This is a genomic window from Deinococcus depolymerans (assembly GCF_039522025.1).
Taxonomy (GTDB): domain Bacteria; phylum Deinococcota; class Deinococci; order Deinococcales; family Deinococcaceae; genus Deinococcus; species Deinococcus depolymerans.
In genome coordinates, this window is the sequence record NZ_BAAADB010000006.1 from 1 (window position 1) to 54272 (window position 54272).

56 protein-coding genes and 1 tRNA gene (1 of these 57 running past the window's edge) are annotated in these 54272 nt (G+C 71.1%); 27 read left to right on the plus strand and 30 right to left on the minus strand.

From position 1 onward, the window contains the following. The first annotated feature begins 473 nt into the window (after positions 1-473). Positions 474-1157 carry a molybdopterin converting factor subunit 1 gene (gene moaD / locus ABDZ66_RS03965; RefSeq protein ID WP_343756315.1) on the plus strand — a complete coding sequence of 228 codons (684 nt, stop codon included), beginning with the start codon at positions 474-476 and terminating at the stop codon, positions 1155-1157. 120 nt (positions 1158-1277) lie between these two features. Here moaD and ABDZ66_RS03970 read toward each other — a convergent pair whose 3' ends face one another. The 4 genes from ABDZ66_RS03970 to minD all read right to left on the minus strand — a co-directional run bounded on the left by ABDZ66_RS03970 (position 1278) and on the right by minD (position 3876). Beyond that, positions 1278-1976: a PrsW family intramembrane metalloprotease gene (locus tag ABDZ66_RS03970; protein WP_343756317.1), complete on the minus strand. Its 699-nt coding sequence runs from the start codon at positions 1974-1976 to the stop codon at positions 1278-1280. A 23-nt stretch (positions 1977-1999) separates the two neighbouring features. After that, on the minus strand, positions 2000-2500 hold the full coding sequence (gene ruvC, locus ABDZ66_RS03975; protein WP_343756319.1) for a crossover junction endodeoxyribonuclease RuvC: 501 nt from the start codon (positions 2498-2500) through the stop codon (positions 2000-2002). Between the two features lie 313 nt (positions 2501-2813). Next, complete coding sequence (gene minE / locus ABDZ66_RS03980; RefSeq protein WP_343756321.1) at positions 2814-3074, minus strand: cell division topological specificity factor MinE; 261 nt, start codon at positions 3072-3074, stop codon at positions 2814-2816. A gap of 1 nt (position 3075) precedes the next feature. After that, complete coding sequence (minD, locus tag ABDZ66_RS03985) at positions 3076-3876, minus strand: septum site-determining protein MinD (RefSeq protein WP_343756323.1); 801 nt, start codon at positions 3874-3876, stop codon at positions 3076-3078. 149 nt (positions 3877-4025) lie between these two features. Here minD and ABDZ66_RS03990 point away from each other — a divergent pair, with 149 nt between their 5' ends. From ABDZ66_RS03990 to ABDZ66_RS04005, 4 genes are all read left to right on the plus strand, one after another. Continuing rightward, positions 4026-5888, plus strand: coding sequence for an alpha/beta fold hydrolase (locus ABDZ66_RS03990; protein ID WP_343756325.1), 1863 nt, complete (start codon positions 4026-4028; stop codon positions 5886-5888). A gap of 132 nt (positions 5889-6020) precedes the next feature. Then, positions 6021-7514 (plus strand): 30S ribosomal protein S12 methylthiotransferase RimO, encoded by a 1494-nt coding sequence (rimO, locus tag ABDZ66_RS03995; RefSeq protein ID WP_425544398.1) that lies wholly within the window; start codon positions 6021-6023, stop codon positions 7512-7514. Between the two features lie 229 nt (positions 7515-7743). Then, on the plus strand, positions 7744-8253 hold the full coding sequence (locus ABDZ66_RS04000; protein WP_343756327.1) for a hypothetical protein: 510 nt from the start codon (positions 7744-7746) through the stop codon (positions 8251-8253). 55 nt (positions 8254-8308) lie between these two features. Continuing rightward, positions 8309-9454: a prepilin peptidase gene (locus ABDZ66_RS04005; protein ID WP_343756329.1), complete on the plus strand. Its 1146-nt coding sequence runs from the start codon at positions 8309-8311 to the stop codon at positions 9452-9454. An 84-nt stretch (positions 9455-9538) separates the two neighbouring features. Here the strand turns inward: ABDZ66_RS04005 and ABDZ66_RS04010 are convergent, their stop codons facing one another. Further along, positions 9539-9982, minus strand: a complete 444-nt coding sequence (locus ABDZ66_RS04010) for a superoxide dismutase (RefSeq protein WP_343756331.1) — start codon at positions 9980-9982, stop codon at positions 9539-9541. Positions 9983-10195: 213 nt separating this feature from the next. Between ABDZ66_RS04010 and ABDZ66_RS04015 the strand changes: the two genes are divergently transcribed. Both ABDZ66_RS04015 and mobA read left to right on the plus strand, forming a co-directional pair. After that, entirely contained in the window at positions 10196-11641 is a 1446-nt protein-coding gene (locus tag ABDZ66_RS04015; RefSeq protein WP_343756333.1) for an aldehyde dehydrogenase family protein, read from the plus strand. Continuing rightward, positions 11638-12213 (plus strand): molybdenum cofactor guanylyltransferase, encoded by a 576-nt coding sequence (gene mobA / locus ABDZ66_RS04020; RefSeq protein WP_343756335.1) that lies wholly within the window; start codon positions 11638-11640, stop codon positions 12211-12213. The genes ABDZ66_RS04015 and mobA overlap by 4 nt, the downstream gene beginning before the upstream one ends. A 71-nt stretch (positions 12214-12284) precedes the next feature. On the opposite strand, the gene ABDZ66_RS04025 is transcribed toward mobA, so the two are convergent. From ABDZ66_RS04025 to ABDZ66_RS04035, 3 genes are read right to left on the minus strand one after another with little or no spacing between them, the layout of a single operon-like run. After that, complete coding sequence (locus ABDZ66_RS04025) at positions 12285-12776, minus strand: DUF4385 domain-containing protein (RefSeq protein WP_343756337.1); 492 nt, start codon at positions 12774-12776, stop codon at positions 12285-12287. Positions 12777-12835: 59 nt separating this feature from the next. Beyond that, positions 12836-13453 carry a Dps family protein gene (locus ABDZ66_RS04030; protein ID WP_343756339.1) on the minus strand — a complete coding sequence of 206 codons (618 nt, stop codon included), beginning with the start codon at positions 13451-13453 and terminating at the stop codon, positions 12836-12838. Between the two features lie 48 nt (positions 13454-13501). Then, positions 13502-14404, minus strand: a complete 903-nt coding sequence (locus ABDZ66_RS04035; protein ID WP_343756341.1) for an MBL fold metallo-hydrolase — start codon at positions 14402-14404, stop codon at positions 13502-13504. A gap of 482 nt (positions 14405-14886) precedes the next feature. Between ABDZ66_RS04035 and ABDZ66_RS04040 the strand changes: the two genes are divergently transcribed. Then, positions 14887-16149, plus strand: coding sequence for an MFS transporter (locus ABDZ66_RS04040; protein ID WP_486187832.1), 1263 nt, complete (start codon positions 14887-14889; stop codon positions 16147-16149). A 10-nt stretch (positions 16150-16159) separates the two neighbouring features. On the opposite strand, the gene ABDZ66_RS04045 is transcribed toward ABDZ66_RS04040, so the two are convergent. The 7 genes from ABDZ66_RS04045 to ABDZ66_RS04075 all read right to left on the minus strand — a co-directional run bounded on the left by ABDZ66_RS04045 (position 16160) and on the right by ABDZ66_RS04075 (position 22726). Further along, positions 16160-17524, minus strand: a complete 1365-nt coding sequence (locus ABDZ66_RS04045) for a S41 family peptidase (protein ID WP_343756344.1) — start codon at positions 17522-17524, stop codon at positions 16160-16162. A 156-nt stretch (positions 17525-17680) separates the two neighbouring features. Beyond that, positions 17681-18766, minus strand: a complete 1086-nt coding sequence (locus tag ABDZ66_RS04050) for a M20/M25/M40 family metallo-hydrolase (RefSeq protein WP_343756346.1) — start codon at positions 18764-18766, stop codon at positions 17681-17683. A 107-nt stretch (positions 18767-18873) separates the two neighbouring features. Beyond that, complete coding sequence (locus ABDZ66_RS04055) at positions 18874-19299, minus strand: EF-hand domain-containing protein (protein ID WP_343756349.1); 426 nt, start codon at positions 19297-19299, stop codon at positions 18874-18876. A 134-nt stretch (positions 19300-19433) separates the two neighbouring features. Next, complete coding sequence (locus tag ABDZ66_RS04060; protein ID WP_343756351.1) at positions 19434-20168, minus strand: metallophosphoesterase family protein; 735 nt, start codon at positions 20166-20168, stop codon at positions 19434-19436. A 75-nt stretch (positions 20169-20243) separates the two neighbouring features. After that, positions 20244-20540 (minus strand): hypothetical protein, encoded by a 297-nt coding sequence (locus tag ABDZ66_RS04065; protein WP_343756353.1) that lies wholly within the window; start codon positions 20538-20540, stop codon positions 20244-20246. A 37-nt stretch (positions 20541-20577) separates the two neighbouring features. Then, the gene (locus tag ABDZ66_RS04070; protein ID WP_343756355.1) at positions 20578-21096 is read right to left on the minus strand and encodes a flavin reductase family protein; all 519 of its coding nucleotides are present in this window, start codon (positions 21094-21096) and stop codon (positions 20578-20580) included. A 31-nt stretch (positions 21097-21127) separates the two neighbouring features. Further along, positions 21128-22726 carry a glycoside hydrolase family 10-like protein gene (locus ABDZ66_RS04075; protein ID WP_343756357.1) on the minus strand — a complete coding sequence of 533 codons (1599 nt, stop codon included), beginning with the start codon at positions 22724-22726 and terminating at the stop codon, positions 21128-21130. Positions 22727-22882: 156 nt separating this feature from the next. On the opposite strand from ABDZ66_RS04075, the gene ABDZ66_RS04080 reads away from it, so the two are divergent. After that, the gene (locus tag ABDZ66_RS04080; protein ID WP_343756359.1) at positions 22883-23323 is read left to right on the plus strand and encodes a hypothetical protein; all 441 of its coding nucleotides are present in this window, start codon (positions 22883-22885) and stop codon (positions 23321-23323) included. Between the two features lie 60 nt (positions 23324-23383). Here ABDZ66_RS04080 and dnaX read toward each other — a convergent pair whose 3' ends face one another. The 3 genes from dnaX to ABDZ66_RS04095 all read right to left on the minus strand — a co-directional run bounded on the left by dnaX (position 23384) and on the right by ABDZ66_RS04095 (position 28267). Then, the gene (dnaX, locus tag ABDZ66_RS04085) at positions 23384-25729 is read right to left on the minus strand and encodes a DNA polymerase III subunit gamma/tau (protein WP_343756361.1); all 2346 of its coding nucleotides are present in this window, start codon (positions 25727-25729) and stop codon (positions 23384-23386) included. A 243-nt stretch (positions 25730-25972) separates the two neighbouring features. Continuing rightward, positions 25973-27706, minus strand: a complete 1734-nt coding sequence (locus ABDZ66_RS04090) for an NAD-dependent malic enzyme (protein ID WP_343756461.1) — start codon at positions 27704-27706, stop codon at positions 25973-25975. Between the two features lie 114 nt (positions 27707-27820). Continuing rightward, a complete protein-coding gene (locus tag ABDZ66_RS04095) occupies positions 27821-28267 on the minus strand; it encodes a thioesterase family protein (protein WP_343756363.1) in 447 nt (148 codons plus the stop codon). A 53-nt stretch (positions 28268-28320) separates the two neighbouring features. Between ABDZ66_RS04095 and ABDZ66_RS04100 the strand changes: the two genes are divergently transcribed. Beyond that, a complete protein-coding gene (locus ABDZ66_RS04100) occupies positions 28321-29538 on the plus strand; it encodes a YihY/virulence factor BrkB family protein (protein WP_343756365.1) in 1218 nt (405 codons plus the stop codon). A 171-nt stretch (positions 29539-29709) separates the two neighbouring features. Here ABDZ66_RS04100 and hisA read toward each other — a convergent pair whose 3' ends face one another. Then, entirely contained in the window at positions 29710-30423 is a 714-nt protein-coding gene (gene hisA, locus ABDZ66_RS04105) for a 1-(5-phosphoribosyl)-5-[(5-phosphoribosylamino)methylideneamino]imidazole-4-carboxamide isomerase (RefSeq protein ID WP_343756367.1), read from the minus strand. Positions 30424-30493: 70 nt separating this feature from the next. Here hisA and ABDZ66_RS04110 point away from each other — a divergent pair, with 70 nt between their 5' ends. Further along, positions 30494-31651: a glycosyltransferase family 4 protein gene (locus tag ABDZ66_RS04110; RefSeq protein WP_343756369.1), complete on the plus strand. Its 1158-nt coding sequence runs from the start codon at positions 30494-30496 to the stop codon at positions 31649-31651. Positions 31652-31916: 265 nt separating this feature from the next. On the opposite strand, the gene ABDZ66_RS04115 is transcribed toward ABDZ66_RS04110, so the two are convergent. Further along, a tRNA-Leu gene (locus ABDZ66_RS04115) sits at positions 31917-32001 on the minus strand. Positions 32002-32167: 166 nt separating this feature from the next. After that, on the minus strand, positions 32168-32983 hold the full coding sequence (locus ABDZ66_RS04120) for a VC0807 family protein (RefSeq protein WP_343756371.1): 816 nt from the start codon (positions 32981-32983) through the stop codon (positions 32168-32170). 90 nt (positions 32984-33073) lie between these two features. On the opposite strand from ABDZ66_RS04120, the gene chrA reads away from it, so the two are divergent. Next, positions 33074-34219, plus strand: coding sequence for a chromate efflux transporter (gene chrA, locus ABDZ66_RS04125; RefSeq protein ID WP_343756373.1), 1146 nt, complete (start codon positions 33074-33076; stop codon positions 34217-34219). 395 nt (positions 34220-34614) lie between these two features. On the opposite strand, the gene ABDZ66_RS04130 is transcribed toward chrA, so the two are convergent. After that, positions 34615-34899 carry a YkgJ family cysteine cluster protein gene (locus ABDZ66_RS04130; RefSeq protein ID WP_343756463.1) on the minus strand — a complete coding sequence of 95 codons (285 nt, stop codon included), beginning with the start codon at positions 34897-34899 and terminating at the stop codon, positions 34615-34617. A gap of 65 nt (positions 34900-34964) precedes the next feature. Next, entirely contained in the window at positions 34965-36050 is a 1086-nt protein-coding gene (gene hisC, locus ABDZ66_RS04135) for a histidinol-phosphate transaminase (protein ID WP_343756375.1), read from the minus strand. 180 nt (positions 36051-36230) lie between these two features. Here hisC and ABDZ66_RS04140 point away from each other — a divergent pair, with 180 nt between their 5' ends. Together ABDZ66_RS04140 and ABDZ66_RS04145 are read left to right on the plus strand one after the other, a co-directional pair. Continuing rightward, complete coding sequence (locus ABDZ66_RS04140; RefSeq protein ID WP_343756377.1) at positions 36231-36830, plus strand: TetR/AcrR family transcriptional regulator; 600 nt, start codon at positions 36231-36233, stop codon at positions 36828-36830. Next, positions 36827-37156, plus strand: a complete 330-nt coding sequence (locus tag ABDZ66_RS04145) for a hypothetical protein (protein WP_343756379.1) — start codon at positions 36827-36829, stop codon at positions 37154-37156. The genes ABDZ66_RS04140 and ABDZ66_RS04145 overlap by 4 nt, the downstream gene beginning before the upstream one ends. 54 nt (positions 37157-37210) lie before the next feature. Here the strand turns inward: ABDZ66_RS04145 and ABDZ66_RS04150 are convergent, their stop codons facing one another. The 3 genes from ABDZ66_RS04150 to ABDZ66_RS04160 all read right to left on the minus strand — a co-directional run bounded on the left by ABDZ66_RS04150 (position 37211) and on the right by ABDZ66_RS04160 (position 38520). After that, positions 37211-37378: a hypothetical protein gene (locus tag ABDZ66_RS04150; RefSeq protein ID WP_343756381.1), complete on the minus strand. Its 168-nt coding sequence runs from the start codon at positions 37376-37378 to the stop codon at positions 37211-37213. Positions 37379-37574: 196 nt separating this feature from the next. After that, entirely contained in the window at positions 37575-38222 is a 648-nt protein-coding gene (locus tag ABDZ66_RS04155; RefSeq protein WP_343756383.1) for an SRPBCC family protein, read from the minus strand. A 70-nt stretch (positions 38223-38292) separates the two neighbouring features. Next, entirely contained in the window at positions 38293-38520 is a 228-nt protein-coding gene (locus ABDZ66_RS04160; RefSeq protein ID WP_343756385.1) for a hypothetical protein, read from the minus strand. Between the two features lie 166 nt (positions 38521-38686). Here ABDZ66_RS04160 and ABDZ66_RS04165 point away from each other — a divergent pair, with 166 nt between their 5' ends. The 7 genes from ABDZ66_RS04165 to ABDZ66_RS04195 all read left to right on the plus strand — a co-directional run bounded on the left by ABDZ66_RS04165 (position 38687) and on the right by ABDZ66_RS04195 (position 45931). Then, entirely contained in the window at positions 38687-39586 is a 900-nt protein-coding gene (locus ABDZ66_RS04165; RefSeq protein ID WP_343756387.1) for a DMT family transporter, read from the plus strand. Beyond that, on the plus strand, positions 39583-41058 hold the full coding sequence (locus ABDZ66_RS04170; RefSeq protein ID WP_343756389.1) for an ABC transporter permease subunit: 1476 nt from the start codon (positions 39583-39585) through the stop codon (positions 41056-41058). The genes ABDZ66_RS04165 and ABDZ66_RS04170 overlap by 4 nt, the downstream gene beginning before the upstream one ends. Before the next feature lie 46 nt (positions 41059-41104). Next, positions 41105-41515, plus strand: a complete 411-nt coding sequence (locus ABDZ66_RS04175; protein ID WP_343756391.1) for an NUDIX domain-containing protein — start codon at positions 41105-41107, stop codon at positions 41513-41515. Positions 41516-41544: 29 nt separating this feature from the next. Beyond that, complete coding sequence (gene tmpR / locus ABDZ66_RS04180) at positions 41545-42264, plus strand: bifunctional dihydropteridine reductase/dihydrofolate reductase TmpR (RefSeq protein WP_343756393.1); 720 nt, start codon at positions 41545-41547, stop codon at positions 42262-42264. 493 nt (positions 42265-42757) lie between these two features. Beyond that, positions 42758-44296 carry a S8 family peptidase gene (locus ABDZ66_RS04185; protein WP_343756395.1) on the plus strand — a complete coding sequence of 513 codons (1539 nt, stop codon included), beginning with the start codon at positions 42758-42760 and terminating at the stop codon, positions 44294-44296. Positions 44297-44373: 77 nt separating this feature from the next. Further along, positions 44374-45225 carry a serine protease gene (locus ABDZ66_RS04190; RefSeq protein ID WP_343756398.1) on the plus strand — a complete coding sequence of 284 codons (852 nt, stop codon included), beginning with the start codon at positions 44374-44376 and terminating at the stop codon, positions 45223-45225. 76 nt (positions 45226-45301) lie between these two features. Next, positions 45302-45931 (plus strand): DNA-3-methyladenine glycosylase family protein, encoded by a 630-nt coding sequence (locus ABDZ66_RS04195; protein WP_425544399.1) that lies wholly within the window; start codon positions 45302-45304, stop codon positions 45929-45931. Between the two features lie 53 nt (positions 45932-45984). On the opposite strand, the gene ABDZ66_RS04200 is transcribed toward ABDZ66_RS04195, so the two are convergent. Beyond that, positions 45985-46638 (minus strand): flavin reductase family protein, encoded by a 654-nt coding sequence (locus tag ABDZ66_RS04200; RefSeq protein WP_343756403.1) that lies wholly within the window; start codon positions 46636-46638, stop codon positions 45985-45987. 29 nt (positions 46639-46667) lie between these two features. Here ABDZ66_RS04200 and xseB point away from each other — a divergent pair, with 29 nt between their 5' ends. Then, entirely contained in the window at positions 46668-46925 is a 258-nt protein-coding gene (gene xseB, locus ABDZ66_RS04205) for an exodeoxyribonuclease VII small subunit (protein WP_343756405.1), read from the plus strand. A 71-nt stretch (positions 46926-46996) separates the two neighbouring features. Here the strand turns inward: xseB and ABDZ66_RS04210 are convergent, their stop codons facing one another. Next, on the minus strand, positions 46997-47650 hold the full coding sequence (locus ABDZ66_RS04210) for an SDR family oxidoreductase (protein ID WP_343756408.1): 654 nt from the start codon (positions 47648-47650) through the stop codon (positions 46997-46999). 239 nt (positions 47651-47889) lie between these two features. On the opposite strand from ABDZ66_RS04210, the gene ABDZ66_RS04215 reads away from it, so the two are divergent. Next, positions 47890-48552, plus strand: coding sequence for a lysophospholipid acyltransferase family protein (locus tag ABDZ66_RS04215; RefSeq protein ID WP_343756410.1), 663 nt, complete (start codon positions 47890-47892; stop codon positions 48550-48552). A gap of 22 nt (positions 48553-48574) precedes the next feature. Here ABDZ66_RS04215 and ABDZ66_RS04220 read toward each other — a convergent pair whose 3' ends face one another. Then, positions 48575-49702, minus strand: a complete 1128-nt coding sequence (locus ABDZ66_RS04220) for a sterol desaturase family protein (RefSeq protein ID WP_343756412.1) — start codon at positions 49700-49702, stop codon at positions 48575-48577. A 409-nt stretch (positions 49703-50111) separates the two neighbouring features. On the opposite strand from ABDZ66_RS04220, the gene ABDZ66_RS04225 reads away from it, so the two are divergent. From ABDZ66_RS04225 to ABDZ66_RS04240, 4 genes are read left to right on the plus strand one after another with little or no spacing between them, the layout of a single operon-like run. Continuing rightward, positions 50112-50987, plus strand: a complete 876-nt coding sequence (locus tag ABDZ66_RS04225; protein WP_343756414.1) for an ABC transporter substrate-binding protein — start codon at positions 50112-50114, stop codon at positions 50985-50987. Positions 50988-50990: 3 nt separating this feature from the next. After that, on the plus strand, positions 50991-52010 hold the full coding sequence (locus ABDZ66_RS04230) for a FecCD family ABC transporter permease (RefSeq protein WP_425544400.1): 1020 nt from the start codon (positions 50991-50993) through the stop codon (positions 52008-52010). Beyond that, the gene (locus ABDZ66_RS04235; RefSeq protein WP_343756416.1) at positions 52003-52803 is read left to right on the plus strand and encodes an ABC transporter ATP-binding protein; all 801 of its coding nucleotides are present in this window, start codon (positions 52003-52005) and stop codon (positions 52801-52803) included. Before ABDZ66_RS04230 ends, ABDZ66_RS04235 begins: the two co-directional genes overlap by 8 nt. Positions 52804-52807: 4 nt before the next feature. Further along, complete coding sequence (locus ABDZ66_RS04240; protein ID WP_343756418.1) at positions 52808-53158, plus strand: (2Fe-2S) ferredoxin domain-containing protein; 351 nt, start codon at positions 52808-52810, stop codon at positions 53156-53158. Positions 53159-53181: 23 nt separating this feature from the next. Here ABDZ66_RS04240 and ABDZ66_RS04245 read toward each other — a convergent pair whose 3' ends face one another. Then, positions 53182-54272 carry the 3' portion of an HRDC domain-containing protein gene (locus ABDZ66_RS04245; RefSeq protein ID WP_343756420.1) on the minus strand. 622 nt of this gene lie beyond the right edge of the window, so only the last 1091 of its 1713 coding nucleotides appear in the window; its start codon lies off the right edge, out of view; the stop codon is at positions 53182-53184.

Consider the following 54272-nt stretch of genomic DNA (forward strand, 5'->3'; position numbering starts at 1 on the left):
TAATCGCGTCCTTCATCGGCTCCAGTGCCAGGGCATCCACCGTGGACCCTTAGTATCTTGACCCATCTTTCCTATGCGTCTCCTGTCCGCTCACCCGGCCCGCACCCGGAGGTGTGAGGGGCTTGCTTGAGGAGCGCGGTTATTTCGCGTTTCTCTCGCTCTTTCACGCTCGCTTGTCATGCATCCCGCCTCGCTTGAGGCTCAGAAAAGATACAGGCCACACGTGAATCTGTCAACACCCCACCGGCAGCCGCGCGCCCCGCCACCCACCCACCCCCGGACCACATCAGGAGAATTCACGTCCAGCACGGCAGCTCACCCGCACGGTCCCTGACAGGGCCAGGCGACTGGCAGCGGTGACCGGCACGCCCCGCTGCGCCCTGATACGGACTCCGACAGACGGCCGTCCGTATCAGGGCGCAGCGATCACCGCTCCAGAACCGGCCGTGGGGGCGTGCTAGCCTTCTGGGCATATGCAGCTGAATGTGGTGTTTTTCGCCCGCCTGAAGCGGGAAACCGGCGTCGATCACCTGACCCTGGATGTCCCGGACGGCAGTGACGTGCGCGCGGTGGCCGCCGTGATAGAGGCCCGCTACCAGCTCAGCCTGAAAGGCTGCATGGTCGCCGTGAACGAGGCCTACGCCACGCCGGACACCGTGCTGACCTCCGGCGCGGAGGTCGCGTTCCTGCCGCCCGTGGCCGGCGGGTCAGGCGATCCCGACGCGCAGACCCACTGCGAGATCACGCCCGAGCCGCTGCGCCTCAACACCGCCGACGCCTTCCTGGTCCGTCCGCAGTACGGCGCGCAGGCGTACTTCGTGGGTACCGTCCGCAGTCCCAACCAGGGCCGCACCGTGGAATACATAGAGTACGAGGGCTACGCCCCCATGGCCCGCAAGGTCATGCAGGAAGCCGCCGACGCCGCCCGCGCACAACACGGCGAGCTGCGCGTCTACCTGCAGCACCGCGTGGGCCGCCTGCTGCCCGGTGAGGCCAGCATCCTGATCGGCGTGGCCAGTCCACACCGCCGCGCCGCCCTGGAAGCCTGCGACTTCATCATCGAACACCTGAAAGTCCACGTTCCCGTCTGGAAGCACGAGGCGGACGAGAACGGCCAGCACTGGGTCGACGGACAGACCGCGCACGACACCCTGTAGGCCACCCTGCCGAGGTGTCCTGCCCCGCCTGAACGAGCGGAGCGGGCACCTGCAGGGAACAGCCGATGGAAGCAGGGCCCCGGGGTGTGCGGCGCCCCGGCGTGCAGCCGAAAACCGCGCTCAGGACCGACCGGGGCGCCGCTCCAGGAACACCGGGGACGGCCCGTGCTCCCGCGCGTGCGCCTCGAAGGTCAGGTAGTAACGGCGGGCGAGCAGCACCATCAGCAGCACCACGGCGCCCAGCGCCGCCAGCTGCCACCACCCGCCGGGCCCCAGCAGGCTGTTGAACACGGCGTGCAGCGCCACGCTCAGCAGCAGGCCCCGCGCCACCCAGCCGCGCCCACGCCGCCAGTGCAGGCCGCCCAGCGCGTACCCCTGCGGCGCACTGAACAGCGCGTGCGCCAGGGTGGCCAGCAGCGCGTGCCACGCGCCCGCCCCGCTCCCGAACCCCAGGGTGTAGGTCAGGTTCTCCATCAGTGCGAAACCCAGCGCGGCCGTCACGGCGTAGACCAGACCGTCCATCGGCTCGTCGAAATCCAGCTCCGTGACCGCGGTCGTCGCCGCCACGAACTTGAACCCCTCCTCGATCAGGGCCGTCATGAGGACCATCAGCAGGGAGGCCAGCGGCAACGGCGTGGGCAGCCGCCCCAGACTCGCCTCCAGCGCCGCCGCGATCACCCAGGCCAGCATCCCCCACCCGAACGTGCGGGCCAGCAGCCACAGCGGCTCCGGATGACGGTCGCGGCGCACGAAGAACCACAACCACGCGAACGTCACCACGACCGATGAGAGCAGCGACAGCGGCAGCGCCCAGGTCACGTCTCCCCTCCCCCGCCCCGGTCCTAGCGGACCGCGAGGCCCGCAGTCCGCGCCTGCATCGGGGCGCTCGCCAGGTGCGTCAGGGCCAGGGCCAGGGCGTCGGCCGCGTGATTGTTGAACAGTTCCCGGATGCCCAGGCTGGCCTTGACCATGTAGATCACCTGTTCCTTCTCCGCGCGGCCCGTGCCCACCAGGGAACGCTTGACCTGCATCGGCCCGTAGGTGTGGACCGGCACGCCCGCCTGCGCGCAGGCCAGCTGCACCACCCCGAACGCCTGCCCCACCTTGAATGCCACGTCCGCCTGCTTGCGCAGGATCTGGTCCTCGATCGCCACGGCGTCCGGCCGGTACTCCGCGATCAGGCGGCTGACCTCCCCGTGCAGGTACTGCAGGCGGCGCGGCATGATCCAGGCACTCTCGGTCGTCAGGCACACGTGGTACAGGTGACGGGCCTTGCGGACGTCACCCTCCACTAGCCCGAGGCCTAGGTTCGCGAGTCCGGGGTCGATGCCAAGTACGATCACCTCCCCAGGATACGCGATCGCGCCGCACCGCACAGGAAAAATCCCCGCCAGCGCGGGGACCCGGATTCATACTCCGGTTGAATGGGTTGCAATCTCCTTCAATCCGGGCGGACGCGCAGAGCGGCGGCGCAGAGCGAGCAGCAGAGAAACGCCCCTCCGGGCGTGGCGTTATACGGACTCCGATTGAATGGCCTGTCAAGCCATTCAATCCGGGCTGATACGAGTGGGAGAGAAACGGGTTCCGGACGTGGAGTTGACAGATCGGTGGTGTTCCGATCTGTCAACGAAACAAACGGCAGTCCGTATCAGAGGTTCAGCGGTTCCGTTCGGCCGCGCGGCCCGGCGAGTCCTCGTCCAGCGGGATGTTCGCCATCAGGACCACCATGTCGCCCCGCTGCTCGATCTCCACGGAACTGTTCCCGGTCGGGAAGTACCGCTTGACGACCTCCAGCAGGTCGTTGCGCAGCGCGTCCACCTTGCCGGGCGGAATCTGCGCGCGGTCGTACGCCAGCACCAGTTCCAGACGGTCTTTCAGCGTCTCCTTGCTGCGGCCGCGTTTCATCCAGGAGAACATCTCAGGCCCCCCCGAACAGTCGGCGCAGCGCCGCCAGGAACCCCTTGTCCTCCTCGAACTTCGGGTACGGCACGTCCTCGCCCTTCAGGCGGCGTGCGGTCGCCATGAACGCCTCGCCCGCCTTCGTCTTGCCCAGCACCGCCGGCTCACCGACGTTCGTGGACACGATGATGCCCTCGTCCTCCGGCACGATCCCGATCGGCTTGACCCCCAGGATGTCCAGGATGTCCGCCTCCGAGAGCATGTTCCCGCTCGCCACCATCTTGGGCCGCAGGCGGTTGATGACCAGCCGGATCTCACTGACCTGCTGCGCCTCCAGCAGCCCGATGATGCGGTCCGCGTCACGCACGCTGGACACCTCCGGGTTCACGACCACCAGCGCCCCCTCCGCCGGGGCGGCCGCCGTGCGGAACCCCGACTCGATGCCCGCCGGGGAATCGATCAGGATCCGGTCGAACCCCTCGGTCTCGATCAGGTCCCGCACCACGCCCTTGAACACCTCCGGATCCAGCGCGTCCTTGTCGCGCGTCTGACTGGCCGGCAGCAGGAACAGGTTCTCCACCCGCTTGTCCCGGATCAGCGCCTGAGACATGCGGCACTTGCCTTCCAGCACGTCCACCAGATCGAACACCACCCGCGACTCCAGCCCCATCACCACATCCAGGTTCCGCAGGCCCACATCCACGTCGATGACCGCGACCTTCTCGCCCAGTTTCGCGAGTGCCGCTCCTATGTTCGCGGTGGTCGTGGTTTTACCCACGCCCCCCTTGCCGGACGTGACCACAATAACCTTGGCATTCATGTGCAGGCAGTGTACAGCCCAACCCTGAGAGACGCGCCCGCGAGTGACAGACTGACCGCAGAACAGGTACCTGCTACCGGGCCGGGCGTGTCAAGCGAATCCGAGCCGCATTCCCTTGCAACGCTTGGTAGTTTCCGTGCGGAGGAATCATGAAACTCAACCGCTCTGCCCTGGCCCTGCTCCCACTGACCGCCGCTCTGGCCGCCTGCAACCCCACTCCGACACCTGCCGCGCCGGACCCCATGGCTCCCTTCACCGGTCAGACCCTGGGCTGGGCCGCGTGCGACGCCACCATCCTGGGCAGCGACAACGCCGACCTGTTCAGCGAACTGGGCAGCCGCCTGCAGTGCGCCGACATGACCGTTCCGCAGAACTGGGCCAAACCCGACGCCGGCACGCTGAGCGTCTCGCTGATCCGCGTGGCTGCCAGCGACAGCAAGCAGCGGCAGGGCGCGATCTTCTTCAACCCGGGCGGCCCCGGCGGCGACGGGCTGGCGTTCGCGCCGTTCAACGCCTACTTCTGGGCCAACGGCGACACCAGCACCACGGGCGGCACCAACCTGAAGAAAATGACCGAGCAGTACGACCTGATCGGCTTCTCGCCCCGTGGCGTGGGAGCCAGCAGCCGCCTGTACTGCGGCACCAACGAACTGATCGACCCGATCAACCCGCCCGCCGCCGACCGCAGCGACGCCAACGTGAACCGCATGATCCGCGCCGGGAAACTGGTCGCGCAGGCCTGCCAGAAAAACCCGCTGACGCCCTTTATCAACACTGACGCCACCGCCCGCGACCTGAACCTGGCGCGGCAACTGCTGGGCGACCAGAAACTGAACTACATCGGGTACTCGTACGGCACGTGGCTGGGCTCCTGGTACGCCAAGACCTTCCCCGAACACACCGGGCGGATGCTGCTGGACGGCAACATGTCCTGGAACGAGACCATGCAGGACGCGTTCGGCCTGCAACCCGCCGCCTTCGAACGGGACTTCCGGGACTCTGCCGCGCCGTACCTGGCCCGCCAGAACGCCCTGCTCGGCCTGGGCGATACCGGCGAGAAGGTGTACGCCGCGCAGAACGCCCTGAGCGAACCGCTGCGCAGCATCACCGCCAACAGCACCGCGGGGCTGATGTACAGCCGCGATCAACTGCCGTTCATCGGCCTGGTCCTGAAACCGGCCGTGGTGGTCGACGGCCTGATCCGCACGCACCCGGACGCCGACCTGTTCGACCTGCTGAACCTCAGCACCCAGCAGACGTACTTCCCGGACCCCCAGCTGAACGAGACGGGCGTGCAGCTTGCGCAGACCCTGCTGTTCATGCGGGACGACCTCCTGAACGCGCAGCCCGGCCCTGCCGAACTGGGCAGCTTCGAATCGACCTTCACGGCCATCACCTGCAACGACACCGCCTGGAAGTCCGACCTGAGCGCCGCCCGCACCCTGGACGACCGCGAAGCGCGCGGCTACCCCCTGATCGGGGGCGCGTCGGTCAGCAACCCCTGCCTGCAGTGGAAGGGCGGCCCCAGCGTCCAGCAGCCCAAACTGCCTGCGAACATGCCGCCCGTCCTGATGCTCCAGAACGAACTGGACCCGGCCACGCCGCAGGAAGGCGCGCTGCGCGCCCTGAACAGCACGCCCAGCGCCCGCATGATCTTCATTGACGACGAACCCCAGCACGCCGCGTTCCCGTACGGCACCGCCTGCGTGGACACGCCCATCACCGAGTACTTCCTGACCGGCAAGATGCCCGGCGACAAGCTGACCAACTGCAGCGCCCTGCCGCTGCCCGGCGAGAACGCCGTTGTGCCCGTCAAGACACTCAACGTGCAGAACGGCGCGCTGTGCGTGGCCACGCCCACCCTGAGCGTCCAGTCCCTGCGGGAGCAGCGTGTCTCGTACGCCCGCGACGAGGCCCGCCGCATCATCGAACGGGACGCGCAGCGCATCTTCACCGCGCAGGGTGCCTACGGCCTGCAGGTCAAGCCGCTGACCGTGACCACCTGCCGCTGAGCCCCTCCTGGGTCCCTCTTCCGGGGTGATCCTGTAATCCAGTGCGTCGCCCCGCGCAGCCCGTCCCTGTAGAGTGGCGGGCTGAACCTCTGTGCCCCCGGGGTGCTGGGTGCGGCGCAAGGGAAGGAGTAGATGATGACGGAAGGCAACAGTCCCGCTGTGGCGGGCGCGAAACGGGTGGGGTTCATCAGTCTGGGGTGCCCGAAGGCGCTGGTGGACAGCGAGCGGATTCTGACGCAGCTGCGGTTCGAGGGCTACGAGGTGGCGGCCAGTTACGAGAACGCGGACGCGGTGATCGTGAACACGTGCGGGTTCATCACGCCGGCCGTCGAGGAGTCCCTGAGCGCAATCGGTGAGGCGCTGGAGGCGACGGGGAAGGTCATCGTGACCGGGTGCCTGGGCGAGCGGCCGGAGAAGATCATGGAGCGGCACCCGAAGGTCGCGGCGATCACGGGCAGCGAGGCGGTGGATGACGTGATGGGTCACGTGCGCACGCTGCTGCCCATCGAGACGGACGCCTTCACGGGGCTGCTGCCGGTGGCGGCGCCGGGCACGCGGGCGGACGCGGCGCAGCCGCAGCGGGAGGACACCCGGCACGGGGACGTGTTCGCGCCGAGCGTGAAGCTGACGCCGAAGCACTACGCGTACGTGAAGATCGCGGAGGGCTGCAACCACACGTGTTCGTTCTGCATCATTCCGAAGTTGCGCGGCTTGCAGGTGTCCCGTGACGCCGGGTCGGTGCTGTACGAGGCGTACCGCCTGATCGCGGGCGGCACGAAGGAACTGATGATCATCTCGCAGGACACGAGTGCGTACGGGGTGGACGTCCGCTACCGCGAGAGCGAATTCCAGGGTGAGCAGGTCCGCGCGCACCTGACGGACCTGGCCGTGAAACTGGGCGAGATGGGCGCGTGGGTGCGGATGCATTACGTGTACCCGTACCCGCACGTGGAGAAGATCGTGGAACTGATGGCCCAGGGCAAGATCCTGCCGTACCTGGACGTGCCGCTGCAGCACGCCAGTCCGAAGATCCTGCGGTCCATGCGCCGCCCCGGTGCGGGCAAGCAGCTGGACACCATCCGCCGCTGGCGGGAGATCTGCCCGGAACTCGTGATCCGCTCCACGTTCATCGTGGGCTTCCCCGGTGAGACGGAGGCGGACTTCCAGGAGTTGCTGCAGTTCCTGGAGGACGCCCGCCTGGACCGCGTGGGCGCGTTCACGTACAGCGACGTGGACGAGGCCGACGCGAACAAGCTGGAGGGCGCCGTGCCGCAGGACGTGAAGGAGGAGCGCCTGAGCCGCTTCATGGAGGTCGCGCAGCGCATCAGCGCCGAGCGGCTGGCCGAGAAGGTCGGCACGGTCATGGACGTGATCGTGGACGAGTTCAACGACGACGAGGACGACGCGCCGGGCACGAAACTGATCGGCCGGACGAAGGGGGACGCGCCGGGCATCGACGGGCAGGTGTACCTGTTCGCCGGTGACTTCGCCGGAACCGTGAAGATCGGGGACATCGTGCGCGTACGGATCGAGGACAGCGACGAGTACGACCTGTACGGCGAGGTCGTGGAGACGCCCGCCTGGAAGCCCAACGTGCCGCAGCTGGGGCATTTCGGGAAGCACTGATCAGACTCCGATGGAATGGTTTGCGAACCATTCCATCCGAGCGAAGCGAGTGGGAGCAACGCGGGTTCCGGACGTGGAGTTGGCAGATCGGTGCCCTTCCGATCTGTCAACGCAACAGACGGAATCCGTAGGGCGCAGCGGTCACTGATGGGTGGCGGGTGTCCTGGGAACGGGGCGCCCGCCATTCCCCTGCCTGAAAGCTCACGTGCGTGCGTGCCAGACTGGGTGCATGGTTCGCCTGTACTTCAACCGCTCGGGGCGGCAGCCTTCGACGTGGCTGCTGGACGTGCCGATCTTCACGGTCTGCCCGGCGTGCGGGTTCGTGCCGCACGAGGCGCGGCGGTACGTGGGGAGCCGGTACGGGCACGTGGGCGGCTTCACCTGCGGGGGGTGCGGGGCGCGCGTGACGATCCTGGACGGTGACTGCCGCCCCCCGGTGCGGTTCGTGGCGGACGTGCCGGGGAAACCCACGCGGTCGTTCGTGTTCGAGGACGTGTACCGCCTGAACTGGGTGGACCTGACGCGCGCCGGGACGCTGACCCGCACACTGCTGATCCCGCCGGGCGGGAAGGGGGACGTGGAGTTCGAGGCGGCGCTGGCCGCCGTGCAGGGCGAGGTGGCCCGCCTGGACCTTCCGCTCGTCCCGGCCCCGCTGCCTGAGGGGGTGTCCTGGGTGCCGGAGCCGTTGCGGGCGTGGCTGGACGCGCTGTTCACGCTGGACGGCCCCCCGGCCGGGTAGGGGCCGGGCAGGTGAAGGCAAGACGTCTGTGAGAGTTGTTGCCTACACTGCCGGGGTGACCCCTGACGTCCTCCTGGTGATCTTCGCTGCCCTGCTCGGCCTGCTGGTCGGGTCGTTCTCGAACGTGCTGATCTGGCGCCTGCCGCGCGGCGAGAGTATCGCCTTCCCGCCCAGTCACTGCCCCAACTGCGACCACCGCCTGGGCGTCATCGATCTGGTGCCCGTGCTGTCGTGGTTGAGTCTGGGCGGGAAGTGCCGGTACTGCCGGGCCCCCATCAAGGCGCGTTACCCGGTCGTGGAACTGCTGACCGGGCTGGGGTACGGCGTGATCGCCGCATTGTTCCCGCCGCTGGTGGTCGGGTGGGGCGCGCTGGGGCTGATGGTGCTGTTCACGATCCTGCTGGTCGGAAGTGCCATCGACCTGGACACGTACACCATCCCGGACGAGCTGACCCTGCCGGGCACGGCGCTGGGCATCCTGTTCGGCTTCCTGAACGGGCGTGCGGGCGCCGAGGGCCTGCCGGACCTGGCGGGCGCGGTGCAGGGCGCGCTGCTGGGTGCGGGTCTGGTCGTGGCGATCAACCAGTTCGGGTCGTGGGTGCTGCGCCGCTTCCGGGAGCGCTCCTTCCCGGAAGCGCCCATCGGGTACCAGCAGATCAGTCTGGCGTTGCTGGCCGGGGCGTGGCTGGGGCCGTGGTGGGGCCTGGGCGCGGCGCTGCTGTCGGCGGGCGTGAACGTGGCGGCCCGGCGCGTGGTGCGCGTGCCGGAACTGCTGACGCTGGGCGGCCTGCTGGTCAGCGTGGTGCTGGGCAGCGCCGGGTACGGCCCGGGCATGATCCTGATGGTGCAGGGCGCGCTGGCCGCGGCGGGCGCCACGTCACTGGTGGCGGGCGTCTACTGGTGGCTGAAGTACCGTGGGCAGAGCGCAGACGACGGCGCCGACGAACCGGCAGACGCGAGCGCCATGGGCTTCGGGGACGTGAAGCTGGCCGCCGTGATCGGCGCGTTCCTGGGCTGGGAGCGGCTGCTGCTGACGCTGGTCGTCGCGGTGTTCGCCGGGGCGCTGTACGGCGTGGCGCAGCTCGCCATGAAACGCGAGAACCGCGTGAAGTTCGGGCCGTTCCTGGCGGTCGGTGCGCTGGTCGCCCTGATCTGGGGCGCGCAGATCATCGAGGGGTACCGGGGCAGCCTGGGGCTGTAAGAAGGGTCAAGGGCCGACAGCAAATGGCAGATGGCAGGGGTTCCGTGACCGGACCTCTGCCATCTGCCTTCTGCCTCACGCTGTCTACATCCGGACGGCCGTGCAGGTCACGCCAGCGTCGGCGGGGGCGCCCGTGGCGTCCTTGGCGGTGTGGATGTTGAAGTACGTGGCGTTCATGACGTCGGCCGCGGCGACGCCGCCCATCAGGGTGAGCATGCCCATGGCGTCGCTCCGGCCGACCAGGGCGCTGCTCATGATGGGTGCGCCGCCGCTGCTGCACGGATCGGCGCTGGCCGCGCCCTGCAGGTGGTAGTGGGCGACGTAGTAGGTGTTCGGGGCGAGGCCCATGACCCGCGCGGTCGTCATGACCATCATGCCGTCTTTCTTCACGTCGACCATGCCGCTGGAATTCAGGGCGCCGCCGGCGGGCTGCCTGGCGAGGCTGTAGGTCATGGCGGGGGCCATCATGGCGCAGGAGCCGAGGGTCAGGGCCAGGGCAGAGCCGAGCAGCAGTCTGGTGACGTTCATGGGGGAACCTCCGGGGATGAGGGAGAATGGATTGGCGTACGGTTCGCAGTGTGCGCGTGCCGGGCGTGCCCAGAGTGTCGGCCGGGACTCTTTGTGACGGTCCGCTCAACACCACCCCAAGAGGTGATGACCGTCTATACTCGGTTCAATTCCGTTCTGTTCCGTCCTGCCAGTCGGGCACGTCCGGCCCGTCACCCACTTCCCGAGGTGCTCATGTCCGATCCCAGCCTGCCGGCCCCTGACCTTCACGCCCTGTTCGCCGCGCAGCAGGCCTGGCGTTGGCAGGCGGCGCAGACCACTGCCCCTCAACGGCAGGCAATCCTGCGCCGCCTGCACGACGCCGTCCGCGCGCACCGGGTTCCCCTGGCCGACGCCCTGAAGGCCGACCTGGGCAAGAGCCGCGCCGAGTCCGAGATCGCCGAACTGCACCCGGTCCTGGAGGAAATCCAGCATGCCATCCGCCGCCTGCCGCGCTGGATGGCCCCCCGGCGCGTGGACACGCCCGCCGTGCTGTTCGGGGCGCGCAGCGAGGTGCAGATGCAGGCGCGCGGCGTGACGCTGATCCTGAGCCCCTGGAATTACCCCGTGAACCTCGCGCTGGTGCCGCTGGTCGCCAGTCTGGCCGCCGGGAACACCGTGATCCTCAAACCCAGCGAGAAGGCCCCGAACGTCGCCCGCGCGCTGCGCGACCTGCTGCACAGCGTGTTCGAACCGCGGCTGGTGGCGGTCGTGGAGGGGGACGGCGAGGTGGCCCGCGCCCTGACGGAACTGCCGTTCGGGCACATCTTCTTCACCGGGAGCGGCGCGGTCGGGCGTCACGTCATGCGGGCCGCCGCGAACAACCTGACGGGCGTGACCCTGGAACTGGGCGGCAAGAGCCCCGCCCTGATCGACACCAGCGCCGACCTGGACGTGACCGCCGAGCGGCTGGCGTGGGGGAAACTGCTGAACGCCGGGCAGACCTGCGTCGCGCCGGATTACGTGCTGGTGCCCACCCACCTGGAGGGACCGCTGCTGCGCCGCATGGAGGCCGTCATTGCGCGGCGCTTCGGGACCGGCGCGTGGCTGCGGGCCGGGCCGGATTACGGCCGTCTGGTGGACAGCGCCGGCGTGGATCGACTGGAACGCCTGACGCGCGCCAGCGTCGCGCAGGGCGCGCGGGTGGTCCTGGGCGGCGAGTTCGACGCGCCGGGTCGCTTCGTCTCCCCCACCCTGGTGAGCGGCGTGACGCCCGACATGCCGCTGATGCAGGAGGAACTGTTCGGGCCGGTCCTGCCCATCCTGACGTACGACGCGCCCGAGGAGGCCCTGAACCTGATCCGCCGCCTGGACCCGCCGCTGGCCCTGTACCTGTTCGCCACCGACGAGGACATGGTCCGGCGCGTACAGCGCGAGACGACCAGCGGCGGCATGGTCGTGAACGGCGCGGTCGTGCACCTGATCAACCCCAACCTGCCGTTCGGCGGCGTGGGCCCCAGCGGGATGGGGAACTACCACGGCGAGCATGGGTTCCGGACCTTCAGTCATGAGCGGGCCGTGCTGCGTGAACCCACGCCCAGCCCTGTGCGGTTCCTGTACCCCCCGTACGGCCGCCCGGTGCCGCGGCTGGTCGCGTGGACACTGCGGCAACTGGAACGGCAGACCGGCCCGCGCGAGTGACCGGCCCGCGCACGCTCCCGCTGACCGGGGCGGTCACGGCGGGTGGCCGTTCCAGCCGTTTCGGCAGCGACAAGGCCCTGGCGGTCCTGGACGGGCAGACCCTGCTGGAGCGTGCCTGCGCCAGCCTTCAGGGGTGCCGGGTCCGGCTGCTGATCGCCCCGCCCGGCCGTTACGTCCCGCCCACCCCGGACTGGCAGACGCACGCCGACCTGCGCCCCGGCGAGGGGCCCCTGGCCGGCCTGGAAAGCGCCCTGACGCACGCCCCGCCCGGCTGGGTGGCGTTCACCGGGGTGGACCTGCCCTGGCTGACCCCCGGGTACTGGCGTACCCTGAGTGCCGCCATCACGCCCGGCCACCTGAGCGTGCAGGCCACCGACGGGCAGGGCCGCCCGCAGCCGCTGGCTGCGCTGTACCACACCGACCTGCTGCCCCACGTGAGCGCCCTGCTGGACAGCGGTGAGCGCCGCCTGAGGCTGGCCGCGCCGCCCGGACGGACCCGGCTGGTGGGCGGCTTCGAGGCCCGGACATTCCTGAACATCAACACGCCGCAGGAGTTGACGGTTGACGGTTGAAAGTCGGTGGTCGGGGGGGGCGCGCCCTGTTTCCATCAACCATCACCCTTCCACCATCGACGCTCCTGCCCTCAGCCGTACTGCGCCTTGTGGGCTTTTTTCAGCGAGGCGTACTGTTCGTTCGCCTCGGCCTCATCCCATTTCGCCTTGAAGATGCGGGCGGACTCGGCCTTCACCGGGTCCTCCGGCGTGCGGGGCAGCTCGGCGCGGCCGTGCGCGCCGCTCTGGCCCTTCCTGTCCTGCGGGACGGGGCCATCGTACTTCTTTCCGCCGCGGTGGTTCGCGTAGCGGCGGGCGCGCGTGAACCCCATCTGCAGGAACTTGCGGGCCATGTCCGCCCCCACGAAATCCCCGGCCTGCAGGTACGTCAGGAACATCCCGTGGATGACCTCGCTGCTCTCACGCGCCAGCTCGGGCGTGGCGAAACGCCAGTGCGGCAGCAGTTCAGCCTTGTACGGCTGCACCAGCAGCACGCCCTGCTCCCCCACGCCCACCCGGTACAGTTCCGGGTGCGCGCGCAGGTCCAGTTCGGCGTAGTTCAGGGAGTAATCGAATTTCGGCATAGGTGTGCAGAAGGCGGATGGCAGAGGCCCGGCGCTTTCTGCCACCCGCGCTGAACGGCTCAGTTCATCCGGTCGTCGTCCATCATCGCCTGGAGCATCCAGCGGATCTTGTCGACGGTGGCGGCGTACCCGTTGTACATGTCGGCGGTGGCGGGGTCGTTCGCGTCGTCAACCGTCTGGCTGTCGTCGCGGTAACCCTTGCCGACGCGGCTGAGGTCCGCGACGAGGTCCGCGACCTGCGTGCGGGCGTCACGGACCGTCTCGGTGGGCACCTTCACCACGCTGAACCGCTCGATGTCGGCGGGCGCGGCGATGGGACTGCCGCCCAGCGCGACCAGGCGCTCGGCCTGCTCGTCGATGCCGGGGAAGATCTCCTCGATGAACTCGTCGTACGCGAGGTGCAGGTCGCGGAAGAACCGCCCACGGATGTCCCAGTGGTACTTCTTGAACTTCAGGTACAGGCTGATGGTCGTCGCGAGGTTGCGCTGCAGCGTCTCGGCGACCGTGCCGAACTCGGCTTCCGTCAGGTAGTTGTGGTCCACCAGGGCGTTGTTCGTGGTGTTCAGGTGCGCGGCGTCCGCGCTGCCCTTCCCGCCGGCCTTCCCGGAGGCGGCCTTTCCGTCGCTGGTGGCCTTGCTGGCGGGCTTCTTGGCGGCAGACTTGGCTTTACTGGTCATGCGTTCACCGTACCCCCGCGCGTGCCGGGCCGCCCATACGGGTTTCCTTTACCCTCCCGCCACAAACAGCAGGCGGTTCCCGTGAACCTTCATGCTGACCTGCCCGGCTTCGAGCAGTTCGGTCAGGTGCGCGCCGACGACCGCGCGGTTCAGGACCACCGCGCCCGCGCTTTCCATCGTCACGCCCAGCGCGCCGCACACCCGGACCAGCAGGTCGTCCACGCCGGCTGCGCCCACCTGCACGGCCTCCAGCACGGCCGCCGTGGTCCGCGCGTACGCCGCGAGGTTCGCCGCGACCAGCCGCGTCAGGTCCGGCGTGGGGTCCCCGTGGCCGGGCAGCGTGACGCGCACGCCCTCCAGTTCACCCAGGCGGGCGGCCGCCTCCTTCTGAAGCGCCGAGTCCGCGCAGAACGTCAGCGGGTGCTTTGCCAGCGCCTCCTCTCCGAACAGCGCGTCGGCGGCGTACAGCACCTCGCCCACCCGCACGGCGTACATCATGCTGGCGTGCCCGGCCACCTCCAGCAACTCCAGCACCGCGCCTCCGATCCGGCACAGGCCCGGCTCCGGGGCCAGCCGCGCCGGGCTGGGCGGCGCGAGCAGGAATTTACTCTGCAACTCCCTGGGCGGGCGCGCCCCGAACAGCCCGGTGGGTTGCAGGATCGGGTGCGTGATCACCGCGTCCTCCAGCGGCGGCGCGAACACCTTCAACTCCGGGAACCGCCGCAGGATGAACGCGTTCCCCCCGTGATGGTCGGCGTGACTGTGCGTGTTCAGAATCCCGGTCGGCGTCAGGTTCAGCTCCGTCAGGCCACGCAGGAGCCGGCGCGCGTGCCCGTCATCCAGCCCGGTGTCCACCAGCAGCGCCCCACCCCGGCCATCCTCGACCACCAGACTGTTCACCGCGCCCGGCAGGTAATGCACCCCCGGAGCCAACGAGACAAGAGCACCCATGCCCGGCAGCGTACCCGCTGATACGGACTCCGGTTGAAAGGTCTGTGACATCCTTCAACCCGAGCGGAGCGAGTGGACTCCGTATCATCAATAGTGCGGACACTGTTCAAGCGCCAGAGGGGACAGGCATGGAACACGTCTTCTGTAACGCCAGTCCTGCTCACCCCCTCCCAGCCTCCCCCCTCAAGCGGGAGGGGGCAACACGGCGTGTTCATCGCTGGTCTGCCCTGAAAGTATGAACCTGTCCGCACCATTGATCATACGGACTTCCGTCTGTTTCGCTGACAACCCGGAACTTCACCGGATGGCCAGCTCCACGTCCGGAGGGGCGTTTCTCTCCTGCTCTGCGGGGCAGCTCTCCGAGTCGCTTCGCTCGGATTGAACGGCTTTGCAAGCCATTCAATCGGAGTCCGTATCAGTCCTGAAACGCGGCGTCCCGCGTGATGGGCCGCCGCGCAGGTGGGCGGGTGTAGCCTGCGCCCGTGACCGTGCCCGCCCCCGCGCCCGCTGCCGACCTTCCTTCCGACGGGACCGCGCCCCCCCCGCCGTCCGCGCCGTTCCGGTTGTCGGCGGCGCAGCTGGGCCTGATCGGGTCGAATTTTCTGATGTGGGGCGGGTTCTTCGCGGTGATTCCGCTGGTGACGGTGCATTTCAGTGGCCCTGTCACAGGGGGCGGGCTGGGCTGGAGTGCCGCGAGCGTCGGGGCGGTGCTGGGCCTGCGGCAGTTGACGCAGCAGGGCCTGACGGTGTTCGGGGGCGCGTGGGCGGACCGCTGGGGGCCGAAACCGCTGATCCTGCTGGGCTGCGCGCTGCGGACCCTGGGCTTCGCCTGGATGGGCTTCAGTGACTCGTGGGGGGAACTGCTGGCGGCGGCGGTGCTGGCGGGCGTGGGGGGCGGCCTGTTCGACGCGCCGAAGAGTGCGGCGATCACGCAGGTGACCCTCCCGGAACACCGCACGCGGATGTTCAGCCTGACCAGCCTGTCCGGGAACGCCGGGATGGTGACGGGCCCGCTGATCGGCGCGGCGCTGCTGGGGCTGGGGTTCCGGACGGCAGCGCTGTCGGCGGCGGGCGTGTACCTGCTGGCGGGCGCGGTGATGGCGCTCACCTTGCCGCACCTGCGGCCGGCGGGGCGGGTGGGCAGCGGCCTGGACGGGCTGCGGCTGGCGGCGGCAGACACGCGGTTCCGGCGGTTCACGCTGGTGCTGATCGGGTACTTCATCCTGAGCACGCAGATCAACGTGGCGGTCACCCTGAAGGCCGTCGCGCTGGCGGGGAACGGCGCGACGGGGCCGCTGTACGGCCTGTCGGCGGGGCTGGCGGTGCTGCTTCAGTACCCGCTGCTGCGGCTGGTCGAGCGCTTCGTGCCGGTGCGTTCGGCGCTGGTGGCGGCGGTGCTGCTGGTCGGCGCGGCGCTGGGCCTGATGTCGGTGGCGGCGACGTTCGGGCAGCTGCTGGCGTGCGTGGCGCTGTACAGCCTGGGCACCATGATCGTGTACCCCACCCAGCAGACCCTGACGGCCCGCTTCGCGCCGCCGGGGCGGGTCGGGAGTTACTTCGGGTTCTCCGCGATCAGCCTGGGCGTGGGGGGCGCGGTGGGCAGCGTGCTGGGCGGCGCGCTGGTGGACGGCGGCGCGCGGCTGGGCTTCCCGGCGCTGGCGTGGCTGACGCTGGCCGTGATCGGGGGCCTGACGGCGCTGGGGCTACGCTGGGCGCTGCGGGGCCTGCCGCACCAGTCGGGCTGACCGGCCGGGCTCAGGGCTGCTGGCGGAAGGGATCCAGGGACAGGACCGGGGCGGTCTGCAGGGCCTGCAGCCCCAGGTCCAGCAGCGGGTCGCGGCCCTGCGTGAGCGCCCGGATTTCCGCCTCGCCCTGGGGGCCGGGCCGGTCGGGCGTGACGCGCTGCGGGTAGGGCGTTCCGTCGGGTTTGGCGTAGTGCAGGATGGTGAGTTGCAGGGCCGCCTGGCTGCCGACCGGGAAGTTGCGGGTGGCGGTGTTGCCGACGCCGGCGGTCGTCTCGCCGACGATGGGGCCTCGCGTGGCGTACTGGATCTCGTACGCGAAGAATTCGCTGCACGAGGCGCTGCCCTCGTCGACCAGCACGGCCAGCGGACCGGTCCAGAAGGCCGGGTGGCTGACCGTTCCGGCCAGGCGGGCGTCCTCGAGGCGGGTGCCGCGGCTGACGACGGTGCGGCTGCTGCCGTCGGCGCTGCGGGCCACGCGCGTCAGGCTGGGCACGAAGGCGCTGACGGCGCTGTCGCACTCGGCGAGGCTGCCGCCGGGGTTGCCGCGCAGGTCCACGATCAGGCCGGTCGCGCCGCTGCGCTGCGCCTGCCGCACCTGGTCGTGCACGCGCTGCGCGACGCGCCCGCCGGACAGGAAGGTGGGAATGCGGATCACGGCCACCTGCGCGCCGGTGCCTGTGCCGGCCGGGACGTAACTCAGGCGCGGGAGGTCCAGGGTGCTGCTCTCGCGGGCGGTCAGGGTGACCTGCAGCGGCGCGCCCTGCCGCTGCACGTCCAGGGTGATGGTCTGGCCCTTCTCGCGGGCCTCGCGCAGGTCCTCGTACAGGTACGGGCGGCCGTTCAGGCGCAGCAGCGTGTCGCCGCGCCGCAGGCCGGCCTCCTCGGCGGCGCTGCCGGGAACCACCTCGGTCACCACGCGGTTCTGTCCGTCCAGCAGCGCGAGTTTCACCCCGAACTGCAGGCGGGGGCCGCCGGTGGCGCTGGCAATGAATTCGCGGTAGTCCTCGGGCGTCTGGAAGAAACTGTGTTCGTCGTCCAGTGCGGTCAGTTCGGCTTCCAGCACCGGGTAGGCGCGGCTCTCGGGACAGCTGCCGGGCGTGGCGGCGCAGACGTTGTTCAGGCGCTGCTGGTACTCGCGGGTCAGGGCGGCGCGGTCCACGGTGGACAGCCCGCCGTACTCCTGGCGGAGCAGGTCGTTCACCTCGTTGAAGATGGTCTGGGCCGGGGAGACGCTGCCCTGGGCGGCCGCGCCGGGATGTGCGCCCAGACCGGCCAGCAGCGCCGTGAGCGCGGCGGTGCGGGCTGCGCTCAGCAGCGGACGGAACCGGGCCGGGCGGTCACGGCGCGGGGTCGAGCGGCGCAGGAAGGCGTTCATGGGTGCCTGTATTCTGCTCTGAACAGATGGGAATTTGGTGGGTGGCGATTGCAAGCGAGATTACAGGATTGGTGCGCCAGCACGGTGTTTTCCTGTTGCGGGTGTTGGCCGGCGTGCCGGGTCAGCCCACCGGGGGGGACGCCCGGGGGCGGGCGGTCAGGCGGCCGGGGAACGCTGGTACAGGTCCACGAGGCGGCGCAGGAACCTGAGGCCCGGCGCGAGGCTGGACGCCTGCACCCACTCGTCGGTGCGGTGCGCGTTCCCGCCGCGGTACACGCCCACCGCGACCGCCGGCAGGCCATGCGGGACGGCCGCGTTCGCGTCGGTGCTGCTGGACGCCAGCCGGATGTCGGTGCGGATCTCGCGGGCGGCGTCCCGGACCGCGCCCAGCAGCGCGCCGCTCTGAAGGTCCCCGCCGGGCCGGTCTCCCACCCGTTCCAGCTGCAGCTGCACGCCGGCCTCACGCGCCGCGGCGTGCAGGACGCCCACGGCGCGGGTGTCCAGGTCCGCGAGGACCTTCGCGTCCAGCGAACGCAGGTCCAGCAGCAGCTCGGCCGTTCCTGCGATGGAGTTCACGCTGGTCCCGCCGGACGCCACACCGACATTCAGGGTGGTGCGCGGCGAGGCGGGCAGGTGCAGGGCGTACAGGGCGCTGATCGCCCGCCCCAGCGCGTGCAGGGCGCTGGGTGCCTGATCGCCCCACGAGTGCCCGCCCGGCCCGACGAACGCGGCCCGGTAGCGGCGCACCCCCACCCCGCGCGTGACCGCCACCCCCAGGTAGCCGTCCACGGCGATGAACGCCCCCAGCTGCGGGCGGTGGCGGCCCAGCAGGTACTTCGCGCCGCGCAGGTCCCCCAGGCCCTCCTCGCCGACGTTCGCGGCGATCCACAGCGGGCGGCGCAGCGCGCCGGTCTGGCCGCGCAGGTCGCGCAGCAGCGCTGTCACCACCGCCAGGCTGGCGCTGTTGTCGCCCACGCCCGGCCCGACCAGCCGCCCGCCCTCCTCGCGGACGGTCACGTCGGTGCCGGCGTCGAAGACGGTGTCCAGGTGCGCGGCGAGCAGCAGGGCGGGGCGGCCCTCGGTGCCGGGAGGGGTCAGGCGGGTCAGGACGTTCCCGACCTCGTCGCGTTCGGTCACGTAGCCCAGTTCGGTCCACAGGTCCGCGATCAGGTCGGCGCGCCGCCCCTCCGCGAACGTCGGAGCCGGGGTCTGCGCGATGCGCGTGAGGTACGAAAGAGGCATTGCGGGCCATTGTAGACGCGCCGGACCGGGCGGTGGGCCGGATCGGGAACAAAGCGTGAAGGCGCCCCCCGGTCCTGCGGGAGCGCCCTGACGCGGAGCGGGGGTGCCTAGCGGCGCAGCATGCGGCTGCCGATCATGCCGGCCAGGCCGACCAGACCGGCCTTCACCAGCGGGTTGCTGAGCATCCCGCCGGGCGCGAACGCCTCCTCCAGTGGGCTGCGGCCGTTCTGGGCCGGGGCCTGCGCGGTCTTGGTGTACGCGTCGATCAGGTCGTCGTCGTCGTCGGGACGCACGGTCTGCACGGGGTTGGCGGGGCTGCGCACGATGGCGTCGCCCATCTCCCGGCGCTGCTCGGGGCTCATGCCGCCCACGTACTCTTTCAGGACCGCCTGCCGCTCCTCGGGCGAGGCGTTTTCGAGGTACTCGCGGATGTACGCGGCGGCCTCCTGGGGACTGACGGTCCCGTCGCCGTCCGTGTCGCGCGGATCGAGTTTCGCCATCTGTTCATGCCGGTCTTTCTGCTGGAAGAACATACCTGACCTCCTGGGGAACTGCGCGGTCAGGGGGGGCCCTGACCTGAACGGTGAACGCAACCCACGCTACGCAACATGCCGGTCAGGTACATGAGCGCGGCCTTCACGGGCCCTGCGGGAAGGGGTGCGGGCCGCTACTCGCCGGTGCGGGCGCGGCGTTTCTGGTAGGCGCCGGTCAGCAGCTCCGCGATGTACTCCCGCGTGAACGGCATACCGCTTTCCTCGGCGGCGCGGATCTCGTCGTCGCGGTCGTAGGTGAGGCGCACGAAGGTCGCGCTGTGCACCGGCGAGTGCGGGTCGAACTCCAGGATCAGGTAGCACGGCAGCGTGGAGTCCAGCGGGTTGCCCACGCTCCCGCAGTTGATCAGCGGGCGGCCCTCCACGTCCAGCAGCAGCGCCTCGTGCATGTCGGCGTACACCAGCGCGTCGGCGTGCTGCGTGAGCCCGAAGGCCGGGTTGGGCGTGAAGGCTTCCAGCTGGTCGTGCAGGCTGCTGTGCGGGTACAGCCGGTGGAACAGGCCGCGGCTGCTGGCATGCACGAACCGCCACCACGCCCCCCCGAACTGCTCCTCGATGCCGTACGGCAGCTCGGCGAGGTACGTCAGGCCGGCGGGCGTGAGTTTGCTGCGCGGCCACAGGTCCTGCGGGCGGTGCGTGGCCCCGGCGACCCGGGCGTCCCAGTTGCCCTGAATGACGCGCGTGGCGTGTGCCTGCGTCCAGTCGAGCACTTCGCGGGGGCGGGGGCCCTTGCCCACCAGATCCCCCAGCACCCAGATGTCGGTCAGGCCGCGCCGCTGCACGTCTGCGTGAACCGCGAGCGTGGCCGCCAGGTTGGCGTGCAGGTCCGCGAGAATGGCGAGGCGAATCATATGCTCCGGAGTGTAGCCCACCCCCCCGCACCGCCCGGACGCACCCACCCCCACCGCCTTCACCTGACAGGCAGGTCAGCTGGGCAGCGTAGGCGTCAGGGCGCGGATCATGGCCCAGGTGATCAGGCCGGCCGTGACCAGCCCGCCCAGCACGAACCACGCGGGTGCGCCGCCCCGACCGCCCGGCACGCGGGCCGCGCCGGCGGCGTTGGCGGCGCTCCACGCCACCCGCAGGTTCACGAGGGCCAGTCCCAGCAGCGCGGCGTCCAGCGCGTCCACCCGGCCGCTGCCCACCGCCAGCGGGTACGACAGTGCGGGCGTCAGGCCGACCAGCAGCAGCGCGATCAGCAGTTGCAGCGCGTACGGAGGCACGCTCCCCAGTATGCACGGCCCGTCCGGACGCCGGACGTCACCCCAGCTCGTGGTACTGCCCGCGGAAATACACCAGCGGGTCGTCATCCGTGTACCGGCTGTACTCCACGAACCCCACGAACAGCGTGTGATCTCCGGCAGCGATCACCTCATGCTTGCGGCACACCAGCTGCGCGACACTCCCGCCGATCAGCGGCAGGCCCTCATGCTCGAACCACGGCACGCCCTCCTCCGGTCCGGGCTTGCCCGCAAAATGGTCACTCAGGTGCCGCTGCGCGGCCGACAGGACATTCACGCCGAAGTGCGTGACGTCCTCGCCGGACAGCAGGGCGTGCATGTGCGCGCGGCGATCCACGCTCACCAGGATCAGCGGCGGGTTCAGGCTGACCGACACGAACGCGCTGGCGGTCATGCCCCGGCGCGCCTGCCCGTCCGTGGCGGTCACGACCGTCACGCCGCTCGTGAAGCGGCCCAGCGTCTGACGGAATTCCGTGGCGTTCAGGCCACCCTGCTGCGCCTGATCCTGCGGCGCACGGTCCAACTGCGGTTCACTCATGCGGCGAGTGTACCGGCTCGGCCCGCTTCCGTCAGCGTCCGGCCGGCAGGGCCGGGAGGGGCGGCGTGTCCCGGACCAGCAGGTCCGGCAGGCGCACCACGCCCCGCTCGGGAATGGTGTCCGCCCAGCGCTGCCCGCTGACCCGCACCTCGGTCTTCCCGGGCGGCAGGGCCGCGAACCCGTAGTACCCCAGCGCGTCCGTGAGCGCCTCGGCCACCACCTGCCCGCCCTGCCACGCCTGCACGGTCCGGTTGCCGGGCGCGGCGGTGCCGGTCACGCGGCCCAGCAGTCCCCGCACGGTGGGCGGCGCGTCCGTCCAGCGCAGCGGGCGTTCCAGCGGCATGCCCGGCGCACTCAGCACCGCCTGCACGGCGTTCAGTCCCTGCCCGGCTGCCTGCCGCTGCCCGTACACGTCGGCGGTCGGCGTGCGGTACGAGTACCCCACCCAGCCCATCCCGGCCTGCACCGACCGGCGGGCCTGCGCGGCCGTCACGGCCGGGTCGTTCAGGTACATGGCCGTCCCGGCCGCCACGGCGGCCTGCGCGCCGTCCGGGCGGGCACGCACCGACAGCGCAAAGGCGTTCCAGCCGTCGAACCAGTCGGCCTGTTCGGGCAGCGCGTCCCGCTTGTAGTTCATCAGGACGTTCAGGTCGATCAGGCCCGCGCGCATCCACTCCGGCCAGTCCTGCAGCACGTCCCCGTAGGTGCGGGTGCGGCGGAACGCCACGAGGTCCCCGGCACGCGGCGCGGTCTGGTACGTGATGGTCGCCGCGCTGACCCACAGGTCCGGGCGCAGCGCCTTGCTTTCCAGCGTGATGCGCCGCACCAGGTTGGTGACCTGCTGCCGTTTCCAGGCCGCCCAGACGGGGTCACCGGTGGCGGGCGTGCCGGCGCGGCCCGTCTCGGCGCGGTAGCGGGCCAGGGTCTTGGCATCGTAGCCCCACACCTCCCCGTCCGGGTAGCGGATCCGGTCGAGCTGCACGCCGTCCACCGGGTAGTTCCGCACGAGGCTCACGACCGCCTGCGTCATGTACTCGGCGGCGGCAGGAATCCCGGCGTCCAGCCACGCGTCCCGTCCCTCGAGCCACGTGCCGTTCGGACGGCGCGCCAGCCAGGAGTTCGCGCCGGCATCCGGCCCGTGAAGGCGCATCACGTGCGCGGGGTTGCTGTTGGGGACGGTGGTGTTCGCCACGCCGGTCACGCTGACCCACGCGATCACGCGCATTCCGCGTGCGTGCGCCTGGGCCGTCACCTCGCGCAGCGGATCGAAACCCGCCGGCAGGTCCGGGTCGGTCACGGCCGGCACGCTGGCCTTCAGGCACAGGCAGTCGGCGCGGCGGATGGCCTGCACGAACAGGGTGTTCACGCCCAGCCGCGCGGCGTCGTTCACGGTCTGCGTGACCTGCGCCCGCGTCTTCAGGCCCGGCCCGAAGGCGTCTATCCACAGGCCGCGCAGGTTCGCACCGGACGCCAGCGGGGCCGGGGCAGACGCCAGCGGGGCCGGGGTGGGCGGCGCGGCTTCCGGCGTGGGCGGCACTTCCTGGGCGGCCACCTGCCCCGGAACGGCAGTCAGCGCGAGGGCGGAGGTCAGGAGCAACGGGGCGGCGCGGCGCAGCAGGAGGAACGTCATGGTCGTGAGCGGCAGGCTAGCGCACCCGGCCCCGCCGCACATGAAGCCCCGCGCCGGCCTCCCCCGGACCTGGAGGAAGGCCGCTCATTTCTTACCGTTGCCGCGCGGCGGGCATGTTAGGCTCGGACGGTACATCCACAATCCGGAGGTTTCACCATGAAGAAACGTGCACTGCTGGCCCTCGTCGGTACCGTCGCCCTCGCCTCCTGCAACCAGGCCCCGGACGTGTCGGGCAAGAGCGTCACCAGGGCGTTCACGGACCAGAAGCTCGCCGGCTACACCGCGCCCTCCGGCACCGCCGTGTTCGTGGACCTGACCGGCGGGGACCGCCGCACCACCCTGACCGTCAAGGGCCTGAAAGCCAACACCGAGTACCTCGCGCACTACCACGCGATGGGCACCGCCAGCACCACCGACGTCTGCAAGTCCGGCGGCGCGGTCGTGGGCGGCATGATCGGCATGACGACCAGGAGCAACGCCAGCGGCGAACTGACCCTTAAGGGCTTCCAGGCGACCGCCGACCTGAAGGACGCGAAGTACATCAACGTTCACGAGAACGTCGCGGGCCTGCCCGTGCCGGTCTGCGCGCCCCTCTGATCCTCCCCACCCGCAGGCCGCCCCGTTCAGCGCGGGCGGCCTGCGGTCTGCCGGGCGGGGTCAGGCCTCGCTGTCGTCGGTGTCGTCGCTGTCGTCGGTGACCGGCGCGGCGGGCACGTTGCGGTTCTTGCCGATCTCGCGGACGCGCCCGCTGAAACGGGTGCGGATCAGCTCGTAGTGCGGGTGGGCGCGGATGTCACCGGGACGCGAGGGCGCCGGGGCGGAGCGCCCGTCCGCCGGGGCCGGCGCGGCGTCCTGTGCGGCGGGGCGCGGCGGCGGGGGCGCGGCGCGTGTCTCCGGAACCGCCGGGGACGGCGGGGCGGGCAGGGAGACGTTCCCGAAGGGCATGTCCTCCTCGGGCGGCAGGCCCCCCAGGATGTCGGGGCCGCCGAAGGCGTTCCAGTCGGGTTCCTCGGTGATGGGTTCGACGATGTACAGTTCCCGCTCGCGGGCCGGTGGGGGCAGGCGGTCCCCGCCGGCCGCGTCGGCCGGGGCGGGCGGCGCGTCGGTCAGGTGCGCGCCGGCGAAGGGATCGTCGGGCAGCGGGGCCGGGGCCACGTCGTCGGGACTGCGGGGCGGCACGTGGCGTTCCGGACGGGGCGGCAGCGTGGCGACGCCGCCGGGCCCGGTGGGCCCGTCGGACGGCAGAGGCCCGAAGTCCGGCCCGCGTGCGGCGCGGCGCGGCGCGGCCCGGCCCGGGTCGAACGGCGCGACCGGGGGCGGCCCCTGGACCGCTGCCGTCTGGGCCGCCGTCTGCACTGGGGCCGGGCGGGCCGAGGCGGCCGGGGCGGGGTCCGGACTGGGGGCCGGGGCCGCCCCGCCGCGCGGGCCGCCGGACAGCGGGCCGGAAGGCACGGGGGTCCCGCCCCCACCGCCCCCGCCCGGCCCGCCGAGGTTTACGCGGCGGCCGCCTTCCGGGGCGATCAGTTCGAAGGTGACCGGCCCGAACACCTTCAGCACGATGCGGGCAATGTCGTCGAACTTCGCGGCGACCTGCTTGGCGTGGAAGGCGCTGCGCTCGTCGTACGAGAGGCTCACGTAGCCGGGCTCGGCGTGCTGCCGGGCGGGTTTCAGGAAGGCGCGCAGCTGGATGCTGGCCTGCCGCACCACGTCCGGCCAGCTGCCGCCGGTCGGGACGGGCGGCTCGCTGCTCCCGGCGTCCGGCGTGCCCGCGCGGGCCGCAGCCGGGGCGGGGGCGCGGCGGGCGCCGGGATCGAAGTCCGCGACCGGGGCGCTCACCACTGGCCCCCCGGCGGCGGGGCGGGCGCGCAGGCTGGCGAGTTCCTTTTCCAGCCGGTTCAGGCGCTGCGTGAGGTCCGCCGGGACGGCCGCGCCGGCCCCGGCCGGGGCCACCCCGCCGCCCGTGTCGGCGGCGAGCAGGGCGTGCGTGAGGGCCAGTTCCAGGCTCTGCTGGTCGGCGGCGCGGGCGAAACGGGCTTCCTGTTCGTCCAGCGCCGCCTGGAGTTTCAGGAGTCTGGGCACGTCCGCGCCGTCCAGGCGGGCTTCCGGACCGCTGTCCTTCAGGCCCAGTTCGGCGTGCAGGGCCGCGCCGAGCGCCGCGACGAGCCCCTCGACGACCGTGCGGGCCGCGAACCCGTCGCGGTACAGGGCGGCCGCGCCGCTGATGGCGGCCCCCGCGTCCCCGCCGACCAGCGCGGCGGCGACGCCGCGCACCCGTTCGCCCGGCGGGAGGCCCAGCGCGTCCTCCACGGCGGCGCGGGTGATGGCGGTCCCGGCGGCCAGCATGCGTTCGAGCAGGCTCTCACCGTCGCGCATGGCGCCGTCGGCCAGACGGCCGATCAGGTGCAGGGCGTCACCATCGGCGCGTGCGCCCTCACGCTGCACCAGTCCGCCGAGCTTCCCGGCGATCTCCTCGGGCGTCAGGCGGCGGAAGCGGTAGTGCTGGCAGCGCGACAGGATGGTCGGGATGATCTTCTCGGGTTCGGTGGTCGCCAGGATGAAGATCACGTGGCTGGGTGGCTCCTCCAGCGTCTTCAGGAGGGCGTTGAACGCGGCGCGGCTCATCATGTGCGCCTCGTCGAGGATGTAGATCTTCTTCCCGCCGCGCATGGCGGCCAGCGAGACCTTCTCGCGCAGGTCGCGCACGTCGTCCACGGAGTTGTTGCTGGCCGCGTCGATCTCCATGACGTCCGGGTGCGATCCGGCCCGCACGCTCAGGCAGGATTCGCACTCACCGCAGGGTTTGGGCATGGGGCCGGTGCAGTTGGCGGTCATGGCGATCAGGCGGGCGGTGGTGGTCTTCCCGACCCCGCGCGGCCCGCTGAACAGGTACGCGTGCCCCACCCGCCCCTGCGACAGCGCGGCGCGCAGCACGTCCTTGACGTGTTCCTGCCCGACCACGTCCTCCCACCGGACCGGCCGGGCCCGCTGGTAGATGGCGCTCACAGGTGCCCCCCGGCGGCGCGGAGGCGAGGCCCGAACGCTGAACCACACGGCCTGCCGCCGCTCAACCCGACCCCACCACTGCACACACGCCGCTTCACCTCAGCATTCTAGAGCCCAGGGGCAACGGGGCGCAGTGACGGGGGGAAGGGTTGAGAGTCGAAGGTTGAAAGTTGAAAGTTGATGGGTGATGGGTGATGGGGGATGGGAACGGCCTTCCCTCCATCAGCCTCCGACCATCAATCATCAACCCTTGCGCAGCGGCAGGTAGCGGGGTTGCCACGCGCGGTCGCGGATCACGGTTTCCAGTTCGTCGCGGGTCATGTTGCGGATGCGGCGTTCGGCGCACACGCCGTCCCGGATGGACTGCAGGGCGACGTTCACGGCCACCTGGATGCTCAGTTCACGCAGGTCGCTGATGGGCGGGTACACGCGTTCGCCGTACTGGGCGGTGAATTCGGCCAGCGTCCGGGCGGCCTCCATGACCATGTTGTCCGTGATCTCGCGGGCGCGGCTGGCGACCGCCCCGAAACCCAGTCCGGGGAAGATGAAGGCGTTGTTGCCCTGCCCGACCGGGTAGCGTTTCCCTCCGTACTCCACGTCGGGGAAGGGACTGCCGGACGCGACGATCGCGCCGCCGCGCGTCCAGTGGATGATGTCGGCGGGGCGCGCCTCGACGTGGCTGCTGGGGTTGCTGAGCGGGAACACGATCGGGCGCGGCGTGTGGGCCAGCATCGCCTCGACGCTCTCCTGCCGGAACAGGCCGGGCACGCCCGTGAAGCCCAGCAGCGCGGTCGCCTTCGCGTTCACGATCACGTCGTGCATGCCGGGGTACTCGCCGTCGAACACCCAGCCGGCGAGGTCTCCGGGGCGACGCGCGAAGCTCAGCTGCTGGTCTTCCAGGTCCGGTTGCCCGTGCATCAGCAGACCGTGGCGGTCCACGACGAACACGCGGGCGTTCGCGTCCCCGGCACTCAGCCCGTCCGCCTGAAGGCCCTGCCGGATGGCCATGGCCACGCCGATCCCGGCGGCGCCGGCCCCCACCACCACGAACACCTGATCGCTCAGCCGCTCGCCCTTGAGGCGCGCGGCGCTGATCAGCCCGGCGAGCGCCATGGCGCCCGTGCCCTGGATGTCGTCGTTGAAGCTCGGCACGACCCGGCGGTAGCGTTCCAGCACCCGGAACGCCGTGCCCCGGCTGAAATCCTCCCACTGGATGATCGCCTTCGGGTAGCGGTGCGACACGGCCTCCACGAACGCGTCCAGGAACTCGTCGTAGGCCGCGCCGGTCAGGCGGCGGTGGTGCACGCCCAGGTACAGCGGATCGTCGATCAGGTCCTGGCGGTTGGTGCCGACGTCCAGTTCGACCGGGAGGGTCTTGTCCGGCCCGACGCCCCCGGCGGCGGTGTACAGCGACAGTTTCCCGATGCTGATCGCCATGCCCCCGAAGCCCTGGTCCCCGATGCCCAGGATGGCGCTGGAGTCGGTGGCGACGATCATGCGCACGTCGTTCACGGTGACGTTCTCCAGCATGTCGTCCACCCGGTCGATGTCGCCGGTGCTGACCGTGAAGCCGCGCGGGTAGCGGTAGTTGCTGGAGTAGTTCCGCACCGCCTCGCCCACCGTGGGCGTGTAGATGATGGGCAGCATCTCCTCGAGGTGGTCTTCGAGAATCGCGTAGAACAGCACCTCGTTGCGGTCCTGCAGGGCGCGCAGGTACTCGTGTTTTTCCAGGTCGGAGCCACACTTGAGGTAGCGCAGGTACGTGCGTTCCTTCTGCTCCTCGAAGGTGCTGGTGTGGGGCGGCACGAGGCCCTCGAGGCCCAGTTCCCGGCGTTCCTCGGGCGTGAAGGCCGTGGTCTTGTTCAGCAGCGGATTCTGGAGCAACGCCAGGCCCGTCACGTGCACGTCGATGAAACGCTGCCCCTGCGGGTCGCGTTTCACGTCGTAGTAACGGGAGACAGGAAGATTCTTCGGCATGACGCTCCAGCATAGCGGCAGGCCGCTGTACCCGGTCCAGACACGGTCCACGCGCCCCCACCGCCGGGCCGGCGTCCGTTCAGCGCGTGAACAGAAGGGGTCGCGGGCGGCGGGTCACGGCGCCCCGCTTGCGGCGCCCTGCGTCCCGACGTGCCCGGCCCAGCGTTGCCGGAGGGTGTCGAAGTTCGCGTCGATGCGCGCCTGCGGCAGCACCATCTGCGTGGTCGCGCCACGCCCGATCTCGTCCCCGAGTTCGTTCACGGCGACCATGCGGGCGATCACGCGCCGGCCCTCCTGCCGCTCGAAGGTGGCGGTCACGGTCAAGCGCATGCCGGGCAGGGCGCTGGCGGTGTGCGTCACGTCCACCTGCGTGCCGATGCCGCCCTCGCCGTCTTCCAGGAACGGCAGGATGATCTTGCGGCCCGCCTCCTCGAAGTGCCGGGCCATCCAGTACGTGGCGTACACCGGGTGCAGGCGGCCCAGCTCGCCGAAGTTCACGGTCATCTCGTCGGTCACGGTCACGGTCAGGGTCTGCGTGAACCCCTCGGGAATGGCTTGCATGCCCCGCAGGCTAACAGGCCGCGCCGGGAGTATGGGGGGAGCCTTAACCCGCCATGACGGACGCCCACCGGCGCGGCCCGTACACTGCCCAGCATGAAGGACGGCCGGTCATGAAGTTCAGTCCCCTCTCGGCTTTCACGCTGCTGCGCGAGGCGGCCCTGGCATTCGGGCAGGACAAGGCGCCGCGGCTGGCGGCCGCCATCGCGTACTACGCCATGTTCAGCCTCGCGCCGCTGCTGCTGCTGGCCGTGGTCGTCGCCGGACGGTTCCTGACGAACAACGCTGTGCTGGACCAGCTGTTCGGCCCCGGCGGCCTGATCGCTCAGAACCTGGGCACCGACACCGCCACGCTGCTGCGCGGCCTGGTGAACACCGACAGCCTGCAGCGCGGGTCGCTGGTGGCGTCCATCGCGGCGTTCGTGACGCTGTTCATGGGCGCCACCGGGCTGTTCGTGCAGTTGCAGGACGCCCTGAACTCCATGTGGGGCGCGGACCCCGGCCCGCCGCAGGGCTTCGTGAACGTCCTGTGGACCCGCCTGAAATCGTTCCTGATGATCCTGGCCATCGGGCTGCTGCTGATCGCGTTCCTCGGCGTGAACACGTACCTGTCGGTCATCGCGCAGCGGCTGGGCGACACCATCGGCGCGGGGGCGTTCTTCGTGCGGGCCGGGACGGCGCTGCTGTCCGTGCTGTTCCTGGCGCCCGTGTTCGCCGGCATCTACAAGCTGCTGCCCGACGTGAAACTGGAGTGGCGGGAGGTGTGGGTGGGGGGGTTCTTCACGTCGGCGCTGTTCACGCTCGGGCAGCTGGGCATCGGCCTGTACCTGGGGCAGGCCGCGCCGGGCAGCGCCTTCGGGGCCGCCGCGACGCTGATCGTGCTGCTGCTGTGGATCTACTACTCGGCCATGATCTTCTTCTTCGGGGCGGAGGTCACGTGGGTGTACTCGCAGAAGTACGGCACGCACGCGGGCGGCGCGGCCAACACCGCCAAGAAGCAGGCGCTGGCCGCGCAGGGCGCCGAGATCGACCCCAGCGAGAGCCCGCAGGAACGCGACGCGAAACGGCAGGCCGACCGGCCGGTGCGGGACAGTCGCGGCCGGGTGCTGGGCGTGCCGGTCCCGCGCGTCCTGCCCCGCGTGCCGCGCCGCGAGGAGGGCCGGGTGCTGCCCACCGTGCGCGCCGCGCTGTGGAACGCCGTGACGGCCGTCCTGGCCGTGCCCGCCGTGATCGTGCTGCGCGTGCTGGGCATCACGGGCGGACGGCGCAGGTAGTTTGCTGGACGGCTGTCATGCGGACTCCGTCCGTTCCGTTGACAACCCGGAAGGACACCGAGGTGCCAACTCCACACCCAGAGTCCGTTCTACTCCTGCTCGCTCTGCTGCGCAGCTCTACGAGTCCGCTCGGGTTGAAAGCTTCTGCAAATCTTTCAACCGGAGTCCGGATCAGTCCAGCGTGACGGGGTACGGCAGGGTGCCCTCGTAGATGGCGCGGCCCACGATGGCGCCCTCGATGTGTTCCTCCTGCAGCAGGCGCACGTCGTCCACGTTCGCCACGCCGCCGCCCACGATCAGGGTGTTCGTCCACAGCTGCCGCACCTGCCGCATCAGGTCGCGGTCCAGGCCGCGCAGGGTGCCGTCGCGGGTGACGTCCGTGAAGATCAGGGTCTCCAGGCCCGCGTCGGCCAGGCCAGGGGTCAGGTCGGCGACCATCACGCCGCTGCCCTGCACCCAGCCGTGCGTGGCGACCTCCAGGCCGCGTGCGTCGAGGCTCACGACCACCCGTTCCGGGCCGTGCGCGGCGATCAGGTCGCGCACCAGTTCCGGGTGCTTGACGGCGGCCGTGCCGATCACGACGCGGTCCACGCCCAGGCGCAGCAGGTCCCCGGCGGCCTCGCGGCTGCGGACGCCGCCGCCCACCTCGACCGGCACGCCCAGTTCGCCCGTGATCTGCGCGATCACGGCGCGGTTCTCGCCGCGGCCGGTGGCGGCGTCCAGGTCGACCAGGTGCACCAGGCCCGCGCCCAGGCTCACCCAGTGGCGCGCGGCGTCGAGCGGCGAGTCGAAGTACACGGTCTCGCGGTCGGGGTCACCCTCGAACAGGCGCACGGCGCGGCCGGACTGGATGTCCACGCAGGGAATGATCAGCGGCGAACTCATGCGCCACAGGATACGGGGCCGGGACGGGGGGCAGGGCACGCGGGGGGCCGTGGGGGGCTACACTGCCCCCGTGCGCGTCGGGATTGTCACTGCTACCTACCTGCCGTCCCGCAACGGGGTGGCGACCAGCACGGCCCTGTTCGCCCGGGGTCTGCGTGACCTGGGCCACGAGGTGCGGATCTTCGCGCCCCGCCACCCGCAGATGCCGCCCCGCGAGGACGGCGTGTACCGCCTGAACTCGTCGTTCGCGGGCGCGCGGGCGCTGGGCGCCCCGGCCGATTACCCCGTGATGCTGGCGCCGGGGCCGCTGCTGACCTCGCGCCTGCCGCTGCGGGACCTGGACGTGCTGCACACCATGCACCCGTTCCTGGCGGGACAGCTGGCGCTGCGCTGGTCGCGGCTGTCGGGCGCGCCCGTGGTGTACACGGCGCACACGCAGTACGACCAGTACCTGCACTACGCGCCCATGCCGGGCCGGGTGGGCCGGGCGGTGCTGCGCCCGCACGTGAGCGCCTTCGCGCGCCGGGTGGACGCGGTGCTCGCGCCGGGCCGGGCGATGGTGGACATGCTGCGCGAGTACGGCTTTCAGGGCCGCGTGGACCTGCTGGCGAACCCGGTGGACCTCGCGGCGTTCCGCGCGGCGAGCGGCGCGGCCTTCCGCGCCGAGTTTCACGTGGGGCCGGACACGCCGCTGGTCATGTACCTGGGCCGGCTGGCCCCGGAGAAGAACCTGGACGTGATGCTGCGCGCCTTCACGCGGGCGAGGGCCAGTCGTCCGGAACTGCGGCTGCTGGTGGTCGGGGACGGCCCCAGCCGCGCGCCCCTGCAGGCGCAGGCGCCGGAGGGCGTGACCTTCACCGGTCCCGTCCCGTACGCCCGCGTGCCCGGGGCGCTGGCGGCCGCCGACGTGTTCATCACGGCCAGTACCAGCGAGGTGCTGCCCATGAGCATGATCGAGGCGCTCGCGGCGGGCACGCCCCTGGTCGCCGCGCAGAGTCCCGCCGCGCTGGACCTGATCGAGGAGGGCGTGAACGGCACGGTGCGGGCCGCCACGCCCGCAGAACTGGCGGACGGCCTGCTGGGCACCCTGCACCCGGACCGCCTGCCGACATTGCAGGAGGGCGCGCGCCTGAGTGCCGCCCGGTACGACCTGCCGGTGCGGGCCGCCGAGCTGGAAGCCGTGTACGACCGTGCCCGCGCCGGACGTTCCCGCAGACGGCGGGACTGATACGGGCTCGGATTGAATGGGCTGCAAAGCCCGTTCAATCCGAGCGGACTCGTAGAGCTGCGCAGTAGAGCGAGCAGGAGAGAAACGCCCCTCCGGACGTGGAGTTGACAGATCGGTGGTGTTCCGATCTGTGAACGAAACAAACGGAGTCCGTAGGAGCGCCCCGCAGGAAGCCCCGTCGTGGGGCACGCGCCGCAGGGCGCCCCTGTCCTGAAAGACCACGAAAGACAAGAAAGCCCCGGCATTTCTGCCAGGGCTTTCCTTGTGGTGCCGAAGATGGGACTTGAACCCACACGCCTCGCGGCGCTAGTCCCTGAAACTAGTGCGTCTACCAATTCCGCCACCTCGGCACACCTTTGGTAATCTCGCCCGCGCTCGGGCGCGTTTCAGGGCTCGCTTACTTTATAGGCGAGTGCCGAAACTGTCAACTCCCCCCCATCCCGGACGTGGCAGGGCCGCGCCGGGAGAGGGTGTTCCGGCGCGGCCCTGGGCGGAAGAGCAGAGCGGACTGCGGTATCAGGTGACGGGTTCGCCGCGCTCGCGCATGCGCTCGAGCAGCTTGCCGGGCTCGAACAGGCTGGCGCCCGCGCCGTAGCGGGCCTGCACGGCGCGGTTGACCAGCCAGATCGCGACGGCCACGCCGGCCAGCGTGATCAGCAGGCCCGGAATGCGCATCAGGGCGTTCACCTCGGCCACCTGCGCGTTGAAGGCGTCCGTGCCGAACTTCGCGGTCACGCGGGCGTAGTTCACGGCGCTGTTCACCATCCCGCCGATCAGGTCGACGACCGCGAACACCACGGTCGCCTGCGCGAGGCTGCGGTGCACGCCGGGGTCGCGCATGGCCTGCTGCGTGGCGGCGCGGTGCTCGGGGCTCTCGCCGATGGAACTGGCGTCCAGGAATACCCGGAACAGCGGCACGCTGGTCGCCGCGCTGATCAGGAACAGCAGCCCCGTCAGGTACGAGCGGGCCGAGTCCTTGATGGCGTACCAGAAGCCGTCCACGTACCAGAAGGCCAGCGCGCCGCTGAAGATCGCGCCTGCCCCGCCGATCAGCGCGACCGGGCTGACGTTGCGGTTCACGGCGAGGTCCCACAGCACGTACGCCACGGGAATCAGGGCGGCCAGCAGGTACGCGCGGACGTTCCCGGCGGCGCCTCCGCCGAACACCTGCTCGGCAATGCTGATGCCGCTGCCCAGGATGTTCGGACTGAGAATCAGGATCGGGATCAGCAGCGTGAAGATCAGGTCCCAGACGGTCTTCGGCACGCGGGCCTTCGGGCTGGGGTGGGCATCAGGGGCGTCGGGCGTGGGGGTGGGGGCCGCTTGGCTCATGGCGGGCATTCTCTCATCCGCAGGTGAGGAGTGCGCCGCGCCCGGACCCGGCCCACCACGTCCTGACCTCCGGCCTGTACGATCCGGAGGATGCGTGTTCTGGAAGTGTTTCTGGTGTTCCTGCGGCTGGGCCTGACGGGGTTCGGGGGGCCGGTCGCGCACCTGGGGTACTTCCGGGCGGAGTTCGTGACGCGCCGCGCGTGGATCAGCGAGGCCGGGTACGCGGACCTGGTGGCGCTGGCCGGGTTCCTGCCCGGCCCGGCCAGTTCGCAGGTGGGCCTGAGCGTGGGCCTGCTGCGCGCCGGCTGGCCGGGCCTGCTGGCCGCCTGGTCGGGCTTCACGCTGCCCAGCGCTGCCCTGATGACCGTGCTGGCGCTGGGCCTGACCCGCCTCGATCCGGGTCAGGCCGCGTGGCTGAGCGGCCTGAAGGTCGCGGCGGTCGCGGTGGTCGCGCAGGCCGTGGCGGGCCTGTGGGCGTCGCTGGTCACGGACCGGGTGCGGGCGGGCCTGGCGCTCGGCACGGCGGTGGCGCTGCTGCTGCTGCCCGGCGCGGGCACGCAGGTACTGGCGCTGCTGGTGTGCGCGGGCGTCGGCTGGCGCTGGCTGTCCGGGCCGGCCGGTGCGGGCGGCGCGGCCCTGCCTCCCGTGCCGGTGTCCCGCCGCGCCGGGACCGCGCTGCTGCTCCTGGCCGGGGCGCTGCTGCTGACGCTGCCACTGCTGGCCCCGCTGGGACCGGGCTGGGCCACGCTGGACGCCACGTACCGCGCCGGGGCGCTGGTGTTCGGGGGCGGGCACGTGGTCCTCCCGCTGCTGGAGGGCAGTTTCGCGGCGCTGCCGGCCACCACGTTCACCGCCGGGTACGGCGCGGCGAACGCCATGCCGGGCCCGCTGTTCACCTTCGCCACGTTCCTGGGGGCCGCCGCGCACGGTCCCGCCGGGGCGCTGATCGCCACGCTGGGCATCTTCCTGCCCGGCGCGCTGCTGATGGTCGGCGCGCTGCCCCACTGGGCGGCGCTGGCCGCCCGGCCCGCCGCCCGCGCCGCGCTGGCCGGCGTGAATGCCGGGGTGGTGGGCCTGCTGCTGGCCGCACTGTACGACCCGGTGTTCACCAGCGCCGTGCGCGGCCCGCGTGACCTGGCGCTGGCCGTGCTGGCCTACGCCGCCCTGACCGTCCTGCGGTGGCCCGCCTGGGCCGTGGTGCTGGCCTGTGCGGGCGTCGGGTGGGTGGCGCTGTAGGCACCTTCATACGGACTCGGACCCAGCGGCTTTATAAGCCATTCAATCGGAGTCCGTATGATACGGATTCCGTTTGTTTCGCCGACAATCCGGAACTTCACCGGATTGCCGGCTCCACGTCCGGAACCCGCCCAGCTCCTTCTCTGCGGAGCAGCTCTACGAGTCGCATCCGCTCGGATTGAACGGGCTTTGCAGCCCATTCAATCGGAGTTCGTATGAGGGTGGTGCGGACAGGTTCATCCCTTCAGGGCAGACCAGCGATGAATACGCCGTGGTTCCTCCTCCCCCTTGAGGGGGGAGGCTGGGAGGGGGTGAGCAGGAATGGCGTTCTGGAAGACGTTTTCCGTGCCTGTCCCCTCTGGCGCTTGAACAGTGTCCGCACCCTTGATCAGGCACTACAGATCGGCCTCGTCCTGCAGGCCGTAGATGGTCAGGAAACGCCGCACGCGGGCGTCCAGGGTGGGCAGGGGCGCGACCTCGCCGCACACCCAGTCCGGCTGGTACGCGCGGCACACGCCGGGGCGCGAGTCGTACACGGCGCACAGGTGCCCGCACCCCTGGTCGGGTCCGAGGTGCACGCACGGCACGCCCAGCGGTTTGCCCAGCGCGTGGATGTCCGGCGCGGCGCAGCAGGCCCCGCAGGCGGTGCAGTCCCGCGTGACCGGACTGCGCGGGGCCATACCGGCGGGTGGGGTGAACCGGGCCGTTTCCTGTGCCGTCAGGTGCAGCGGCCCGGTGACCCGGGTCAAGCCAATTCGGCCAGCGCGGCCAGCAGCGCGTCGTTCTCGGCGGGCGTGCCGATCGCCACGCGCAGGCAGCCTTCCAGCAGGTGCAGGCGGTCCTGGCGGCGCACGACGATCCCGCGTGACAGCAGGTGCGTGTAGGTGGCCCCGGCGTCCGGGGAGCGCAGCAGGAAGAAGTTCGACTGGCTGGGCAGCGCCTCCAGGGTCGGGTGGGCGGCCAGGGCTTCGAGCACGCGCGCCCGCTCGCGCAGGCCCTCGGCCACGCGCTGCTGCACGTAGGCGGGGTTCTCCAGCGCGACTTCCAGGGCGGTCTGGGCCAGCACGCTCACGTTGAACGCCGGCACGAGTTTCTGAAGCTGCCCGGCCAGTTCCGGGTGCGCCAGCGCGTACCCGAGGCGCAGGCCCGCCAGTCCCCAGGCCTTGCTGAAGGTCCGCAGGCTCAGGCAGTGGGGGTTCGCGCGGATCAGGTCGCGGTGATCCTGGGCGCTGTACTGGTAGTACGCCTCGTCCAGCACCACGATCCAGCCCCGCGCGGCGTCGATCAGGGCGCGGATGTCCTGTTCGGCGTCCACGTGTCCGGTCGGGGCGTGCGGCTGCGTGATGTACAGCACGCCGGGTTCCCGCGCGGCCAGTTCGGCCTTCAGCGCCTCGACCGGCAGGCTGAAGTCGGCGTTCAGCGGCACCTGCACCAGTTCGGCACCCAGCAGCTGCGCTTCGAGGGTGTACACGCTGAAGGTGGGGTTCACGGTCAGGACCGTCTGCCCGATGCCGCCCAGTTCGGTCAGCAGCTTGATCAGTACGTTGCTGCCGGGCGTGACGACCACCCCGGCGGCCTCCCAGTCCTCGAAGGCGGCGATGCGTTCCCGCAGGGTGTCGGCGTGCAGGTCCGGGTAACGGTTCCAGGGGCGGGCGGCCATGCGCGCCAGGGCCTCGGCCTTCAGGTCCGCCGGGAAATCGTAGGGGTTCTCGTTCTGGTCGAGTTTGATGGGTACGTCCAGCGGCGTGAACGGGTAGGCGGGCACGTCGCGCACGGCGGCGCGCACCCCGGCCGGGGTGGTTCCGGCATCGGCAGAGGGCGTGGAGGTCATGGGGTTCGTTGTATCACCCGCCCCCCGCCGGGCGTCCACCCAGCCCAGACCCACCCAGCCCGGGCCCATCCCCCCACCCCAGACCCGCCGGACTGAACCTGGTACAGACGCCGCACCAAACGGGCGTTTGGCAGCGTGCTACCCTGCCCCTCAGGAGCGCCGAGCGCCCACCCCACGACCATGACAGACACTGCCAAACCCCGCCGCGAGCAGATTCTCGACTCGGCCAGCCGCCTCTTCTCCGAGCGCGGTTATCACGCGACCAGCATGCGCGACCTCGCCGGGGACCTGGGCATGCAGGGCGGCAGCCTCTACGCGCACATTTCCTCGAAGGAAGAACTGCTGATCGAGATCGTCAACCAGGCGTCCCGGCAGTTCGACACGGCGCTGTTCACGCTGCGCGGCGAGGCCATGCCCGCCGACCAGAAACTCCGCGAGGCCATGTACCGCCACATCCGGGTGGTCGCGGACAACATGGACAGCGCCACCGTGTTCTTCCACGAGTGGAAACACCTGTCCCCCGAGGCGTACGCCCGCGTGACCGGCTGGCGCGACACCATCGACGCCTTCTACCGCGAACTGATCACGCAGGGCGTGCAGGAAGGCACCCTGCGCGCCGACCTGGACATCAAGATGACCGCGTACCTCGTGCTGTCCGCCGTGAACTGGGCGTACACCTGGTACCGCCCCGGCGGCAGCCTCGCGCCGCGCGACGTGGCCGAACAGTTCGCGGACATGCTGCTGGGCGGCCTGCGCGCGCCCACCGGAGCGCAGCCGTGAGTCACCCCACCGTCACCGTTCCCATCCGCGAGGCGATCCGCTACGCGCAGGGCCGCGCCGAACGCCTGGGCCGCACCCAGCAGCTCGAGATCGGCACGGACCTGTTCATCCGCATCGGTCCCGGCGGCCGCAAGTTCCTGCTGTTCAGCCTGGACGACGAACCGCAGCGCAGCACCGCCGAGGCCATCGCCGCCGCCCTGGGCCTGAAGAACCCCACCTACGGCTGGCATCAGGGCGCCACCCTGCGCTCCCTGACCGTCATCGAGGAGGGCGCCCAGAACCTCCCCGAGAGCGGCCCCGCCGAAGCGGACGACGGCACGCTGTAATACGGACTCCGATTGAACGGCTTTGTAAGCCATTCAATCGGAGTCCGTGTCAGATCAGTCCATCCGTCCGGCGGGCCTGCCGCTGAACAGCCTTCCCACCAGCAGGCTTGTCACCGGAACGGCAAGCATGGCCACGCCGACACCGATCTCGCCGAATCGCAGTTGCACCAGGTAAAAGCAGGCCAGGTGGAGAACGACCAGCGCCGCGTAGATCAGGACCATTCGCATCAGAGTCTCGACTCCCTTCAGTGAGGGCTTCCCGGATCAATCGGGGTCCCAGGTACCTGCACGAGGGTCCGTGCGCTGGGCGAACACCGGTCTGCCACGCACGCAGGAGAAAGCGGGAGTGTCAGCTGAACATCTGCTGACACTCCCGCTTCTCTCTGCTCTGCCGGTGGGGTCCACCGGGCAGGGCCGTTCAGTTCTTGGCGTTGCCTTCGAAGGCGGCCTTGAACTTCTGGAGGTCCTCGGCGATCTGCTGGCTGGGTTCCTCGCCGAACAGTTTCGCCACGGCCGCGCCGAGCGGGCCGGCCGGGGGGCGGTACGAGAGGGCCACGTGCACGCGGGTGCCGCCGTTGGGGAGGCTTTCGAACTGCACGCTGCCGGCGTTGTCGACGGTCGCGCCGGGCAGGGAGTGCCAGCCGATGCGCTGGCCGGGCTTGTCGTTCACGATCTCGGCTTCCCACTCGACGTGCGTGCCCAGCGGCGCCTTGGCGACCCAGCGGCTGCGTTTCTCGTCGAGGGCGGTGACGCTCTCGAGGTGGCTCATGATCTGGGGCAGGTTGTCCAGTTTGCGCCAGAAGTCGTACACGTCCTGCGCGGGGCGGTCGATGACGACGCTGTGCTCCACGAAGATCGGCTTGGCGGCCGTGGCGTTGCCGCTCAGGCCGGCGGCGGCCATGACCGGGTCGTTGCCGGTCGCGGCGCGGTACGCGAGGTACCCGCCGACGGCCGCCATGCCCAGGCCAAGCACCCCACGTTTACGCAGTCCCATCAGCAGGAGCGCTCCACCGGCCGCGCCGCTGATCATGCGGGTCTGATCCATTCCACCTTCGTTGTTGGTCATAAGTCGTCCTCCGTGACGGTCAGTCTAATAACGCCCGGCACCCTCGGGGTGAAGTTCCGGGCAGAACTCATTAAGTACCCTTGATCTTCGCCGTTCCGTCCGGGGATTCCTGGGCCGCGTGCTGCTCCTGGATGTCGGCGGTGGCGGCCCGGTCCTCCGGCGTGGCGGGCCCGCCCTGCACGGTCCCGTCGAGGTTGGTGTTGGCGCCCTGCGTGGCGTGATCGCTGCCCGAGTGCTGCTGCGCCGCTTCCGGCGTGCTCAGGCTGTCCGGCGCGTTTCCTGCGGTTTCATCTGCCATGCCCTTTCCTCCCCTTCACGAGAACGAACGACCTCCAGTGGGCCTCACGGCTTTCGGTGCCTTCATCCTGGCGCACGCCCCCCGGGCGGGACATGTGCGGCGGCCCAACGGGCGTCCATGGAACGTGCATTCATTGCGCGTGCGCTTGGTGGGCTACCCTGCCCTCATGAGATCTTCCCCTGCTGCGGCCCGTCTGGACGCCCTTTCCCTGGCCGCGATCCTGGTCACGATCGTGTTCTGGGCCTCGGCGTTCGCGGGCATCCGGGCGGGACTGGATGCGTTCTCGCCGGGTCACGTGACGCTGTACCGTTTCCTGGTGGCCAGCGCGGCGCTGGGCGTGTACGCGCTGGCCGCGCGGATTCCGGTGCCGCCCGTGGCGGACCTGGCGCGGATCGCGGCGCTGAGCTTCTCGGGCATCACGCTGTACCACGTGTGCCTGAACTACGGCGAGGTGAGCGTCCCGGCGGGCACGGCCAGCCTGATCATCGCGGCGGGGCCGGTCATCACGGCGCTGCTCGCCACGCGGTTCGGCGGGGAGCGGCTGAACGCGCTGGGGTGGGCGGGGACGCTGGTCAGCCTGGGGGGCGTGGTGCTGATCCTGCTGGGGGGCGGGCAGGACCTGAGTTTCACGCGCGGGGCGCTGCTGATCCTGGCGGCGGCAGTGTTCACGAGCGTGTACTTCGTGTTTCAGAAGCCGCTGCTGTCGCGCATGAACCCGCTGCATTTCACGGTGTGGTCCCTGATGCTGGGGACCGTGCCGATGCTGGCGTTCCTGCCGGGGTTCGGAACGGAGCTGCGCGCCGCGCCGCTGGGCGCACACCTGGCAATGGTGTACATCGGGCTGTTCCCGGCGGCGCTGGCGTACCTGACGTGGACGTTCGCGCTCGCGCGGGTGGGGGCGGGCGTGACGACCTCGTTCCTGTACGTGTCGCCGGTGTTCGCGGTGCTGATCGCGTGGGCGTGGCTGGGTGAGGTCCCGACCCTGGTGACGCTGCTGGGCGGCCTGATCGCGGTGGCGGGCGTGGTGCTGGTGAACACGCGCGGGCGGCCGGCGGTGCGGGCGTGAGCGCCGCGCCGGACGCGCCCCTGTCGGCGCAGGACGTGACGGTCCGGCTGGGCGGCGAGGTGATCCTCAGCGGCGTGACGCTGGATGTCCGGCGGGGCGAGTTCCTGGCGTTGATCGGCCCGTCGGGCGGCGGCAAGAGCACGCTGCTGCGGGTGCTGGCCGGGCTGCTGAAACCCGGGTCGGGCACCGTGAGGATCGGCACGCCGCCCGCGCTGGTCTTCCAGGATTACCGGTTGCTGCCGTGGCGCAGCGCCCTGCGGAACGTGGCGTTGCCCGCCGACCTGGGGGCCGGGGGGGGCCTGCCGCCGGCCGAGGCGCTGCGGCTGGTGGGCATGGAGGAGTACGGCTCGTACTTCCCGGCGCAGCTGTCGGGCGGGATGCGGGCGCGGGTGGCGCTGGCCCGCGCACTGGCGCAGAGCGGGGACGTGCTGCTGCTGGACGAACCGTTCGCGGCGCTGGACGCGCTGGTCCGCGAGCGTTTCAACGCCGAGTTGCGGCACCTGCACGAGAAGACCGGCCGGACGACGGTGCTGGTCACGCACTCGATCCGCGAGGCGGTGTGGCTGGCCGACCGGGTGGCGGTGCTGCGCGACGGGCGGATCGTCGAGGTGCTCGACACGCGCGGCGAGGGCCGCGTGAGCGCGTACACGGACGGGCTGGAGGCGCACCTGCGCTCGGTGCTGGGCACCGGGGATTCCACGCGGCTGCGCGCCGAGTCCCCGGAGCGGCGCAGCCTGGCGTGGCTGCTGCCGGCGCTGGCGGTGGCCCTGGCGCTGGTGGGGTGGCAGGTGGGCGCGTCGGCATTGAACCAGCCGTTCCTGCTGCCCACCCCGGCCGCGGTGTGGCAGGAGGCCGCGCGGACCGTGCCGGCGCTGGCGGCGGCGTTCTGGGTGACGGTCCGCACGGCGCTGCTGGGCACGCTGCTGGGCGCACTGGGCGGCGTGCTGATCGGGTACCCGCTGGCGAAGTGGCGCGGCCTGGAACGGTTCCTGAGTCCGTTCATCGTGGCGTCGCAGAGCACGCCGATCGTGGTGCTCGCCCCGCTGCTGGTGTCGTGGCTGGGGTTCGGGTTCCTGCCCGCCGTGGTCGTGTCGGCCCTGAGTGCGCTGTACCCGATGCTGGTGGCGACCCTGGTGGGCGTGCGCGAGCAGGAGGGCACCTTCCATGAACTGTTCAGCACGCTGCGCGCGTCGGGGTGGCAGCGGCTGACGCGGCTGGAACTGCCGGGCGCGCTGCCGGTCCTGCTGGGGGGCCTGCGGCTGGCGGCCAGTCTGGCGCTGATCGGGGCGGTCGTGTGGGAGTTCGTGGACCCCAACCAGAAGGGCCTGGGGCTGTCGGTGCAGGTGGCGGGCGTGTACCAGAACAAGGCGGCGCAGTTCGCGGCGATCGCGCTGCTGGTCGGGTACGGGGTGCTGGTGTACGCGTTGATCACGGGCCTGGAACGCCGCGTGATGCGGCGGCGGGGTCGGTAGGCGTTCACCCGGACGGCCGGGCGCGCCGGACGCTACCCTGGGCCGCATGGACAGACCGCTGGTGTGTGTGGGGGCGCTCGTGTGGGGCAAAGACGGCCGGGTGCTGCTGGTCCGGACCACCAAGTGGCGCGGCCTGTGGGGGGTGCCCGGAGGGAAGGTCGAGTGGGGCGAGACGCTGCTGGACGCCGTGACCCGTGAGTTCCGCGAGGAGGTGGGCCTGGAGTTGCGGGACGTGCTGTACGCGCAGACGCAGGAGTCGGTCCTGAACCCGGAGTTCCATAAGCCCGCGCACATGCTGCTGGTGGATTTCTTTGCCAGCACCGACGGGCACGAGGTCACGCCGAACGAGGAGATCGAGGAGTGGGCCTGGGTGCACCTGCACGCGGCGCTGGCGTACCCGCTGAACGGCGTGACGCGCACGCTGGTGGAACTGGCCCTGCAGCGGGGTGAGCAGTGACGGACCGGGACCCGGCGGGGAACGGTCCGGTGTCCCGCGGTACGGCGCTGGTGACCGGCGCGGCGCGCGGGATCGGGCGGGCGCTGGCGGTGGCGCTGGCGGCCGAGGGTTTCGATGTGGCCGTGCATTACCGCGGCAGCGAGGCAGACGCGCAGGAGACGGCGCGGTTGTGCCGCGAGCGGGGCGTGCAGGCCGCGACGCTGATGGCCGACGTGACAGACCCGGCGCAGGCGCGGGCGCTGGTGCGTTCGGCGCACGCCGCCTTCGGGGGGTCGGGGCTGGCGGTCCTCGTGAACAACGTGGGCAATTACGTGCACCGGCCCCTGCTGGACACCACGGACGAACAGTGGGCCGACATGCTGGGCAGTAACCTGACGGCCACCTTCGCCACCTGCCAGGAGGCCGCGCCGCTGCTGCGTGCGCGGGGCTGGGGCCGCATCGTGAACCTGGGGTACGCGGGGGCGGCGTCGAACGTGGCGCGGCCCGGCATCGTGCCGTACGTGATTGCCAAGGCCGGGGTGCTGCAACTGAGCCGGTCGCTGGCGGTGGTGCTGGCCGGGTCGGGCGTCAGCGTGAACGTGGTCAGTCCCGGCGTGATCGAGACCAGCGTGAGCCAGCCGGTCGCGCAGATTCCGGCGGGGCGGGCCGGGACCGTGCAGGAACTCGTGGACGCTGCCCTGGGGTTCGTGCGCGCCAGTGACTACCTGACCGGGCAGGAGCTGGAAGTGGCCGGGGGCTGGCACCTGTAGATCGGGGCGGCCGGGGGCGGGCGGTTGGCCCGGATGGGCGCGTGTCAAGCGAGGGTGCCGCACCCCCCGTGACCATGAATTCATGAGTCCCTGGCCACTGTTTTCGCTTTCGAATCCGGCCTCCGGTGCGCCCATCGACAACCGGGAGCGTTTTCTGTCGTTCCAGACGGCACCGATGACATTCTGTTCCGCTCACGACACATGAGATAAATGAGTCCTCTCTCATGTTCAGGCAGTCCAGGTACACCCGTTCGGATATACCGGACACAACTTTTGGTGTAGTGATCGGGTTTTTCCGGCCATTCCGGTTCACCCGAAGACAAATGTGACCAATTCCACACGGTTTCATGCACCGCCGCCCCACCTGTGCGTATCATCATCAAAGTTCCCACAACCACACGAAATTACTGCAGCGGCCCACGCCCCAGCGCACCGGCCCTCCCTGCACCCATTTCGCCGTGAGGTCACTCAGGAACACCCCAGGAGGTCCACCATGAACGCACGCATCGCTCTTGGAACACTTGCCCTCACCCTGGCCCTCGCCTCGTGCGGCACGCAGAACGCGGCTGCCCCCACCGCAGAAACCGCCACCGACGCGGTCACCCGCACGCAGGCCCCCCTCCTGGGTACCACCAACCCCGAGGCCATCCCCGGCCAGTACATCGTCGTCCTGAGCGGCGGCCAGAACGACGGCAGCATCAAACTCCAGAGCGGCGACACGCTCATCAGCTCGCTCGGCCTCGACCCGCAGGGCGTGCAGGTCCAGCAGATCTACACCCAGACCATCCAGGGCTTCGCCGCGAAACTCAGCGCCCAGAACCTCGCCCGACTGCAGGCCGACCCGCGCGTCAAGTACATCGAGCAGGACGCCCGCATGCACATGAACGCCACCCAGACCGGCGCCACCTGGGGCCTGGACCGCATCGACCAGCGCAACCTCCCGCTGGACGGCAACTACACCTACGACACCACCGCCACCGGCATCAAGGCGTACATCATCGACACCGGCATCAACACCGCCCACACCGCCTTCGGGGGCCGCGCCGTCTGGGGCACCAACACCACCGGCGACGGCAACAACAGCGACTGCCAGGGCCACGGCACGCACGTGGCAGGCACGGTCGGCAGCAGCACCTACGGCGTCGCCAAGGCCGTCAGCCTGATCGCCGTGAAGGTCCTCGACTGCGCCGGCAGCGGCACCAACTCCGGCGTGATCGCCGGCGTGAACTGGGCCGTGAGCAACAAGGGCACCAGCAAGGCCGTGGCGAACATGAGCCTCGGCGGCGGCTTCAGCCAGGCCGTGAACGACGCCGTGAACAGCGCCGCCAGCCAGAACCTCGTGATGGTCGTCGCCGCCGGCAACGAGAACCAGAACGCCTGCAACGTCTCCCCCGCCAGCGCCGCCAGCGCCATCACGGTCGGCAGCACCACCAACACCGACGCCCGCAGCTCCTTCAGCAACTTCGGCACCTGCGTCGACATCTTCGCGCCCGGCAGCAACATCACCAGCACCTGGATCGGCTCCACCACCGCCACGAACACCATCAGCGGCACCTCCATGGCCTCCCCGCACGTGGCCGGCGCCGCCGCCCTGGCCCTGGCGAACGGCGGCAGCACCACCAGCGGCGTGACCAGCACGCTCATCAACAACGCCACCACCGGCAAGGTCACGGGCGCCGGCACCGGCAGCCCCAACCGCCTGCTGTACACCGGCGCCGGCACCGTCACCCCGCCCCCCACCGGCACCACCTACACCGGCACGGTCGCCAGCCTCGGCAACTCCTACCAGCCCGGCACCGCCGGCTTCAGCTACGCGGGCGGCACCCTGAAGGGCAACCTGAGCGGCCCGTCGGGCACCGACTTCGACCTGTACCTGCAGAAACTCTCCGGCACCACCTGGACCCAGGTGGCCGCCAGCGAGGGCAGCACCAGCACCGAGGCGATCACCTACGCGGCCACCAGCGGCACGTACCGCTGGCGCGTGTACGCCTACTCCGGCAGCGGCAGCTACACCCTGACCGAAACCCGCTGAACCGCGCCCACCCCGGACCGTCCTCCCCACGGGGCGGTCCGTTTCGCTCGCCCGCCCCTCCCCTGACGAGGTTCCCCATGTTCAAACCCCTGCACGCCGTCCTGACCGCCGTGGGCCTGCTGGCCCTCTCTGCCTGCTCCACCCAGTCCACCCCCAGCGCCGGGGCCGCGCTGCCCGCCGAATCCCTGACCGTGACCGGCACCACCCCCGCCTTCAGTGACCTGAGCAGCCAGATCGTGTACGGCACCGTCACCAGCGTCACCAACCGCCCCTACCAGGTCAGCGTGACCCCCAGCACCGAACTCTCGGGCGGCTGGTGCGGCGGCACCCTGATCAGCTCGACCTGGATCCTGACCGCCGCGCACTGCGTGGACGGCTACGCCGCCAGCTCCATGCGCGTGCGCGCCGGCATCAACAACCTGACCACCAGCACCGGGCAGCTGCGCACCGCCGCGCAGATCATCATGCACCCCAGCTACAACACCAGCACCTCCGCCAACGACATCGCCCTGATCCGCGTGAGCGCCTTCACGCTGGGCAGCACCGTGCAGCCCGCCGCGCTGCCCGGCAACGCGGTCGAGGCCATCCTGGACGTGAACGGCAAGAGCGCCACCGTCAGCGGCTGGGGCAAGACCGAGACCGGCGCGTACAGCAACACCGCGCTGCGTGAAGTCACCATTCCCATCACACCCACCGGCACCGACTGCGGCACCCGCCCCGCCAACACCATCTGCGGGAAGTACGCCAGCGGCAAGGACTCCTGCAACGGCGACAGCGGCGGCCCGCTCGCCGCGCCCTACAACGGCAAGTTCTACGTGCTGGGCGCCGTCAGCTACGGCCCGGCCGCGTGCCGCGGCTACGGCGTGTACACCCGCGTGAACGGCTTCATCAACTGGATCGCGCAGAACACCGGCATCGCCGCGCAGTAACCCGTTCCACCCACAGGCGAACCGCGGCTCCCTCCCGCCCGGTTCGCCTTCTGCTGCCGCGCCTCCATCCGCGAGAATGGAGCGCGTGCCCCTTCCCGCTCCGCTGACCAGCCACGCCCAGGCGACCGCGCACCTGTCCCTCGATCCCATCCTGGCCGGGGTGATCGCCCGCGTGGGCGACCTGCCGGTCCTGACCCCCACCCCCGACCCGTTCGGAACGCTGATCCGCAACGTGACCGGGCAGCAGCTGAGCGTGAAGGCCGCCGCCAGCATCCACGCCCGCCTGACCGGCACGCTGGGCGAGGTGAGCGCCGACACCCTGCTGGCCACCAGCGGCGACACCCTGCGCGGCACCGGCCTGTCCTGGGCGAAGGTCCGCACCGTGCAGGCCATCGCGCAGGCCGCGAAGACCGGCGCGGTGAACTTCGCGCACCTGAGCGAGCAGGACGACGAGACCGTGATCCGCGAACTGCTGCCCCTGCCCGGCATCGGCCGCTGGACCGCCGAGATGTTTCTGATGTTCGCCCTGGCCCGCCCCGACGTGTTCAGCCTCGGCGACCTCGCGCTGCGCCAGGGCCTCGCGCGGCTGCACCCGGACACCCCCAGCGCCGAGGTGCTGTCCCGCTGGGCCCCGTACCGCACCCTCGCCGCCCGCTACGTCTGGGCCGACAACGCCCGCGTGAAGGGCGGCGGGGAACCGGTGTAAGCGGCGGATGGCGTGTGCGCGGCGAACCCGCCTGCGTCAATCCCACCCACTCCCTACTGCCGCTTCTGCCACTCCTCGAAGGGAATGCGGTCGATGACGAAGGTGTCGCGCGTGCGGGCGTACGTGCCGCGGCCGCCCATGCGGCCGACCAGGTCCAGCGCGGCCGTGTCCACGTGGTGCCGCTCGGCGTCCTGCACGGCGTCCGAGCGCAGGGTCAGGCCCAGCACCTCGCCCAGGATGATGCGGGTGCGGCCGATGGTCAGGGTCTGCACCTCGCGGCATTCCAGCGCGGCGGGCGCGGCGGCCACACGCGGCACACGGACCTTCACGCCCGGCAGCAGGGGAATGCCGAGTGCCTCGGGTTCCGCGTGCCCGCGCGGGAAATCCGTGGCGGTGGCGTTCATGGTGACGGCCAGCGCCTCGCTGACGAGGTTCACGGTGAACTCGCCGCCCGCACCGATGTTCAGCGCGGTGTCCTTGGGTGTGCCGTCGGCGCGGTCACCCGGCGCGAACGCCACGACGGGCGGATCGCTGCCCATCAGCCCGAAGAACGAGTACGGCGCGAGGTTCACGTGCCCGTCCGCGCCCAGCGTCCCCACCCAAGCGATGGGGCGCGGTACGACGGTGGCGGTCAGCAGCTTGTAACGCGCGGCGGCGGGCAGCGCGGTCAGGTCGAAGTGTTGAACGTCCGGCGGGGCCTGGGTCATGCCGGCAGCGTAGCGGTAGCATGGCGCCCATGACTGAGCCCCAGGCCACCCCGCAGTCCACCGGCACGTACCGCGAGGCCTACGCCCGCCTGTCGCGCATCGCGGCGGAACTGGAATCCGGCGAGGCCGACCTCGACCGCGTGCTGCCGCTGCTGGAGGAAGCCCGCGAGGCCTACGCGCAGTGCCGCGCGCGCATCGAGGCGGTGCGCGCCGTCCTGGCCGGCGACTGGGCCGACGAGGACGCCGGAAACGACGCAGACGGGACTGACGCGGACGACGGGGCGTAGGCCATGCGTGGCAGGTGGGAGTGGGTCGGGGGTCATCCCCGACCCACTCCCCCTTCCCTGCTCCCTACTCCCTACCCCCTGCTCACCCCCTGCAGGTCCGCGACGGCCTGCGCGACCGGGGTGTCCCCGGCGATCACCTCGAAGGTCTGGCGCACGCTGCGCGGGTCGTTCAGGCAGGCAAGCACCACGGCGGCCACGTCGTCGCGGGGGATCATGCCGCGCGGGGCGGGCATTCCGGCACTGACCCGGCCGGAGCCCGGCGTGTCGCTCAGGCCGCCGGGCCGCAGGACGGTCCAGTCGAGCCCGCTGGCCTGCACGTGCGCGTCCGAGACGGCCTTCACGCGCAGCACGGCGTTCAGGAAGGGCGGCATCTGGTCCGGGCGGTCCACGCCCATGGAACTGACGACCACCAGGCGGCGGGGGCCGCCACTGCCGGCGCGGCGGACGAGTTCGTCGGTCAGGGCGATCAGGGCGTCCCCGTCGATGGCGCGGTAATGGCCGCCGGCCCCGCCGCCGGCGGCCCACACGACCGCTTCTGCGCCGTCCAGGGCGTGCCTCCAGTCGCCGGTCAGGTCGCCCAGGACGGGCGCGGCGCCACGCAGGGCGAGCATGTCCGCCTGGTCCTGCGTGCGGACCAGCGCCGTCACGTGATGTCCGGCCTGCGCGGCCTGCTGCACGACGCGGCGCCCCACGCCACCCGCCGCTCCGATGACAGTGATGTTCATGCGGCCCAGCCTACGCCCGCACCCGGCGGCGGTCACTGTCGGCCCGCCCACAGTGGGAAGCCGGGGAGCCCTTCACCCGCTCCGTTCAGGGTCGCCCGGCCACGACGGGCCCGTCCCGCGCGGCCCGCCACGCCCCCCTGCGGACGCGGCGTGGTCTGCGCGTCCGGGGCGGGCACCCGCGTGAATGGTGCGCAGGGTCGTCGGTGCAGGCCCGGCCGCAGGCGTATCCTCTGAACCTGATGAGTGACGTCGCCCGCCCTGACCTGAACGGCTCCGCCTCTCCCACTCCGGCCGCCTCGCCCGCGCGGACCGCGCCGGAACCGGCCGCGCCTCACGTGCACCCGGCCGTGTACCGCTTCGTGGTGAACGTGACGTACCTGCCGGTCCTGGCGAGCGGCATGCACCTCGAGGTGCACGGGCGTGAACACGTTCCCGCGCCCGGCACGCCGCTGGTCGTGGCGGCCAATCACGTGAGCGGCCTGGACCCGTTCCTGGTGGCGCGGGCGCTGCCGCCGGGGCGGTTCCTGCAGTTCATGGCGAAGAAGGAACTGTTCGTGCCGCTGATCGGGGACGTGATCCGCGCCGGCGGGTCGTTCCCGGTGGACCGCAGCGGCAACGACCTGGGCGCGGTCCGCACGTCCCTGCGGATCCTGAAGGTGGGCGGCACGGTCGGGATCTTCCCGCAGGGCACGCGCGGCGGCGGCGAACTGCACGGCGGGGCGGCGCTGATCGCCGCCAAGGGCCGCGCGCCGATCCTGCCGGCCGGGATCAGCCGCGACGGGAAACGCTGGATCGTGCGCTTCGGCGAGCCCATCTCGCCGCGCGGCGGGATCAAGAACGTCACGGCGGAACTGGGCGAGGCGCTCTCGGCGCTGGCCGTGCCGGTCGGCCGGGCGTACTGAGCGGGGCCGCCGCCGTGCGCGCCTACCCGCTGCCAGGCAGGGCGTACGGGGCGGGCCGCCGGGCGCTCCAGAAGGTCAGCGTGCCATGAATCAGGAACAGGACCGTCAGCAGCGCGAAGATGCCGTGCGTGACGCCGTGCAGCGCGCCGAAGGCGGCCATGCACGCGGCCAGGATCAGCCATGACCAGCGGCCCCACGTGAACCCGCCGTACAGGCCGGCGATGGCGAGCGTGCTGAGCAGGATGATGCTGAACAGCGCGAATTCCGGCCCAGCGGTCAGCGCCTGCTGCTGCGAGATGTAGTAGATCAGGAACGCGAAGGTCAGGAAGCCGCCCAGCGAGATGAACGGGTCGCTCAGGGGGCGGGGGTCGCGCGTGGCGAGGCGGCGCAGGGCAGGCGGCCGGACGCGCAGCGCGTACTTCAGGATGGGCAGGTGATTGGCCCAGAAGGGATTGTCGGTGGGGGTGCGCTGCGCCACGCCGTAACGGATCTCGATGTCACCCCGTTCCTCCTGAAAGGTGCCGAACCAGCGGTCCCACATGGCGAAGGTGCCGCCGCAATTGCGGTCGCGGTACTCGGGGTTGCTGGCGTGGTGCACGCGGTGGTGCGAGGGCGTGACGAACACGTGTTCCAGCCAGCCGGATTTCTTCACGACGCGGTTGTGGTTGTAGAACTGCACGAAGTAATGCAGCGCGCCGATCAGCACGAACTGCTCGGTGGGCACGCCCAGCAGGGCCAGCGGCACGAAGAACGGCAGCGAGGTCAGCGAGGAGTACCACGAGTTGCGGATGCCCAGCGACAGGCTGAAATGCTCGCCCTCGTGGTGCACGACGTGCACGGCCCACAGCAGCGGGTATTTGTGGTGCAGTCGATGCATCCAGTAGAAGCACAGGTCCCAGGCGACCAGCGTGAAGAGCCACTGCGCCGCGACCGGCCACTGCCCGACCCAGCCGGGGCTCACGTGGCGCAGCACGTAGTCGAAACCTGCGATTTCCAGGCCCCGGCACACCCAGGTCATGATGTGCCCGGAGTTCAGGTTGAAGATCACTTCCCGCCAGGGGATCGCCTCTTTCTCGACGAAGTGCAGGTACAGCAGTTCCGCGATGACCAGCACGAGCAGCAGCAGGATTCCCAGGAACAGGTTGATCATGGTGGACCGTCCAGCGGTGGGGTGAATTTCAGCAGGCGGGCAGGATGTCGAAAAGGAGCGGGCGGCCTGTGATGACCGCGAGTGTACCCGCCGGGGGCCGCTGCTGGGCGTCAGGTTGGGCCGGGGGCGGCGTGCGCTATGCTGGGCGGTGACGGCTGCGGGGGGAAATCCGGTGAGAGTCCGGTCCTGTCGCGCAACGGTAACCCGCCCCCACGGCGCGGGTAAGGCCGAGCACCCCCGCCGTTCACGCCTGCCGGTCACCGGGGGCGTGTGGCATGACCTCTCGCGGAGTGGGGGGCACGCCGTGGCTGGCCCGCCCCCGGCGCGCGCCTGCCCACGGACCGCTGATCCCTGCGCCGCCCCACTCCGGGGCGGCGTCGTTGTTCCGGCGAGGGGCGAGGAGCACCCCATGAACCGCACCTTCCTGACCGCAGCGCTGACCGGCTTCCTGACCCTGGGCGGCGCGTCTGCCTCGACCACCTACCCCCTGACCCTGAAAGACGACCTGGGCCGCACCGTGACCGTGAAGGCCGAACCGAAACGGATCGTGAGCATGCTGCCCAGCACCAGCGAGACGCTGTGCGCCATCGGCGCGTGCGAGAAACTGGTGGGCGTGGACGCGTACAGCGACTACCCGCAGCAGGTCACGAAACTGCCGAAGATGGGCGGCCTGTACGACCCGAACATCGAGGCGATCATCGCGCAGAAACCGGACCTAGTGCTCGTCAGTCAGTACGGGAAGCTGGAGGGACCGCTGACGCAGGCGGGTCTCACGGTGGTGGCCGTGAACCCCGAAACGTACGACGAGGTGTTCAGCAAGACCCTGACGCTGGGCCGCGTCGTGAACCGCGAGGCGCAGGCGCGGGCGCTCGTGACGCGCATGAAGAGCGACATTGCCCGCGTGGAGATCCTGACGAGGAACGTGGTGCGCAAGCCCACCGCGTACCTGGAGATCGACCCCACGCCGTACTCGGTCGGCCCGAACTCGTTCATGGGCGTGCTGCTGACCAAGGCGGGCGCGCGGAACATCATCCCCGCCAGCATGGGCGACTTCCCGAAGGTGGACCCGGAGTTCATCGTGAAGGCCAACCCGCAGCTGATCCTGGGCGTGGACGCGAAGACGGCGGGCGCCCGGCCCGGCTGGAACAGCATCGGCGCGCTGAAGACCGGGCGGGTCGTGAGCATCCCGGACGAGCTGAACACCATGCTGGGCCGCCCCGGCCCGCGCCTGTCCCTGGCGCTGCGCGGCCTGGCGAAGCTGATTCACCCGGAACTGTTCAAGTAAGCCGTGAGCGTGGTCACGCATGAACGCCGGAGCGCCGCCCGCACCGCGCTGCTGCCCCTGAAGACGGCCGGGCTGCTGGTGCTGCTGCTGTCGGCGGTGGTGCTGGGGACCGGGCTGGGCAGCGTGAACGTGCCGCCCGGCGAGGTGCTGGGCGCCCTGTGGCGCGGCCTGACCGGACAGACGCTGGCGGGCAACGACGTGATCGTGTGGCAGATCCGCCTGCCGCGCGTGGTGATGGGCGTGCTGGTGGGCGCGAGCCTCAGCGTGTGCGGCGGCGCGTTTCAGGGCGTGTTCCGTAACCCGCTGGCCGACCCGTACCTGCTGGGTGTGGCGAGCGGCAGCGCGCTGGGCGCCACCATCGCCATCGTGGCCGGGTGGCCGCGCGCCCTGATTCCGGTGACGGCGCTGCTGCTGGCGCTGGGGGCCGTGACCTGCACGCTGCTCCTGGCGCGCGAGGGCCGCCGCTTCCCGCCGAACCGCCTGATCCTGGCGGGCGTGGTGGTCGGCAGCGTCCTGAGTGCGGCCACCACGGCATTGATCCTGCGTGGCGAGGACCGCGCCCGGCAGGTGCTGGCGTACACGCTGGGCGACCTGGGCTTCAGCGGCTGGCCGGACGTGCTGACGGTCCTGCCGTACGCGGCGCTGGGCGGCGGGGCGCTGCTGCTGCTGGCCCGCGCGCTGGACACGCTGCAACTGGGGGAACTCACGGCCCGCAGTCTGGGCGTCCCGGTCGAGCGGCTGCGGCTGATCACGGTCGTGGCGGCCAGCGTCGCCACGGCGGGCGCGGTGGCGTACGTGGGCGTGATCGGCTTCGTGGGATTGATCGTGCCGCACGTCGTGCGGTTGCTGTTCGGCCCCGGGCACCGGACACTGCTGCCGCTCTCGGCGCTGCTGGGCGGGGCGCTGCTGGTGTACGCGGACCTGCTGGCCCGCACCACGCCGCTGTCGCAGGTGGGGATCGTGACCACGCTGCTGGGGGGGCCGTTCTTCCTGTGGCTGCTGAGGCGGGAGTCGCATGGCTAGTCCCGCCGGCGTCCCGGACCGGCTGGAGGCGCACGACGTGCACGTGCAGGCCGGGGCGTTCCCGGCGGTGCGGGGCGTGAGCGCCACGTTCGCGCCGGGCGAGTTCACGGCCGTGATCGGCCCGAACGGCGCGGGCAAGAGCACGCTGCTGCGCGCCCTGACCGGCCTGACCCCGGTCACGCGCGGCGAGGTGCGGCTGGCCGGCCGGCCGCTGCGGGCCTGGAGCCGCGCCGAGCGGTCACGGGCGCTGGCGTTCCTGGCGCAGAGCGAGGGCCTCCCGGCCGCGGCGCGCGTGCGGGACGTGGTCGCCCTGGGGCGCGGCGCGGGCGACTGGCGCTTCGGGTTGCTGCCCCGCTCCCCCTGGACGGCCGGGGACGAGGCGGCCGTGGACGCCGCGCTGGACCGCACGGACACCCGCCGTTTCGAGGACCGGCGCGTGTCGGAACTGTCGGGCGGCGAGGCGCAGCGCGTGGCCCTGGCGCGCGCGCTGGCCGCGCAACCCCGCTTCCTGCTGCTGGACGAACCCACCAACCACCTGGACCTCGCGTACGCGCTGGAGGTCGTGCGGTACCTGCGCTGCGAGGTGGCCGGGGGGCTGGGCGTCGTGGCGGTCCTGCACGACCTGAACCTCGCGGCCCGCGCGGACCGGCTGGTGCTGCTGCACGCCGGGCAGGTGCTCGCCAGCGGGCGGCCCGCCGACGTGCTGACGCCCGCGCACCTGCACGCCGCGTACGGGGTGCGGGTCAGGGTGGTGCAGGACGCAGACCGTCTGCTGGTCATCCCCGAGGATTAGGGCGATGCCTGCCAAGTACTTCCGCACGAACGGCCACCTGCTCGTCTGCCAGGGTCCCAACTGTCAGGCGCGCGGGTCGGCGCTGCTGCACCGCGCCCTCTGGAATCACCTGGAACGTGCGTCCCTGGCGTACTACAAACGCGGCGGGACGCTGCGCCTGACCGAGAGCGGCTGCCTGGGCTCGTGCAGTTTCGGTCCCGCCCTGTGCGTGTACCGCGCCGCGCCCGGGGCGGGCCTGGAGGAAGCGTGGTACGCCGCCGTGGACTTCCCGCTGGCCGCCCGCATCGCGCAGGCGGTGCATGACGGCGCGCCCCTGCCCGCCGAGCACCGCTACGGCCCGGAAGAGCCCGCGTAGGGCAGGCACGGGGGCGGGGGGGGTCAGCCGCGCACGACTTCCAGGATCGTCTGACCGTACTTGCGCAGGCGTTCGGGGCCCATGCCGCGTACCTCCTGCAGGTCCGCCTCGGTGTAGGGGATGCGGCGGGCGATCTCGGCCAGGGTGGCGTTGCTGGCCACGATGAAGCGGCTGATCTCCTGGCGTTTGGCCTCGCTGTTGCGCCAGTCGCGCAGGCGGGCGTACACCGCGGCCTGCTCGTCCGTGAGGTTCGCGGCCGGGTCCTCCTTGCTGCCCGGCAGGTCCGGGACCAGGATGACCGGCGTGGGCTCGGCCGTCACGGGAGCGGCGCCTGGCCGGGGGCGGCCCTGACGCTCGTTGCGGGCCGGACGTTCCCCGCGGGCGGGCCGGTCCTCACGCGCAGACCGGTCACGGCGCGGCGCGGTCTCCGGCGGGGCGGCCGTGTCTGTGAGGACGGCCGTGTCTGCTGGGACAGCCGTGTCTGTGGGCGCGTCGGCGGGGACCGGGTCGAGGTGACGCACGTCCGGCAGGCCCGCCGGCAGGTTGGGCGCGTCCGGGCCGGAACTGACCGGCATCGGCAGCGGCATGTGCGCCGGGGAGGGCGTGTCGCTGAACACGATCTCCGGCTCCCAGACCTCCTCCGCCGGGGCCTGCGCCGGCATGGCCACTGGAGCCTGCGCCGGCGTGGCCGCCGGGGCCTCGAAGGTCACGCGGTCCGGGCCAGCCTCGCGGCGCGGCCGGTCCTCACGGCGCGGCTCATCACGGCGCGGCTCGTCACGGCGCCCCTCGTCACGGCGGGGGCGGCCTCCACGGTCGAACGCGGCGCGGTCACGGCCACCCCGCCTGAACTCGCGGCGGTCGTCTCCCCTGCCCTCGGGGGGGCCGTCCCGTTCCGGGATGGGCGGCGTCCGGTCCGCCTGGGCCCGCCCGGACTGCTCCGGCGGGGTCGTTCCGGCGGCGCGCAGCAGAGTCAGGGTCACGCCCAGGTCCTCCAGGCCCGGCGTGAGCAGCACGCCCCCGCCGACGCTGCGGGCAGCGGCCAGCACCCCACCGGACGGCGCGGTGGTGTCGGGCGCGGCGTCCGGCGCGAGCAGCAGCGCGGTCGGCCCGGCCG

Coding starts and splice junctions, on each gene's coding strand:
- moaD (WP_343756315.1), top strand. CDS start 474: ATGCAGCTGAATGTGGTGTTTTTCGCCCGCCTGAAGCGGGAAACCGGC.
- minE (WP_343756321.1), bottom strand. CDS start 3,074: ATGTTCTCCTGGATGAAACGCGGCCGCAGCAAGGAGACGCTGAAAGAC.
- minD (WP_343756323.1), bottom strand. CDS start 3,876: ATGAATGCCAAGGTTATTGTGGTCACGTCCGGCAAGGGGGGCGTGGGT.
- ABDZ66_RS03990 (WP_343756325.1), top strand. CDS start 4,026: ATGAAACTCAACCGCTCTGCCCTGGCCCTGCTCCCACTGACCGCCGCT.
- rimO (WP_425544398.1), top strand. CDS start 6,021: ATGATGACGGAAGGCAACAGTCCCGCTGTGGCGGGCGCGAAACGGGTG.
- ABDZ66_RS04000 (WP_343756327.1), top strand. CDS start 7,744: ATGGTTCGCCTGTACTTCAACCGCTCGGGGCGGCAGCCTTCGACGTGG.
- ABDZ66_RS04010 (WP_343756331.1), bottom strand. CDS start 9,982: ATGAACGTCACCAGACTGCTGCTCGGCTCTGCCCTGGCCCTGACCCTC.
- ABDZ66_RS04015 (WP_343756333.1), top strand. CDS start 10,196: ATGTCCGATCCCAGCCTGCCGGCCCCTGACCTTCACGCCCTGTTCGCC.
- ABDZ66_RS04025 (WP_343756337.1), bottom strand. CDS start 12,776: ATGCCGAAATTCGATTACTCCCTGAACTACGCCGAACTGGACCTGCGC.
- ABDZ66_RS04030 (WP_343756339.1), bottom strand. CDS start 13,453: ATGACCAGTAAAGCCAAGTCTGCCGCCAAGAAGCCCGCCAGCAAGGCC.
- ABDZ66_RS04035 (WP_343756341.1), bottom strand. CDS start 14,404: ATGGGTGCTCTTGTCTCGTTGGCTCCGGGGGTGCATTACCTGCCGGGC.
- ABDZ66_RS04045 (WP_343756344.1), bottom strand. CDS start 17,524: ATGAACGCCTTCCTGCGCCGCTCGACCCCGCGCCGTGACCGCCCGGCC.
- ABDZ66_RS04050 (WP_343756346.1), bottom strand. CDS start 18,766: ATGCCTCTTTCGTACCTCACGCGCATCGCGCAGACCCCGGCTCCGACG.
- ABDZ66_RS04055 (WP_343756349.1), bottom strand. CDS start 19,299: ATGTTCTTCCAGCAGAAAGACCGGCATGAACAGATGGCGAAACTCGAT.
- ABDZ66_RS04060 (WP_343756351.1), bottom strand. CDS start 20,168: ATGATTCGCCTCGCCATTCTCGCGGACCTGCACGCCAACCTGGCGGCC.
- ABDZ66_RS04070 (WP_343756355.1), bottom strand. CDS start 21,096: ATGAGTGAACCGCAGTTGGACCGTGCGCCGCAGGATCAGGCGCAGCAG.
- ABDZ66_RS04075 (WP_343756357.1), bottom strand. CDS start 22,726: ATGACGTTCCTCCTGCTGCGCCGCGCCGCCCCGTTGCTCCTGACCTCC.
- ABDZ66_RS04080 (WP_343756359.1), top strand. CDS start 22,883: ATGAAGAAACGTGCACTGCTGGCCCTCGTCGGTACCGTCGCCCTCGCC.
- ABDZ66_RS04090 (WP_343756461.1), bottom strand. CDS start 27,706: ATGCCGAAGAATCTTCCTGTCTCCCGTTACTACGACGTGAAACGCGAC.
- ABDZ66_RS04095 (WP_343756363.1), bottom strand. CDS start 28,267: ATGCAAGCCATTCCCGAGGGGTTCACGCAGACCCTGACCGTGACCGTG.
- ABDZ66_RS04100 (WP_343756365.1), top strand. CDS start 28,321: ATGACGGACGCCCACCGGCGCGGCCCGTACACTGCCCAGCATGAAGGA.
- hisA (WP_343756367.1), bottom strand. CDS start 30,423: ATGAGTTCGCCGCTGATCATTCCCTGCGTGGACATCCAGTCCGGCCGC.
- ABDZ66_RS04120 (WP_343756371.1), bottom strand. CDS start 32,983: ATGAGCCAAGCGGCCCCCACCCCCACGCCCGACGCCCCTGATGCCCAC.
- chrA (WP_343756373.1), top strand. CDS start 33,074: ATGCGTGTTCTGGAAGTGTTTCTGGTGTTCCTGCGGCTGGGCCTGACG.
- ABDZ66_RS04130 (WP_343756463.1), bottom strand. CDS start 34,899: ATGGCCCCGCGCAGTCCGGTCACGCGGGACTGCACCGCCTGCGGGGCC.
- hisC (WP_343756375.1), bottom strand. CDS start 36,050: ATGACCTCCACGCCCTCTGCCGATGCCGGAACCACCCCGGCCGGGGTG.
- ABDZ66_RS04140 (WP_343756377.1), top strand. CDS start 36,231: ATGACAGACACTGCCAAACCCCGCCGCGAGCAGATTCTCGACTCGGCC.
- ABDZ66_RS04150 (WP_343756381.1), bottom strand. CDS start 37,378: ATGGTCCTGATCTACGCGGCGCTGGTCGTTCTCCACCTGGCCTGCTTT.
- ABDZ66_RS04155 (WP_343756383.1), bottom strand. CDS start 38,222: ATGACCAACAACGAAGGTGGAATGGATCAGACCCGCATGATCAGCGGC.
- ABDZ66_RS04160 (WP_343756385.1), bottom strand. CDS start 38,520: ATGGCAGATGAAACCGCAGGAAACGCGCCGGACAGCCTGAGCACGCCG.
- ABDZ66_RS04165 (WP_343756387.1), top strand. CDS start 38,687: ATGAGATCTTCCCCTGCTGCGGCCCGTCTGGACGCCCTTTCCCTGGCC.
- ABDZ66_RS04175 (WP_343756391.1), top strand. CDS start 41,105: ATGGACAGACCGCTGGTGTGTGTGGGGGCGCTCGTGTGGGGCAAAGAC.
- ABDZ66_RS04185 (WP_343756395.1), top strand. CDS start 42,758: ATGAACGCACGCATCGCTCTTGGAACACTTGCCCTCACCCTGGCCCTC.
- ABDZ66_RS04190 (WP_343756398.1), top strand. CDS start 44,374: ATGTTCAAACCCCTGCACGCCGTCCTGACCGCCGTGGGCCTGCTGGCC.
- ABDZ66_RS04195 (WP_425544399.1), top strand. CDS start 45,302: ATGGAGCGCGTGCCCCTTCCCGCTCCGCTGACCAGCCACGCCCAGGCG.
- ABDZ66_RS04200 (WP_343756403.1), bottom strand. CDS start 46,638: ATGACCCAGGCCCCGCCGGACGTTCAACACTTCGACCTGACCGCGCTG.
- xseB (WP_343756405.1), top strand. CDS start 46,668: ATGACTGAGCCCCAGGCCACCCCGCAGTCCACCGGCACGTACCGCGAG.
- ABDZ66_RS04210 (WP_343756408.1), bottom strand. CDS start 47,650: ATGAACATCACTGTCATCGGAGCGGCGGGTGGCGTGGGGCGCCGCGTC.
- ABDZ66_RS04215 (WP_343756410.1), top strand. CDS start 47,890: ATGAGTGACGTCGCCCGCCCTGACCTGAACGGCTCCGCCTCTCCCACT.
- ABDZ66_RS04220 (WP_343756412.1), bottom strand. CDS start 49,702: ATGATCAACCTGTTCCTGGGAATCCTGCTGCTGCTCGTGCTGGTCATC.
- ABDZ66_RS04225 (WP_343756414.1), top strand. CDS start 50,112: ATGAACCGCACCTTCCTGACCGCAGCGCTGACCGGCTTCCTGACCCTG.
- ABDZ66_RS04235 (WP_343756416.1), top strand. CDS start 52,003: ATGGCTAGTCCCGCCGGCGTCCCGGACCGGCTGGAGGCGCACGACGTG.
- ABDZ66_RS04240 (WP_343756418.1), top strand. CDS start 52,808: ATGCCTGCCAAGTACTTCCGCACGAACGGCCACCTGCTCGTCTGCCAG.